43 protein-coding genes and 2 riboswitches (2 of these 45 cut by a window edge) are annotated in these 57,671 nt (G+C 66.1%); of the genes, 19 read left to right on the top strand and 24 right to left on the bottom strand.

The features are described 5' to 3' along the window. The 7 genes from asnB to coq7 all read right to left on the bottom strand — a co-directional run. Positions 1 to 231, bottom strand: the 5' end (the start) of a protein-coding gene (gene asnB / locus A9973_RS10780) for an asparagine synthase (glutamine-hydrolyzing) (protein WP_183013742.1). 1,701 nt of this gene lie to the left of the window's left edge; the window shows 231 of its 1,932 coding nt (coding positions 1-231); the start codon lies at positions 229 to 231; its stop codon lies off the left edge, out of view. A gap of 45 nt (positions 232 to 276) precedes the next feature. Then, positions 277 to 1,419, bottom strand: a complete 1,143-nt coding sequence (locus A9973_RS10775) for a glycosyltransferase family 4 protein (protein WP_183013741.1) — start codon at positions 1,417 to 1,419, stop codon at positions 277 to 279. Beyond that, a complete protein-coding gene (gene murJ / locus A9973_RS10770; protein ID WP_183013740.1) occupies positions 1,420 to 2,769 on the bottom strand; it encodes a murein biosynthesis integral membrane protein MurJ in 1,350 nt (449 codons plus the stop codon). A 1-nt stretch (position 2,770) separates the two neighbouring features. Then, the gene (locus tag A9973_RS10765) at positions 2,771 to 3,796 is read right to left on the bottom strand and encodes an SDR family oxidoreductase (protein ID WP_183013739.1); all 1,026 of its coding nucleotides are present in this window, start codon (positions 3,794 to 3,796) and stop codon (positions 2,771 to 2,773) included. 10 nt (positions 3,797 to 3,806) lie between these two features. Beyond that, positions 3,807 to 5,084, bottom strand: a complete 1,278-nt coding sequence (tviB, locus tag A9973_RS10760) for a Vi polysaccharide biosynthesis UDP-N-acetylglucosamine C-6 dehydrogenase TviB (RefSeq protein ID WP_183013738.1) — start codon at positions 5,082 to 5,084, stop codon at positions 3,807 to 3,809. Between the two features lie 95 nt (positions 5,085 to 5,179). Next, positions 5,180 to 6,286 (bottom strand): glycosyltransferase, encoded by a 1,107-nt coding sequence (locus tag A9973_RS10755; protein ID WP_183013737.1) that lies wholly within the window; start codon positions 6,284 to 6,286, stop codon positions 5,180 to 5,182. Between the two features lie 779 nt (positions 6,287 to 7,065). Continuing rightward, positions 7,066 to 7,743: a 2-polyprenyl-3-methyl-6-methoxy-1,4-benzoquinone monooxygenase gene (coq7, locus tag A9973_RS10750; protein WP_183013736.1), complete on the bottom strand. Its 678-nt coding sequence runs from the start codon at positions 7,741 to 7,743 to the stop codon at positions 7,066 to 7,068. A gap of 123 nt (positions 7,744 to 7,866) precedes the next feature. On the opposite strand from coq7, the gene A9973_RS10745 reads away from it, so the two are divergent. The 4 genes from A9973_RS10745 (at position 7,867) to A9973_RS10730 (ending at position 12,490) form a co-directional block, all read left to right on the top strand. Next, positions 7,867 to 8,310, top strand: a complete 444-nt coding sequence (locus A9973_RS10745; RefSeq protein ID WP_183013735.1) for an OsmC family protein — start codon at positions 7,867 to 7,869, stop codon at positions 8,308 to 8,310. A gap of 119 nt (positions 8,311 to 8,429) precedes the next feature. Continuing rightward, on the top strand, positions 8,430 to 9,401 hold the full coding sequence (locus A9973_RS10740; RefSeq protein WP_183013734.1) for a thymidylate synthase: 972 nt from the start codon (positions 8,430 to 8,432) through the stop codon (positions 9,399 to 9,401). A 424-nt stretch (positions 9,402 to 9,825) separates the two neighbouring features. Further along, on the top strand, positions 9,826 to 11,889 hold the full coding sequence (locus A9973_RS10735) for a bifunctional diguanylate cyclase/phosphodiesterase (RefSeq protein ID WP_183013733.1): 2,064 nt from the start codon (positions 9,826 to 9,828) through the stop codon (positions 11,887 to 11,889). A 115-nt stretch (positions 11,890 to 12,004) separates the two neighbouring features. Then, positions 12,005 to 12,490 carry a dihydrofolate reductase gene (locus tag A9973_RS10730; RefSeq protein WP_183013732.1) on the top strand — a complete coding sequence of 162 codons (486 nt, stop codon included), beginning with the start codon at positions 12,005 to 12,007 and terminating at the stop codon, positions 12,488 to 12,490. 18 nt (positions 12,491 to 12,508) lie between these two features. Here the strand turns inward: A9973_RS10730 and A9973_RS10725 are convergent, their stop codons facing one another. Then, entirely contained in the window at positions 12,509 to 13,927 is a 1,419-nt protein-coding gene (locus tag A9973_RS10725; RefSeq protein WP_183013731.1) for a PLP-dependent aminotransferase family protein, read from the bottom strand. Positions 13,928 to 14,088: 161 nt separating this feature from the next. On the opposite strand from A9973_RS10725, the gene A9973_RS10720 reads away from it, so the two are divergent. The 10 genes from A9973_RS10720 (at position 14,089) to A9973_RS10675 (ending at position 29,128) form a co-directional block, all read left to right on the top strand. Then, positions 14,089 to 15,414, top strand: coding sequence for an aspartate aminotransferase family protein (locus A9973_RS10720; protein ID WP_183013730.1), 1,326 nt, complete (start codon positions 14,089 to 14,091; stop codon positions 15,412 to 15,414). Between the two features lie 116 nt (positions 15,415 to 15,530). Next, a complete protein-coding gene (locus A9973_RS10715; RefSeq protein ID WP_183013729.1) occupies positions 15,531 to 17,024 on the top strand; it encodes a CoA-acylating methylmalonate-semialdehyde dehydrogenase in 1,494 nt (497 codons plus the stop codon). A gap of 228 nt (positions 17,025 to 17,252) precedes the next feature. After that, positions 17,253 to 18,761, top strand: coding sequence for a M81 family metallopeptidase (locus A9973_RS10710; protein WP_183013728.1), 1,509 nt, complete (start codon positions 17,253 to 17,255; stop codon positions 18,759 to 18,761). Between the two features lie 81 nt (positions 18,762 to 18,842). Continuing rightward, positions 18,843 to 20,408, top strand: a complete 1,566-nt coding sequence (locus A9973_RS10705; protein WP_183013727.1) for an ABC transporter substrate-binding protein — start codon at positions 18,843 to 18,845, stop codon at positions 20,406 to 20,408. A 26-nt stretch (positions 20,409 to 20,434) separates the two neighbouring features. After that, complete coding sequence (locus A9973_RS10700) at positions 20,435 to 21,376, top strand: ABC transporter permease (protein ID WP_183013726.1); 942 nt, start codon at positions 20,435 to 20,437, stop codon at positions 21,374 to 21,376. Positions 21,377 to 21,385: 9 nt separating this feature from the next. Beyond that, positions 21,386 to 22,291: an ABC transporter permease gene (locus A9973_RS10695; protein ID WP_183013725.1), complete on the top strand. Its 906-nt coding sequence runs from the start codon at positions 21,386 to 21,388 to the stop codon at positions 22,289 to 22,291. Between the two features lie 5 nt (positions 22,292 to 22,296). Beyond that, complete coding sequence (locus A9973_RS10690) at positions 22,297 to 23,988, top strand: ABC transporter ATP-binding protein (RefSeq protein WP_183013724.1); 1,692 nt, start codon at positions 22,297 to 22,299, stop codon at positions 23,986 to 23,988. Positions 23,989 to 24,024: 36 nt separating this feature from the next. Beyond that, positions 24,025 to 25,434 (top strand): amidase, encoded by a 1,410-nt coding sequence (locus A9973_RS10685; RefSeq protein ID WP_183013723.1) that lies wholly within the window; start codon positions 24,025 to 24,027, stop codon positions 25,432 to 25,434. Between the two features lie 28 nt (positions 25,435 to 25,462). Continuing rightward, on the top strand, positions 25,463 to 26,938 hold the full coding sequence (locus A9973_RS10680; RefSeq protein WP_183013722.1) for a M81 family metallopeptidase: 1,476 nt from the start codon (positions 25,463 to 25,465) through the stop codon (positions 26,936 to 26,938). A gap of 234 nt (positions 26,939 to 27,172) precedes the next feature. Continuing rightward, positions 27,173 to 29,128 (top strand): DUF945 family protein, encoded by a 1,956-nt coding sequence (locus tag A9973_RS10675; protein ID WP_183013721.1) that lies wholly within the window; start codon positions 27,173 to 27,175, stop codon positions 29,126 to 29,128. Positions 29,129 to 29,246: 118 nt separating this feature from the next. Here the strand turns inward: A9973_RS10675 and gcvP are convergent, their stop codons facing one another. The 8 genes from gcvP to A9973_RS10635 form a co-directional block, all read right to left on the bottom strand. After that, positions 29,247 to 32,120, bottom strand: a complete 2,874-nt coding sequence (gene gcvP, locus A9973_RS10670) for an aminomethyl-transferring glycine dehydrogenase (RefSeq protein ID WP_183013720.1) — start codon at positions 32,118 to 32,120, stop codon at positions 29,247 to 29,249. A gap of 69 nt (positions 32,121 to 32,189) precedes the next feature. Next, entirely contained in the window at positions 32,190 to 32,567 is a 378-nt protein-coding gene (gcvH, locus tag A9973_RS10665) for a glycine cleavage system protein GcvH (RefSeq protein WP_183013719.1), read from the bottom strand. 99 nt (positions 32,568 to 32,666) lie between these two features. Then, positions 32,667 to 33,767: a glycine cleavage system aminomethyltransferase GcvT gene (gcvT, locus tag A9973_RS10660; RefSeq protein ID WP_183013718.1), complete on the bottom strand. Its 1,101-nt coding sequence runs from the start codon at positions 33,765 to 33,767 to the stop codon at positions 32,667 to 32,669. Positions 33,768 to 33,857: 90 nt separating this feature from the next. Next, positions 33,858 to 33,980, bottom strand: a riboswitch (glycine riboswitch). 34 nt (positions 33,981 to 34,014) lie between these two features. Then, positions 34,015 to 34,114, bottom strand: a riboswitch (glycine riboswitch). A gap of 59 nt (positions 34,115 to 34,173) precedes the next feature. Continuing rightward, positions 34,174 to 35,067: a ZIP family metal transporter gene (locus tag A9973_RS10655; protein ID WP_183013717.1), complete on the bottom strand. Its 894-nt coding sequence runs from the start codon at positions 35,065 to 35,067 to the stop codon at positions 34,174 to 34,176. Between the two features lie 31 nt (positions 35,068 to 35,098). Continuing rightward, positions 35,099 to 35,713, bottom strand: a complete 615-nt coding sequence (locus A9973_RS10650) for a superoxide dismutase (protein ID WP_183013716.1) — start codon at positions 35,711 to 35,713, stop codon at positions 35,099 to 35,101. A gap of 156 nt (positions 35,714 to 35,869) precedes the next feature. Beyond that, on the bottom strand, positions 35,870 to 37,072 hold the full coding sequence (locus A9973_RS10645; protein WP_183013715.1) for an NAD(P)/FAD-dependent oxidoreductase: 1,203 nt from the start codon (positions 37,070 to 37,072) through the stop codon (positions 35,870 to 35,872). 22 nt (positions 37,073 to 37,094) lie between these two features. After that, entirely contained in the window at positions 37,095 to 39,356 is a 2,262-nt protein-coding gene (locus A9973_RS10640) for an arginine/lysine/ornithine decarboxylase (protein WP_183013714.1), read from the bottom strand. Between the two features lie 241 nt (positions 39,357 to 39,597). Beyond that, on the bottom strand, positions 39,598 to 40,050 hold the full coding sequence (locus A9973_RS10635) for a hypothetical protein (RefSeq protein ID WP_183013713.1): 453 nt from the start codon (positions 40,048 to 40,050) through the stop codon (positions 39,598 to 39,600). A gap of 113 nt (positions 40,051 to 40,163) precedes the next feature. Between A9973_RS10635 and A9973_RS10630 the strand changes: the two genes are divergently transcribed. Beyond that, entirely contained in the window at positions 40,164 to 40,682 is a 519-nt protein-coding gene (locus A9973_RS10630) for a GNAT family N-acetyltransferase (protein WP_183013712.1), read from the top strand. A gap of 10 nt (positions 40,683 to 40,692) precedes the next feature. Here the strand turns inward: A9973_RS10630 and A9973_RS10625 are convergent, their stop codons facing one another. Next, positions 40,693 to 41,937 carry a GGDEF domain-containing protein gene (locus tag A9973_RS10625; RefSeq protein WP_183013711.1) on the bottom strand — a complete coding sequence of 415 codons (1,245 nt, stop codon included), beginning with the start codon at positions 41,935 to 41,937 and terminating at the stop codon, positions 40,693 to 40,695. 149 nt (positions 41,938 to 42,086) lie between these two features. On the opposite strand from A9973_RS10625, the gene A9973_RS10620 reads away from it, so the two are divergent. After that, on the top strand, positions 42,087 to 42,938 hold the full coding sequence (locus A9973_RS10620) for a GNAT family N-acetyltransferase (RefSeq protein ID WP_183013710.1): 852 nt from the start codon (positions 42,087 to 42,089) through the stop codon (positions 42,936 to 42,938). Positions 42,939 to 42,942: 4 nt separating this feature from the next. Here A9973_RS10620 and dcd read toward each other — a convergent pair whose 3' ends face one another. From dcd to apbC, 4 genes are read right to left on the bottom strand one after another with little or no spacing between them, the layout of a single operon-like run. Continuing rightward, positions 42,943 to 43,506 (bottom strand): dCTP deaminase, encoded by a 564-nt coding sequence (dcd, locus tag A9973_RS10615; RefSeq protein WP_006226186.1) that lies wholly within the window; start codon positions 43,504 to 43,506, stop codon positions 42,943 to 42,945. 43 nt (positions 43,507 to 43,549) lie between these two features. Continuing rightward, the gene (locus A9973_RS10610) at positions 43,550 to 47,194 is read right to left on the bottom strand and encodes a translocation/assembly module TamB domain-containing protein (protein ID WP_370539475.1); all 3,645 of its coding nucleotides are present in this window, start codon (positions 47,192 to 47,194) and stop codon (positions 43,550 to 43,552) included. Between the two features lie 56 nt (positions 47,195 to 47,250). Further along, the gene (locus A9973_RS10605) at positions 47,251 to 49,149 is read right to left on the bottom strand and encodes an autotransporter assembly complex family protein (protein WP_183013708.1); all 1,899 of its coding nucleotides are present in this window, start codon (positions 49,147 to 49,149) and stop codon (positions 47,251 to 47,253) included. A 3-nt stretch (positions 49,150 to 49,152) separates the two neighbouring features. Beyond that, positions 49,153 to 50,241, bottom strand: a complete 1,089-nt coding sequence (apbC, locus tag A9973_RS10600; RefSeq protein ID WP_183013707.1) for an iron-sulfur cluster carrier protein ApbC — start codon at positions 50,239 to 50,241, stop codon at positions 49,153 to 49,155. A 101-nt stretch (positions 50,242 to 50,342) separates the two neighbouring features. Between apbC and A9973_RS10595 the strand changes: the two genes are divergently transcribed. Together A9973_RS10595 and metG are read left to right on the top strand one after the other, a co-directional pair. Further along, positions 50,343 to 50,618: a hypothetical protein gene (locus tag A9973_RS10595; protein WP_175175082.1), complete on the top strand. Its 276-nt coding sequence runs from the start codon at positions 50,343 to 50,345 to the stop codon at positions 50,616 to 50,618. 255 nt (positions 50,619 to 50,873) lie between these two features. Beyond that, entirely contained in the window at positions 50,874 to 52,940 is a 2,067-nt protein-coding gene (gene metG, locus A9973_RS10590; RefSeq protein ID WP_183013706.1) for a methionine--tRNA ligase, read from the top strand. A 63-nt stretch (positions 52,941 to 53,003) separates the two neighbouring features. Here the strand turns inward: metG and A9973_RS10585 are convergent. The 3 genes from A9973_RS10585 to A9973_RS10575 all read right to left on the bottom strand — a co-directional run bounded on the left by A9973_RS10585 (position 53,004) and on the right by A9973_RS10575 (position 56,465). Beyond that, positions 53,004 to 54,349, bottom strand: a protein-coding gene (locus A9973_RS10585) for an IS3 family transposase (RefSeq protein ID WP_255469105.1) whose coding sequence is annotated in 2 segments (ribosomal slippage) — positions 53,004 to 53,905 and positions 53,905 to 54,349 — 1,347 coding nt in all. Because the reading frame shifts where the segments join, the coding sequence is not laid out codon by codon here. Positions 54,350 to 54,455: 106 nt separating this feature from the next. Beyond that, positions 54,456 to 55,106, bottom strand: a complete 651-nt coding sequence (gene lexA, locus A9973_RS10580) for a transcriptional repressor LexA (protein WP_183013705.1) — start codon at positions 55,104 to 55,106, stop codon at positions 54,456 to 54,458. Positions 55,107 to 55,265: 159 nt separating this feature from the next. Continuing rightward, positions 55,266 to 56,465, bottom strand: a complete 1,200-nt coding sequence (locus tag A9973_RS10575; RefSeq protein WP_183013704.1) for an amino acid aminotransferase — start codon at positions 56,463 to 56,465, stop codon at positions 55,266 to 55,268. Between the two features lie 76 nt (positions 56,466 to 56,541). On the opposite strand from A9973_RS10575, the gene uvrB reads away from it, so the two are divergent. Then, a protein-coding gene (uvrB, locus tag A9973_RS10570) for an excinuclease ABC subunit UvrB (protein WP_255469104.1) crosses the window boundary here: on the top strand, positions 56,542 to 57,671 show its 5' portion. Its footprint extends 1,003 nt past the window's final position; the window shows 1,130 of its 2,133 coding nt (coding positions 1-1,130); its start codon is at positions 56,542 to 56,544; the stop codon falls past the right edge of the window.

Below are 57,671 nucleotides of genomic sequence, written 5' to 3'. Positions count from 1 at the left end.
CTCGCCGTTGAAGACCATCACATAGCGGCCGCAGGCGGACGCCATAGGCTGGTGGCCCGCTTCGGTCAGGTCCAGGATCGCCAGGCGAACGTGCGCCAGGGCCAATTCGGCCCCGGCGTCTTCCCAGAAACCGTTGCTGTCCGGCCCGCGGTGGCGGATGCGGCGGCAGCTTTCCGCCAGCACGCGTTCCTTGTTCCCGAGGGGGCCCCAAATTCCGACTATTCCACACATGATGTAGTTCTCGTGGTCACCGTAGCAACGGCATGCCGCGTAGGCCTAGCGGCCGGTTGCGCGCACGCCGTCAAAAAGTTCTTGCCATTGTTGCAGCACGCGCGTGGCCGAAAACCGGTCGCGCACGTCAGTCGCCGCCTGCGCCATGCGCTGCCGCGCGGCGTCATCGCCCATGACGTCCGCCAGCGCCTTGCACAGCGCGGGCACATCGCCATTGGGCCGGACCAGCACGCCGTCGATCCCTTCCCGCACGATCTCGCGCGGACCGGTATCGCAATCGAACGACACGGCGGCCAGGCCGCTGGCCATCGATTCAAGCAAGGTGTTGGACAAGCCTTCGAAGCGGGACGTCAGCACGTACAGATCGGCGTTTTCGTACCAATCGCCGACGTTGCCGGCGCGTCCGGGCATCGAAACCCGCGACGCCAGGCCGGCTTGGCCGACCTGCGCTTGCAGGGCGGCGCGTTCGCCGCCTTCGCCCAGAATAACCAGATCCCAGTCCGGATGCGACGGCGCCAGGGTGGCGAACGCCTGGATCAGCAGGTCGAAGCCCTTGTCCGCATGCAGCCGGCCGACCGCCAGCAGGCGTTTGCGCCCGTCGCCGGACACCGGCGCCAGCAACGGTTCGGCGCGCGGCAACGGCCAATGCACCGGGTTGGGGATGACCGCCAGCCGGGAGCCGGGCACGTGCTGCTCGATCCAGGCTGCCGTGCCGCGCGTCAATGCGACGACCCGAGCCGCGCGCGGATAGGTCAGCCGGCGCAGGCGCAGCCACAGGCCCGACAGGGTCTGCGACGGCGGATGGGTGTGTTCCGTGGCGATCACGCGGCAGCCCAGGCCGGCGCTTGCCAGCACGGAAAGCACGGATGCCGTCGTCATCATGCCCAACACAATGTCCGGACGGAACGCCTTGATCACCCGGCGCAGCGCGCGCACGCGCTGCACGTTGCCCCAGATGCCGCGCCAGCCGCCGCCCTCGCCCGCCGTATGCAGGACTTCGCGGCGGACCTTGGGGTGCAGGGCATAGACATCGCCTTCGATGCCGGCCTGCGTCACCACCATCACCTCGCGCCCCATCCCGGCCCAGTGGGCGCTCAGGTCGGCGGCAACGCGTTCAGCGCCGCCGCCATGCAGCGAATGGATGAACAGCAGGACGCGCAAGGCACGGCCGGAATCGGCTTGGGACATTCAATCGGCCTCCTTGGGTTCGGCCTTGCGCATCGCCACCACCAGGTAGCAAGCGAAGGACAGCACATACATGAGGCTGGTCGCCAACATGATGCCGGCCGCGCCCATCTTGGGCGCCAGCACGGTGTTCAACACGGCCTTCAGCGCAAAATTGGCGACCGCGATGGCGGCCATGATGCGGTAGCGGTTCTGGCTGGCCAGCAACTGCACCAGGATCAGCACGCCGAAGTAGAAAGGCAATTGCAGCAGGCCCCAGCGCAGCACATGCGCGACGGCCTCGGTGTTTTCGGCGGTGAAGGCGCCGCGCTGGAACAGTACGGACACGCCCCACGGCGCCAGCACCCAGCCGATCGCGACCGCCACGGCGCCCGCCCCGACCATCAGCACCGACCATTTGAGCGCCATGCTGCGCGCACGGCCGGTGTCGCCCCGGGCCTGCACGTCGGCCAGCACCGGCAGCGCGGCGCGGCCCACCGACACGGCGCCGATGCCCAGCAGCAGGGACAGCAGCCGGCTCGCGTAGCCCAGCGTCGCGTTCGCGTTGGCGCCCAGGTTGGCGGCGGCATACTGGTCCAACGGGCCGACGAAGCTCATCGCCACCTGCCCGATCAGCATCACGCCGGCGGCGCCCATCAATTCAGGCCAGTGCGGCGAACGCAGCGTCAGGCGCGGCGCGCCCCAGAACCCGCCGTCCGCCCGCGCGGCCAGCCAGGCCAGCCAGACAGTCTGGATGGCGTAACCCACCAGCGTGCCCCACAGCAGCGGCCCCACGCCATCGGCGCTGACGGCCAGCATCACCCAGGCCAGCGTGGCCACGGCGGGCACGCTGTCCAGCAACGTATTGACGTGGCGTTCATGCGCGCGCAGGCGCGCCGCGCTGATGCCCGCGATCAGCAGCAGCGCGGACACCGGCGCGAAGGCGACGAGCAGATCGCCCGTCATGCCCCGCACGCGCTCGGGCAAGCCCTTGCCCAGCAGGTCCACCACATACGGCCAGGCGAACCAGGTGGCGATGGCCAGCGCAATGCCGGCCGCCGCCACCCAGCCTTGGAGTTCTTTGATGAATTGGTCGCGTTCGGCGTCTTCCGCGCGGCGCAGCCGCACGAGCACCGGGATCAAGACCACCGACAGCACGCCCACGATCGTGACCGGCAGCCAGGTGGCCATGGTCATCGTGAACTGATAGGCGTCCACGGCGTCGCTGACGCCGTACCGGTAGGCCACCGCCATCTCTTTGATGGCGCCGGCGGCCTTGCCCAGCAGCAGGAACACGGCCACCCGGAAAGCGCCCTTGAAGATGCGCTGATGGTCCGGGTGGATGTTGCCGAGTTTGCGGATGAGTGCTTTCAAATCAACGCAGGAATTGCGTGTACCAGGGCATGGCCACTTCCAGGCCTTGCAGCACCGTATGCGACGGCGCGTAGCCCAGCAGGCGGCCGGCCTTGCCGACGTCGGCCTGCGAATGGCGCACGTCGCCCGCGCGGAAGTCGGCATACACCGGCTTCTTGCCATAGTCCACGTTCTGGTTGCCCAGGGCCTTGACCAGGAAGCCGAACAGGTCGTTCAACGTGCTGCGGCCGCTGACGGCCACGTTGTAGACCTGGTTGCGGCCTTCCGGCGGCGCCATCGCGGCCAGCAGGTTCGCCTGCACCGCGTTGTCCACGAAGCAGAAGTCGCGGCTGGTCTCGCCGTCGCCGTTGATGGTGACGTCGTCGCCCTTGATCATCGCGGCGGTCCACTTCGGGATCACCGCGGCGTAGGCGCCATCCGGGTCCTGGCGCTTGCCGAACACATTGAAGTAGCGCAGGCCCACGGTCTCGAACCCGTACGAGCGCGCGAACACGTCGGCATACAGCTCGTTCACGAACTTGGTCACGGCGTAGGGCGACAACGGCTTGCCGATGTTCTCTTCCACCTTGGGCAGCGCCGGGTGGTCGCCGTAAGTGGAGCTGGACGCCGCGTAGACGAACGACTTCACTTCCGCGTCACGCGCGGCGACCAGCATATTCAGGAAACCGCCGATATTCACCTCATTGGTGGTGATCGGATCCTTCAGCGAACGCGGCACGGAGCCCAGCGCGGCTTGATGCAGCACGAAGTCCACGCCCTGGACTGCGCGGCGGCAGGCGTCCAGGTCACGGATATCGCCTTGCACGAAGGTAAAGCGCGCCCATTGCTCGGCCGAGACCGACGTGCGCACTTCATCCAGGTTGCGCTGGTGGCCGGTGGCGAAGTTGTCCAGGCCGGTGACGGTCTGGTCCAGTTTCAGCAGGGTTTCCAGCAGGTTCGACCCGATGAAGCCGGCGCATCCGGTCACGAGCCACTTGCGCGGCGCTGCCGCCAGCTCCTGCTTGATGGTGTCAAAGCGTGTCGTCATATCAAAATCCTTACAGGCGCAGATCGGATTCGTCGGCCGACAGCACGTATTTCAGGTCGTACAGAATGTGTTGAGCCTTGCCCAGCTTGCGGATGCCTTCGGCACCCAAAGCCTTGAACTGGTTGTGCGCCACCGCCAGGATCACGGCGTCGTACTTGCCCTCTTCCAGCTTGGCGACCGGCGTCAGGCCATATTCGTGCACGGCCTCTTCGGGGTCGACCCACGGGTCATAGACGTCGACGTCGACGTTGTAGTCGCCCAGTTCGCGCACGATGTCCACGATGCGCGTATTGCGCAGGTCGGGGCAGTTTTCCTTGAAGGCCAGGCCCATGACCAGGACGCGCGCGCCCTGCACATGGATGCGCTGCTTGGTCATCGCCTTGACCAGCTGCGACACCACATAGCCGCCCATCGAGTCGTTCAGGCGGCGGCCCGCCAGGATGATCTCGGGGTGATAGCCGATCGATTGCGCCTTGTGCGTGAGGTAGTACGGGTCCACGCCGATGCAATGGCCGCCGACCAGGCCCGGACGGAACGGCAGGAAGTTCCACTTGGTGCCGGCGGCTTGCAGCACGGCTTCGGTGTCGATGCCCATCTTGTTGAAGATCAGCGCCAACTCGTTGATCAGCGCGATGTTCACGTCGCGCTGCGTGTTCTCGATCACCTTCGCGGCTTCGGCCACGCGGATGCTGGACGCCTTGTGCGTGCCGGCGGTGATGATCTGCTTGTACAACTGGTCGACCAGCTCGGCGACTTCGGGCGTCGAGCCCGAGGTCACCTTCTTGATCGTGCTGACGCGGTGGTCCTTATCGCCCGGATTGATGCGCTCGGGGCTATAGCCGGCATAGAAGTCCACGTTGTACTTCAGGCCCGACACGCGTTCCAGCACGGGCACGCAGTCTTCTTCGGTAGCGCCCGGGTAGACGGTGGATTCGTAGATGACGATGTCGCCGCGCTTGAGCACGGCGCCGATCGTTTCGCTGGCTTTGACCAGCGGAGTCAGGTCAGGTTGCTTGTACTCGTCGATGGGCGTGGGCACGGTCACGATGAACACGTTGGCCTGGCCCAGTTCGGCACGGTCGGCGGTATAAGTCAACTGAGCGGCTTCAGCCAGCTCTTCGTCGCTGACTTCCAGCGTGTGGTCGTGGCCGGCCTTCAATGCGTCGATGCGGCGCGTATTGATATCGAACCCGATGACCGAACGCTTCTTGCCGAACTCCACCGCCAGCGGCAGACCGACGTAGCCCAGGCCGACGACAGCGAGTTTCACATCCTGAATTCGCAACATAACTCTCCCTTCACCGTAGAACGATTACGGCATTTTAAATATGGTCGGGTGATAGATAACCGAGCCCCCGGCGGCAATCGCCGGGGCACTCAACACTAATCCGTGGTCTTCAAAACGGACGGCAGCAGCAACCATCCCGGGCGGCGCCAGGACACCAGCCGCGCATACAGCCAGATATAGACGCTGGCGAACACCACGAGGCTGGCGCTGAGCGCCCACGCGTTGTCCCACCAGATCGTGGCCGGCACCAGGCCGATCAGCGCCAGCACCCACATGTAGGGCGACGCCATCGCATTGCACAGCGCGGGCACGGCATGACGGCGGCCGCGGCTGAACGTCACGCGGACCAGCCGGCGGAACACCAGCTGGTGCAGGTGCAGGGCATCCGGTTGGTCAACCGGCACACCGCGCTTGAAGCGCCGGCGCCAGATCGAAAAGCCGGTTTCGAAGACGGGGTAGAACAGCACGGCCAGCGCATAGAACGGCGACACCGACGGATTGCGCACCACCAGCAGCACGGCCAGCTCGGCCAGCATGAAGCCCAGGAAGTACGCGCCGCCATCGCCCAGGAACACGCGTCCGAACGGGAAGTTCCACACCAGGAAGCCCAGGGTTGCCGACGCCAATGCGGCGGAGATCAGGAAGATCGGCACGTCGCCGACTTGCATCGCCACCAGGCTGATCGACACCGCCATCAGCGTGGCGACCATGCCGGCCAGGCCGTTCATGCCGTCCACGATGTTCAGCGCATGCGTACAGCCGCCCACCGCGAACATGGTGAACAGCAGCGACACCGGCCAGAACGACAGGACGTAATCCACCGGCGCCATGCCGACACGACTGACGCCGCCCAGCAGCCACCAGGCGATCGCCGCCGACAGGAATGCCGCCAGCAAACGCTTGCTGGCGCCGATATCTTTAGTGATGTCTTCCAGCAAGCCGGCTACGAACACCGGCAGCGCGGCGACGAACAGCGCGGGCCACAGCCACGTCAGCGTCATGTTGGCGGGGCCCAGCACCAGCAGGCCCAGCAAGGTGCCGGCAAGTACAGCCAGGCCACCGACTCGCGGAGTCGCGCGGGAATGGTTCGCTTGCGGCTTGTTCAGATCGCTGTCGCCGGTAAAGCGGCCATGCCAGCGTTCCGACCACACGATGAGTCCGCCCACCATGAACGCGACCACGCAGATATACAGCCAGGTCACAGAATCACCTCTGGTTGGTCTATCGAGACAGGCCCGCCATTATCGGAGGCAGGTGTAACGCCCATATATGGGAGGGATAAGGAAGTGCAATTCACGGGCACGAAACGTAACGCCCCGGACCGGGCCGTTCGTCCGCCGCCAGACCGCTGGTTGGAAGGGGCTGCTGCAACAAAACCGCGGGCACGCGGAAGGACGGATTTCATGCGGTGATTGTAGAGCTTTCCGCTGGGGAGCACGCGAAATATCCAAGGGAAAACGCGGAGGCCGCCATAGGGCGGAAACGCTGCCGATCATCCAGGCCGGGCAAATCCCGCAAGAAAATGGGGACACATTAATTCGGCTTAAAAAAAAGCCCGAGATCGTAAGATCTCGGGCTAAATCCACCAAAGGAGGAGGGTGGAGGAGACAACCGTGGCATGTTGGGAGCGGGACTTCTGCTCACTACGCGTTCGGGGTTTTTGCACCGCGCCGACTGCGTTTCAACATCCGATGAGTGAATAGTACCGAGGTTTTTTGTGCGTTGCAAGAATTTTTTTATTCTCTTGGGAAAGGCCGATTTCGCGTTGCGTTTTCGCCGCAAATTCTCGCGCAGCACCCTGGAGAACCGCAGCAGCCAACGACCTTGCCGAAAAAAGGGTTTTTGCCGAACGGGTAAACCCATTGCGGACTTACCCTAGACGATACCGGGTAATCCCACCCTGCTTTTTGCACCATAACGGTGCGTTATGCACCGGCATGCAGCTGAATTTGCGCACTGCACCATTTCAGCTGCCGCCCTCTCAGATCCAGTACGCCGTCGTCGTCATCACCTTGGACATCGCCCGCATCGCGGCCTTTACGGGGCCAGGCAGGGGCACGCCCCCTGCCCGCTCGGCGCTGGCGCGATGCTCGGCTTCGTCGTCCTTCATCTTCCGGACGATCTCGCGCGAGCGTTCGTCCTGCACCGGCAAGGTGCGTAGATGCTCTTCCAGATGCGCCTCCACCTGACGCTCGGTCTCGGCCATGAAACCCAGATTGCGCGGCACGCCCGCATAACTGGCCAGCACGCCCAATGCGAACGATCCGGCGTACCAGACCGGGTTGAGCAGGCTGGGCCGGCTGCCCAGTTCGGTCAGGCGCTCGTTGCACCAGACCAGGTGGTCGACTTCCTCGGAGGCCGCGTTCAACAGCAACGCGCGCGGGCCGGGCTCACGGCAGACAGACGCCTGCCCGCGGTACAGCGCCTGCGCGCAGACTTCGCCCACATGGTTCACGCGCATCAGGCCCGCCGCGCGCCGCTTGTCTTCGGCGGACAGGGCGGTGGGCGCCTCGTCGGCCTTGGCCGGGTAGGGCCGGCCGGCGGTCGCGCTGTTGGACAGCACCCGCAGCGCTCGGTCCGCTTCGGCCAGCAAGGCATCCAGGGGACTGGTCCGGCGCAGGAAGGAAAGGGGGCCGGATTGTGACAGGGCGGTGGACATGGACAACTCCTTGGCAAAACAGGCGCACACGCCCCTGATGCGGGGCGGGGCTCTCATGCCTGGAATTGTACGCAACAGGTATCATCAACCATTGACTGCGCTCAACGCTCAAGGACACACGACATGGAATGCACGATCGACTGGGGCGGCCCCAACGGCATGCTCTTTACCGCCAGCACCGGCAGCGGCCACGTAGCCGTGATGGACGGCGCCGTGGACGGCGGCGGCCACAACCTGGCGCCCCGACCCATGGAAATGCTGCTGGCCGGCACCGGCGGCTGCACGGCGTACGACGTGGTCCTGATCCTCAAGCGCGGCCGCCATGCGGTCACCGGTTGCAGCGTCAAGCTCCATGCCGATCGCGCGGACGCCGACCCCAAGGTTTTCACCCGCATCCATTTCGCCTTCACGGTCACGGGCCGCAACTTGCCGCAAGCCGCGGTCGAGCGCGCCGTGCAGCTGTCGCACGAAAAGTACTGCTCGGCCTCGGCCATGCTGGAGAAGACGGCGGCACTGACATTTTCGGTCGACATCGTCGACACGCAGGAAACGCCGGCCGCCGCCTGAGGCGCCCCCGCGTGGTGTAATTCGCCCTATCCCTTCCTTCCTATCTTGATAAGCGCCGCCGCGTCGCACGCGACGGCCAATTTGCGTCACCCGCGGGGCGGGCGAACACAAGGACCGCCATGAAACAATACCTGGACCTCGTTCAATCCATTCTGGACACCGGCGCGTGGCAGGAAAACCGGACGGGCATACGCACGCTGAGCATGCCCGGCGCGTCCTTGCGGTTCGATCTGCAAAAGGGCTTCCCCGCCGTCACCACCAAGAAGCTGGCGTTCAAGTCCGCCATCGGCGAAATGGTGGGTTTCATGCGCGCCTCGCGCAGCGCCGCCGAATTTCGCGAGCTGGGCTGCAAGGTCTGGGACCAGAACGCCAACGAAAACAGCCAGTGGCTGGCCAACCCGTATCGCGAAGGCCCGGACGACCTGGGCCCCGTCTACGGCGTGCAGTGGCGCCAGTGGCCGGCCTACAAAGTGCTGGACGCAGGCCGCCCGGCACAGATCGAAGACGCGCTGTCGCGCGGTTATGCCAAGGTGGCCGACCTGGAAGAAGGCGGCGTCCCGAAGGTGCTGCTGTACAAGGCGGTGGACCAGTTGCGCCAATGCCTGGACACCATCCACGAGCGCCCGGGTGACCGCCGCATCCTGTTCCACGGCTGGAACTGGGCCCAGATCGAAGAAATGGCGCTGCCGCCCTGCCATCTGCTCTACCAGTTCCTGCCCAACGCGACCACCCGCGAAATCTCGCTGTGCCTGTACATCCGTTCCAATGATGTCGGCCTGGGCACGCCGTTCAATCTGACGGAAGGCGCCGCGCTGCTGCATCTGGTGGGCCGCCTGACCGGCTACACCCCGCGCTGGTTTACGTATTTCATCGGCGACGCGCACATCTACGAAAACCACCTGCCGATGCTGCGCGAACAGCTGGCCCGCGAGCCCTACGAATCGCCCAAGCTGGTGCTGTCCGACCGCATCCCCGATTTCGCCGTGACGGGCCGCTACGAACCCGAATGGCTGGAAAAAGTGGAACCGGGCGATTTCTCGCTGTCCGGCTACACCCATCACGCTCCGCTCACCGCGCCCATGGCCGTGTAAGATCGCGCCCGGCGTGCCGACTCGGGCCGCCCTGGATGCGCGGGGCCGGCCGCCGCAGGCCCTTGCTCGCAGGCGGATATGCCGCGCCTGCCGGCACAAGTGAAGATTGGTGAGCATCTGGAAGCGCGATTTCGGTATAACCCATCCCTTAGCCTCGGACGCGCGTCCAGAATGCGCTGCGCGCCGGGGCTTCCGACCGGCCCATGCCGAGCCGCGCGTTTCGCTTGCCGCGAGACCGCGCAGCCCATCCGGCAGCGCCGACCGCAGGCAGCCCGCCTCATCCCCCTTCCCGATAAGAGAGTATGTAAATCGCCAGCGTCGACAGCAGGAATTGTCTTGCGACCCAATTGCAACTGTTGACTACTAATTGATTTGATTTGAGGCCGGCGCGATCGCAGTAAGCGCTCAGGACAGGACCCCACAAATGCTCGTTGGAACTTATAACCCTTCGCTCGTCCTCGTATCCCTAGGGGTCGCCATCCTGGCGTCATATACGGCGTTGGGCATGGCCAATCGCGTACGGGCCTCGCATGGGCTGCCGGCCGCGCGCTACTGGCTGGCGGGCGGCGCGCTCGCCATGGGCATCGGCATCTGGTCCATGCACTTCGTCGGCATGCTGGCCTTCAACCTGCCCATCCCCATGGGCTACGACCTGCCCCTGACCGTCCTGTCGCTGGGCATCGCCATCGGCTGCTCGGCCTTCGCCCTCTGGATCGTGTGCAAGGACGAACTGCCCTGGCCGAGACTCGTCGCCGGCGCCCTGCTGATGGGCGCCGGGATCGCCTCGATGCACTACCTGGGCATGGCCGCGATGCGCATGGCGCCCGGCATCGTCTACGACACCACATGGTTCTCGCTGTCCATCCTGATCGCCGTGGCCGCCTCCGGCGCCGCGCTGTGGATCACCTACCGGCTGCGCCAGGACGGGCCGCGCATGGCCTTGTCCCGGCCGCTGGCGTCGGTCGTCATGGGCATCGCCATCGTCGGCATGCACTATTCGGGCATGGAGGCCGCGGGCTTTCCGGCCGGCAGCATCTGCATGGCCGCCGACGGCGGCATCTCGGCCGGTTGGCTGGCCATCGCCGTCACCGCCGTGACGCTCAGCGTGCTGGCCATCGCGCTTGTCGTCGCCGTGCTGGACAACCGGCTGGAGGCGCGCACGTCGGCACTGGCCTCGTCGCTGGCCGAAGCCAACGAAGAACTGGTGCAGCTGGCGCTGCACGATACGCTGACCAAATTGCCCAACCGCATCCTGCTTGAAGACCGGATGGAGCAGGCCATCGAAAGCGCCAGCCGCCGCAAGGGCTACTTCGCCGTGCTGTTCTTCGACCTGGACGGGTTCAAGGCGGTCAACGACGCCTACGGCCACCACACCGGCGACGCCCTGCTGATCGATCTGGCGCAGCGCATCCGGCAGACCTTGCGCACGCAGGACACGGTGGCGCGCCTGGGCGGCGACGAGTTCATCGTCCTGAGCGAAGTGATCGAACCCACCGACGCCGCGAACGTGGCGGACCGGCTGATCGAGGCGATCGCCCGCCCGGTCATGGTCTACGGCCACGAAGTGCTGGTGACGTCCAGTGTGGGCATCGCGATCTACCCCAACGACGGCGAAGACACCCACAGCCTGCTGACCAACGCCGACGCCGCGATGTACCACGCCAAGCGCCTGGGCGGCACCGGCTACAGCTTCTTCGAGCCGTCCATGAACGCGGACGCGCACGAACAGATAGAACTGCTGCACGACCTGCGCCTGGCGCAAGAGCGCGACCAGTTCGTGCTGCACTACCAGCCCAAGTACGAAGCGCCCGCCGGCCCCATCATGGGCGCCGAAGCGCTGGTGCGCTGGAACCATCCGACACGCGGCCTGGTCGGTCCGGACCAGTTCATCCCCATCGCCGAAAAGACGGGCCTGATCCTGTCCATCGGGGAATGGGTGATCAACGAAGCCTGCCGGCAGATGCGGGAATGGATCAACGCCGGCCAGGGCCACTGGACCATCGCCGTCAACATCTCGGCGCTGCAGTTCGCCCATGCCAGCCTGGTTGAAACCGTGCGCGCCGCGCTCGCGCGAAACGACGTTCCACCGGCGTGCCTGACGCTGGAAGTGACCGAATCCACGGCCATGCGCGACGCCGAGGCCAGTCTGGCCGTGCTCAAGCGCCTGTCCGGCCTGGGCGTGACCATCTCCATCGACGACTTCGGCACCGGCTACTCCAGCCTGCTGTATCTGAAGCGCCTGCCTGCCACCGAATTGAAGATCGACCGGGGCTTCGTGAACCAGCTGGAAAACGATAACGAAGACGCCGCCATCGTCTCGGCCATCGTCGCGCTGGCGCAGCAGCTGAACCTGCGGATCGTCGCCGAAGGCGTCGAGACGGCGGCTCAGCAGAAGTTCCTGACCGGCCTGGGCTGCGATTCCCTGCAGGGCTTCCTGCTGGGCCGCCCGATGCCCGCGACGGAATTCCTGGAACACGCGGCCGGCTAGGCGCCCCCGGCTAGGCGCCCCCGGTTCGGCGCCCCCGACCCGGCACAGCGGAATTTGCTACGCTTACGCCGTCCGATCGGCCGACTCCCGGCTGACCCCACCGTTGCCCGCCCGCATGCCCGCCAGCCTTACCCTGATCGTTGCCTATTCCGATAACCGCGTCATCGGACGCGACAACACCCTGCCCTGGAAGTTGCCGGGCGACCTGGCGCACTTCAAGCGCAGCACGCTGGGCCATCCCATCGTCATGGGCCGCAAGACCTGGGACTCGCTGGGCCGCCCGCTACCGGGCCGCGCCAACATCGTGATCAGCCGCAATCCGGATTTCGTCGCCCCCGGCGCGACCGTCGTGACCACGCTGGACGCCGCGATTGCCGCCTGCGGCGATGTGGAACAGGCGTTCGTGATCGGTGGCGCGCAGATCTACGCGCAGGCGCTGCCGCTGGCGCGGCGTGTGCTGGCCACCGAAGTCCATGCCCAGGTGGACGGCGACGCCTTCTTCCCCCTGCTGCCCGCCTTCCAATGGAAGGAAACCGCGCGTGACGCCCAGCCCGCCGAAAACGGCTACGGCTACGACTTCGTCACCTACGAACGCGCCTGACCGGCAGCGCCGCCCGCTTCAGGCGGCGCCCGCATTGCGCATGAAGCGCCACAGCGCGGGCGCTTCGGAGTACGCCACATTGAAGCGCACCCAGGGCGTATCGGCCTCGTCCACTTCGAAGTAGGAACCTGGCGCCAGCCAGATCCCGTCCTTCAGCGCCAGCTCGGCCAGGCCGTTGGCGCCGCGTTCGCGCCACTGCCCCGCCACCTTCGCCCACAGGAACAAGCCCCCCTGCGGCCGTCCGTAGATCTCGAACCCGTGCTGCTGCATCTGGCCGGCGACGACGGCATGCGCCGCGGCCAGCCGCTCGCGGGTCCGTGCGATGTGCGCGCGGTAGCGCCCCTCGCGGATCACCTGGTGCACGATGCGCTCCATGATCTCGGGCGATGTCAGGCCCACCGCCATCTTGGTGCGCGCGATATCGCGCGTCAGGTCGCGGTGCGCCACCACATAGCCCACCCGCACCGACGGGCTGATGACTTTGGAATAGCCGCCCAGGTAGATCACGCGCCGCGCCCCGTCCAGCGCGGCCAGCATCGGCGTCACGCCCGGGGCCAGGTCGCGGGAGATGTCGTCCTCGATCACCCACAGCCCATGGCGTTCGGCCACTTGCAGGATGCGGAACGCATTGGCCATGCCGATGCTGGCGCCCGACGGATTCTGCAACGCCGTATTGATGTACAGCGCGCGAGGCTGGTGCTGGGCCACGACGCGCTCCAGGGCCTCGCAGTCCAGCCCGTCGGCCGTGCGCGGCACCGCCACGACGCGCAGGCCAAGAAGGCGCAGCAACTGCAGCAGGTTGGCATAGGCGGGCTGCTCCACCACCACGGTGTCGCCCGGCCGCAGCAGCGTGCGGCTGACCATGTCCAGCCCGTGCGACACGCCCTGGGTCAGCAGCACCTGCGAGACTTCCACCTCCATGCCCTGCGCGCTCAGGCTGGCCGCGATGGTCTCGCGGAGCGGCGCATAGCCGTAAGGGTGCCCGTAGTTGGCGACGCGCATCGCCGGCACCCGCCCCATGTGTCGCAGCGCCAGGTGCATGCCTTCTTCATTCAGCCATTCGCCCGGCAGCCAGCCGCATCCCGATTTGATCGGGATGGAATGGTCCGCGAAGATGTCCGACAGCAACCAGCCGGCGTTCAACCGCGGCGGCTCCCAGGACAGGGGCTCGCCCTGGCGTGCGGGCGCGTCGGGCGAGGCCACCCGGTAGCCGGCGCCCGGCCGCGCGGCCAGCCAGCCCTGCGACACCAGCCGGCTGTAGGCGCTGGCCACCGTGAACGTGCTGATGCCGTACTGGCGCGCAAGCTCGCGCACTGAGGGTAGGGACATACCCGGACGCAGCGTCTGCACTTCGATGGCGCGCAGAATGGCCGCGACCAGCTGTTCGACAAGGGTCGGCGCAAGTCCGCGGGCGCGGTTGGGCTGGAAATCGATCACGGAGAAAACTGTACAGTTAGACCACCTGCAACTATACAGTTAGCGGCATTTGCGCAGATCGTATATTTTCATTCCCCGCGGGACGTACCAGAATCATTCGAATCCCGGCGGCTGCGCCCTTTCCGTGCAGGCCCGCCGGTTGTCCATCCCCTGGAGCCGCCATGAACGCCCCCGCCGAGTTGCCCGACCTGTCCCATCTCTGGATGCCCTTCACTGCCAACAAGCAGTTCAAGGCACACCCGCGCATGCTGGCATCGGCCAAAGGCATGTACTACACCTCGGCCGACGGCCGCCAGATCCTGGACGGCACCGCCGGCCTGTGGTGCGTCAACGCCGGCCACGGCCGCCAGGAAATCGTCGACGCGATTTCCCGCCAGGCCGGCATCATGGATTACGCGCCCGGCTTCCAGCTGGGCCACCCGCTGGCCTTCGAGGCCGCCACGGCCGTCGCCAGCTTCATGCCCCAGGGCCTGGACCGCGTCTTCTTCACGAACTCCGGCTCCGAGTCCGTCGATACATCCCTGAAAATCGCCCTGGCCTACCACCGCGCCCGCGGCGAAGGCCAGCGCACCCGCCTGATCGGCCGCGAACGTGGCTATCACGGCGTGGGCTTCGGTGGCATCTCGGTGGGCGGCATCTCGACCAACCGCAAGACCTTCTCCGGCGCGCTGCTGCCCGCCGTGGACCACCTGCCGCATACCCACAACCTGGAGCAGAACGCCTACTCCAAGGGCCAGCCCGCCTGGGGCGCCAACCTGGCCGACGAACTGGAACGCATCGTCGCGCTGCACGACGCCTCGACCATCGCCGCCGTCATCGTCGAACCGATGGCCGGGTCCACGGGCGTGCTGATCCCGCCCAAGGGCTATCTTGAAAAGCTGCGCGAGATCACGTCCAAGCACGGCATCCTGCTGATTTTCGACGAAGTCATCACCGCCTACGGCCGCCTGGGCGCCGCCACCGCCTCCGAATTCTTCGGCGTGACGCCGGACATCATCGCCATGGCCAAGGGCGTCAGCAACGCCGCGGTGCCGGCCGGCGCGGTCGCGGTCAAGCGCGAAGTCCACGACGCCATCGTCAACGGCCCGGCGGGCGGCATCGAGTTCTTCCACGGCTACACCTATTCGGCGCACCCGCTGGCCGCCGCCGCCATCCTGGCGACGCTGGACATCTACCGCCGCGAAGACCTGTTCGCCCGCGCCCGTAAACTGTCCGGCGCATTCCAGGAAGCCGTGCACGGCCTGAAGGGCGCGCCGCACGTCATCGACGTGCGCAACCTGGGCCTGGTGGCGGGCATCGAACTGTCGTCGCGCGCCGGAGCACCGGGCGCCCGCGCCAGCGAGGTCTTCCAGAAGTGCTTCGACAGCGGCCTGATGGTGCGCTACACCGGCGACATCATCGCCGTCTCGCCGCCGCTGATCATCGAAGAGGCCCAGATCGGCCAGATCTTCGACCAGATCGGCAAGGTCCTGAAAGAGGTCGCTTGAGCGGCATCGCGCCCCCCCTGCCGCGGCACCGCCGCGCGCATTGACACAGCTTCGCGGGCGGCCGATGGCCGCCCTCGGACGTTTTTGAAGAATCCCGCTTTTCGAGCTTCCACACAATGAAGAAGATCTCCCATTTCATCAACGGCCAGCACTACGAAGGCCGCAGCAGCCGCTACGCCGACGGCTTCAATCCCGCCACCGGCGAGATCTGCGCGTCGGTGCCGCTGGCTTCCAACGACGACGTCGCCATCGCCGTCGCCGCCGCCAAGGCAGCGTTCCCCGCCTGGTCCGAGACCCCCGCGCTCAAGCGCGCCCGCATCCTGTTCAACTTCAAGGCGCTGCTGGACAAGCACCAGGACGAACTGGCCGAACTGATCACCCGCGAACACGGCAAGGTCTTCTCCGATGCCAAGGGCGAGGTCATGCGCGGCATCGAGATCGTCGAATTCGCTTGCGGCATCCCGCAACTGCTCAAGGGCCAGTACTCCGACCAGATCGGCGGCGGCATCGACAACTGGAGCATGCGCCAGCCCCTGGGCGTGGTCGCCGGCGTCACGCCGTTCAACTTCCCGATGATGGTGCCGTGCTGGATGTTCCCGGTGGCCATCGCCTGCGGTAACACCTTCGTGCTCAAGCCGTCCGAACGCGATCCGTCGGCCTCGCTGCGCCTGGCCGAATTGCTGACGGAAGCCGGCCTGCCCGGCGGCGTCTTCAACGTGGTGCATGGCGACAAGCAGGCCGTGGACGCGCTGATCGCGCATCCCGACGTCGAAGCGCTGTCGTTCGTGGGGTCGACGCCCATCGCTGAATATATCTATTCTGAAGGCACCAAGCGCGGCAAGCGCGTGCAGGCCCTGGGCGGCGCCAAGAACCATCTGGTGGTGATGCCCGACGCCGACCTCGACCAGGTCACCGACGCGCTGATGGGCGCGGCGTATGGCTCGGCCGGCGAGCGCTGCATGGCGATTTCGGTGGCCGTGGTGGTCGGCGACGTGGCCGACAAGGTCGTCGAACGCCTGATCCCCCGCGTGAAGGCGCTGATCGTCAAGGACGGCATGCAGCCGGACGCCGAAATGGGCCCGCTGGTGACGGCGCAGCATCGCGCCAAGGTCATGAGCTACATCGAAGACGGCATCGCCTCAGGCGCCGACATGGTCGTGGACGGCCGTGGCCTGACCGTGCCCGGCAATGAGCGCGGCTTCTTCCTGGGCGGCACGCTGTTCGACCACGTCAAGCCCGCCATGAACATCTACCGCGAAGAGATCTTCGGCCCCGTGCTGTGCGTCGTGCGCGTGCCCGACTTCGCCAGCGCGGTCGACCTGATCAACGCGCATGAATTCGGCAACGGGGTCGCGTGCTTCACGTCCGACGGCGGTGTCGCGCGCGCCTTCGCCCGCCAGATCAAGGTGGGCATGGTCGGCATCAACGTGCCGATTCCCGTGCCCATGGCCTGGCATTCGTTCGGCGGCTGGAAGCGTTCGCTGTTCGGCGACCACCATGCCTACGGCGAAGAAGGCATCCGCTTCTATTCCCGCTACAAGAGCGTGATGCAGCGCTGGCCCGACAGCATCGCCAAGGGCGCCGAATTCACCATGCCTGTGGCAAAGTGAGCCCAGTGAGCCCACCCCCGAAGCGCTGCGCGCTTTCCCCTCGAGGGGGCGCCGCTGCGGACCGGCAGAGCCGGATCCGCGCGGCCCCGCTCGGGAAGGTTTTGCCAGATTGCGGCGCTGCGCCCGATCCGTGGATCGCGGGGTGTGCGCCGGCGCCAGGGGAGTACTGAACCAGGCGCGGTGTCGTCCCCGCGCCTTCCGAACACCAAGACGACAAGGGGATGCCAGATGCGCATCGGGATTGGCGGTTTTCAGCACGAGACCAATACGTTCGCGCCCTCGCGCGCCACCTGGGAAGACTTCGCCGAAAAAGGCGGAGGCTGGCCACGCCTTGTCAGCGGGCCCGCGATGTTCGCGGCCGTGGCGGGCGCGAACATCCCCGTGGCGGGCTTCATCGAAGCCATGGCGCATCACACGCTCGTACCCACCACATGGGCCGCGGCCAGCCCGTCAGGACTCGTCACCAAGGACGCGTTCGAACGCATCAGCGCCCTGATCCTGCAAGGCCTGTCCGAGGCAATGCCGTTGGACGGCGTCTACCTGGACCTGCACGGCGCCATGGTCACCGAACACCTGGACGACGGCGAAGGCGAACTGCTCAGGCGCGTGCGGGAACTCGTCGGGCCCGGCGTGCCCGTCGTCGCCAGCCTGGACCTGCACGCGAATGTCACCCGCGCCATGGTGCGCCACGCCGACGCGCTGGTCTGCTACCGCACCTACCCCCACATCGACATGGCCGAGACCGGGCAACGCGCCGGAGCGCTGCTGTCGCTGCGGCTGGCTGGCGTGCCGCGGCCCTATGCGTCGCTGCGCGCCCTGCCCTATCTGATCTCGCTGTGCTGGCAGTCCACCGATATCGAACCTTCGCGCAGCCTGTACGAACAGGTGGGCGAGATCGAATCCCGCGGCGTGACCAGCCTGTCGTTCGCCACGGGCTTCCCCGCCGCGGACTTTCCGGAATGCGCGCCCACCGTGTGGGCCTATGGCACGACGCAGGCGGACGCCGATGCCGCCGCCGCGGAAATGGCGCGCGCCGTGCTGAATGCCGAGCGCGACTTCGGCGGCAGGCTCTACACCCCCGACGAAGCCGTGCAGGAAGCCATGCGGCTCTCGCAGGATGCCCGCAAGCCCATCGTCATCGCCGACGCGCAAGACAACCCCGGCGCGGGCGGCAGCTCCGACACCACCGGCGTGCTGCGCGCGCTGATCCGCCACGACGCGCGTGACGCGTCCATCGGTCTGATCGTGGATCCCGCCGCGGCCCTGGCCGCGCACCGCGCGGGTGTCGGCAATAAGGTCCGGATTGCATTGGGTGGACACTCGGGTATTCCCGACGACGAACCGCTGGACAGCGAATTCATTGTCGAGAAAACTTCGGACGGGCGCTTCGATACCCATGGCGCGTTCTATCGCGGCTTCCACATGGACCTGGGCCCCAGCGCCTGCCTGCGCATTGGCGGCGTGCGCATCATCGTCGCCACGAACAAGGTGCAGATGGCCGACCAGGAGATGTTCCGGTTCGCAGGGGTCGAGCCCACGCGGGCCGCGATTCTGGTGGTGAAGAGTTCCGCGCACTTCCGCGCGGATTTCACATCCATCTCCCAGACGATTCTGGTTTGCGCGGCACCGGGCTCCATGCTGATGGATGCGGCAAAACAACCATGGACACGGTTGCGCCCCGGTATCAGAATGGCGCCTTGCGGACCGGTGTTTTCCGGCCGGGCCGCGACAGCCTGACCCTCGCACGCCGCCGCCGCGCGGCGCGTTAACGACGTAGCGGCCGACAGTGCCGCTCACTACGCTTCAAGGGGATTCTCCATGCTCAAGTTTGTCCGAGCGGCCGCGCTGGCCGGTGCAACGCTGACGATGGCCCACGGCGCTTACGCCGAAACCGTCATCAAGTCCGTCATGCACTCGCCTCTGCGGTTGACCGATCCGCACGCCACCACTGCGTACATCACGACGTGGCACGGCTACATGATCTACGACACCTTGCTGGCTACCGACGCCGACAACAAGATCCAGCCCCAGATGCTGGAAAAGTGGGAAGTCTCGCCCGACGGCAAGACCTACACGATGACGTTGCGCGCGGGCCAGAAATGGCATGACGGCAAACCCGTGACCTCGGAAGACTGCGTCGCGTCGATCAAGCGCTGGGCCGCCGGCGACGGCATGGGCCGCACCCTCTTGAAGTTCACCGACAAGATCGAGGTGATCGACGACAACAGCTTCCGCATCGTCATGAAGGAACCCACGGACCTGGCGCTGCGCGCCCTGTCCAAGCCCACCGGCACCGCGCCGTTCATGATGCCCAAGCGCATCGCCGAACAAGCCATCGGCCAGCCCATCACCGACATGACCGGTTCGGGTCCGTTCAAGGTCATCGAATTCAAGCCGGGCGTGAAGACCGTCTACGCCAAGAACACCGACTACGTGCCGCGCAAGGAACCCGCAAGCGGGCTGGCCGGCGGCAAGGTCGTGAACGTGGACAAGGTCGAATGGGACGTCATGCCCGACGCCTTGACCACCGCCAACGCGCTGTTGGGCGGCGAGATCGATTTCGTCGAACAGTTCCCGTACGACCTGCTGCCGATGATCGAAGGCAACAAGGACTTGAAGGAAGAATCGCTTAGCCCGGTCGGCTACTTCACGATGTACCGCTTCAACTTCAAGTACCCGCCCTTCAACAACAAGAAGATCCGCCAGGCCGCGATGTACGCGATCGGCCAGGAAGACGTGATGAAGGCGCTGGTCGGCAATCCGAAGTACTGGAAGACCTGCGCCTCGCTGTGGGGTTGCGGCACGCCGTTCGAATCCGATATCGGCAAGGACGTGGTCGTCCCGTCGAACCTCGAAAAGGCAAAGGCGCTGCTGAAGGAAGCCGGCTACGACAACACGCCCATCCTCGTCATGCACGCGACCGACGTGGGCACGCTGTCCGCCCAGCCGGTGGTGATGGCCCAGGCGCTGCGCAAGGCCGGCTTTAACGTCAACCTGGCCGCGATGGACTGGCAAAGCGTGGCGACCCGCCGCGCCTCCAAGGCCGCGCCCGCTGAAGGGGGCTGGAACATCCACAACACCAACTGGTACGCCACCGACGTGATGGATCCGGTCCGCTCCGCGCCCGCCGCCGCCAACGGCGACAACGCCTGGTTCGGCTGGCCCGACATGCCGCAAGTGGAAGAACTGCGCACGAAGTTCGCGCTGACTTCCGACCCCGCCGAGCAAAAGAAGATCGCCGACGAATTGCAGCGCATCGGCATCGACGAAGGCCTGTACGTGCCGCTGGGCCAGATGTCCGTGCCCACCGTCTACTCGACCAAGCTTTCCGGCCTGGTGCACGCACCGGTCTTTGCGTTCTGGAACGTCAAAAAAGCCCCTTAAAGGGCGAGTAGTTCAGGGGGAAATACATGCTGGCATTCGTCTCACGCCGGCTCCTCGCGACCATCCCCGTTCTGGTGATGGTCGCGGTGGTGGTCTTCGCGATATTGCGCTTCAGCCCGGGAGATCCGGCCATCATCATGGCCGGCGACGGCGCCACGCCTGAACGTATCGTCCAGATACGCCAGACGATGGGCCTGGACCAACCGGTCATCAAACAGTTCTTCATCTGGGGCGGCAAGCTCCTGCAAGGCGATCTGGGCACCTCGCTCATGTCCGGCGTGCCGGTCACCAAACTGATCGCGCAACGCCTTGAGCCCTCCATGAGCCTGGCGGTGCTGACCTTGCTGTTCACGCTCGTCGTGGCCATTCCGCTGGGCATCCTGGCGGCATGGCGGCAAGGCAAGCTGCTGGACCGCGCCGTGATGGGCTTTTCGGTGCTGGGCTTTTCAGTGCCGGTGTTCGTCACGGGCTATCTGCTGATCTGGCTGTTCGCCATCAAGCTGGGCTGGTTCAACGTGCAGGGCTACACGCCGCTGGACAAGGGCTTCTGGCCCTACCTGCACCGGCTCATCCTGCCGTCGCTGGCCTTGTCCACGGTCTACGTGGCGCTGATCGCGCGCATCACGCGCACCAGCGTCATCGAAGTCATGGGTGAAGACTTCATCCGCACGGCCCGATCCAAGGGCCTGGGCGAAACCGGCGTGCTGCTCGGCCATGCGCTGCGCAATGCCGCCGTGCCCATCGCCACGGTGGTGGGCCTGGGCATCGCGCTTCTGATCAGCGGCGTGGTCGTGACCGAATCGGTGTTCAACATCCCCGGCCTGGGCCGGCTGGTGGTGGAAGCCGTGCTGGCGCGCGATTACCCAGTCATCCAGGGGCTGACGCTGTTCTTCGCGTTCGTCTACGTGTTCATCAATCTCGTCGTCGATTGCGCCTACACGGTGTTCGACCCGCGTATCCGATACTGAGGCCGCCCGATGCAAACGCCAACCGACGCCGCCGCGCAAGCGGCAGCCGACCTTCCCGGAGGCGGCAACCCTCAAGTCACCGCCTGGCGGCAGATCCGCCAGGGCTTGAAGAGCTGGCCCGTCATGCTGGCGCTGGTGGTGCTGGTCGCCATCATCGCCATCGCGCTATTCGCGCCGCTGCTGGGCACGGTGGACCCCACCTTCATCGACCCCGGCGCGCGGCTCAAGCAGCCCTTCACCGACTATCTGTTCGGCACCGACGCCTTCGGTCGCGACGTCTGGTCGCGCGTGGCCTACGGCGCCCGCATCTCGCTGATCGCGGGCCTGGGCGCCGCGGTCGTCAGCGTCGTCCTCGGACTGGTCATCGGCGTGATCGCCGGGTGGTTCCGGTCGCTGGACGGCCTGATCATGCGCACGATGGACGCCATCATGGCGATTCCCGGCATCCTGCTGGCGATCGCCCTGGTCTCGGTCACCGGCGCCAGCATCACGACCGTGCTGGTCGCCATCACCATCCCCGAAATCCCGCGAGTGGTGCGGCTGGTGCGCGGCCAGATCCTGACGGTGCGCGGCGAACCCTACGTCGAGGCCGCCCTGGCGCTCGGCACGCCGCTGCCGCTGCTGCTGTGGCGCCACATGGTGCCCAGCACCATCGCGCCGCTGACCGTTCAGGGCACTTACGTGTTCGCGTCCGCAATGCTGACCGAGGCCATCCTGAGCTTCCTGGGCGCGGGCATCCCGCCCGAGATCGCGTCCTGGGGCAACATCATGTCCGAAGGCCGCATGTACTTCCGCATGCTGCCCGGCCTGATCCTCTTTCCCGGCCTGTTCCTGTCGCTGACGGTGCTCAGCGTGAACATCCTGGGCGACGCCCTGCGCGATGCGCTGGACCCGAAAATGGTGCGCAGGATCTGATGCCCATGACTTATTCCCCTACCCCTCCCGCGGGCGACACCTCGTCCGCCATCCTGGCCATCCGCAACCTGTCCGTGGAAGTCGGCGGCGCGGGCAACCGCGTCGTGCGCAACCTGAGCCTGGACGTGCATGCCGGCGAAACGGTATGCGTCGTCGGCGAGTCCGGTTCGGGCAAGTCCGTCACGTCGCTGGCCGTGATGGGCCTGCTGCCGCCGGGCATCCTGTCCATCAGCGCGGGTTCCGTCCGCGTCGAAGGCGAAGACGTCGCCACGGCCTCGCAACGCCGGCTGCGCGAGATGCGCGCCACCCGCATGGCCATGGTGTTCCAGGAACCCATGACCGCGCTGAATCCCGTGCACACGGTGGGCAAGCAGGTCGACGAAGTGCTGCGCCTGCACCGCAAGCGCATGAGCGCGGCGGAACGCCGCGCCAAGGTGCTGGACATGTTCCGCTCGGTCCACCTGCCCGACGTCGAACGCATCTTCGACGCCTATCCGCACCAGTTGTCCGGCGGCCAGCGCCAACGCATCGTGATCGCGATGGCGCTGATCCTGGAACCCAAGCTGCTGATCGCCGACGAGCCCACGACCGCGCTGGACGTGACGACGCAAAAGCAGATCCTGGCGTTGATCAAGGAACTGCAGGTCAAGCACCAGACCGCCGTGCTGTTCATCACGCACGACTTCGGCGTGGTCGCCGAGATCGCGGACCGCATCGTGGTGATGAACCGCGGCGACCTGATCGAAAGCGGCACCCGCAACGAGATCCTGGCCGAACCCAAGCAGTCCTACACCCGGCGCCTGGTGTCGTCCGTGCCCAGCCTGGTGCCGACCCGCCGTGATGCGCCCGACGGCCAGCCCGTGCTGCACGTCAAGGGGCTGGGCCGTACCTACGCCGGCAAGAACTCGCTGTTTTCCCGCAAGACGGCGCAGAAGGTCATCGCCGCCACCGATGTGAACCTGACGCTGCGCAAAGGCGAGATCCTGGGCATCGTGGGCGAGTCCGGCTCGGGCAAATCCACGGTGGCGCGCTGCATCGTGCGCCTGATCGAACCCACCGCCGGCCACATGATGATGGGCGGCGAAGACCTGAGCACGCTATCCGGTTCCGCATTGCGCCCGGTCCGCCGCCGCATCCAGATCGTGTTCCAGGACCCCTACCGTTCGCTCAACCCGCGCCGCACGGTGGGCGAATCCATCATCGAAGGCCTGCTCAATTTCGGCATGCCGCGCGACCAGGCATTGAAGCGCGCGGGCGAAACCCTGACCGTCGTCGGTCTGAGCCCGGACGCCATGCGGCGCTATCCGCACCAGTTCTCGGGCGGCCAGCGCCAACGCATCTGCATCGCGCGCGCGCTGGTCATGGACCCCGAAATCCTGGTGGCCGACGAAGCCGTGTCGGCCTTGGACGTGTCGGTGCAGGCACAGGTGCTGGAACTGCTGGAGCAGGTGCGCCAGCGCACCGGCGTCGGCGTGCTGTTCATCACGCACGACTTGCGCGTGGCCGCGCAGATCTGCGACACCATCATGGTCATGCAGCGCGGCAAGGTCGTCGAAACCGGCTCCGCCGAAACCGTGCTGACCGAACCGCGCCACGAATACACCCGCGCCCTGATCGACGCGGCGCCCGGACGCGACTGGGACTTCCGAAATTTCCGGCCCGTCGCGGCCACGCTGGCGCACGCGCCCGCGCCTTGATGCCCTGAATGCCTTCCTCCGCACACTGGAACCGAGATGCCACAACCGCATGAATTGTCTGCCCAGGAACTGCTGCACGCCTACCGCAACAAGTCGCTGTCGCCCGTTGAAGCCACGCGCTCCGTGCTGGAACACATCGAACGCTGGGAACCGCACCTGAAAGCCACCTACGCGCTGGATCCGGAAGGCGCGCTGGCGATGGCCCGGGCCTCCGAAGCCCGCTGGATGAAGGGCGAACCGCAGTCCTCGGGCGGCTATACGCTGGATGGCGTGCCCGCCACCATCAAAGAGAACATCGCCACCCGCGGCACGCCCATTCCGCTGGGCACCGCCGCCACCGACCTGACCCCGGCCGCCGCCGACGCGCCGCCCGCGGCCCGCATGCGCGAAGCCGGCGCCGTGCTGCTGGGCAAGACCACCATGCCCGACTACGGCATGCTGTCCTCGGGGCTGTCGAGCTTCCACGAACTGACGCGCAACCCGTGGGACCTGTCCAAGAACCCCGGCGGCTCCAGCGCCGGCGCGGGCGCTGCCGCCGCCGCCGGCTACGGCCCGCTGCACATCGGCACCGACATCGGCGGCTCGGTCCGACTGCCGGCCGCCTGGTGCGGCATCGCCACGCTGAAGCCCAGCCTGGGCCGCATCCCCATCGACCCGCCGTTCATGGGCCGCTGCGCCGGCCCGATGACGCGCACCATCACGGACACGGCACTGATGATGGGCGTGCTGTCGCAACCCGACGCGCGCGACCACATGAGCCTTCCTTTCCAGGACTTCGACTGGCTGAACCTGGCGCAAGACGTGCGCGGCCTGCGCATCGGCCTCTTGATGGACGCCGGCTGCGGCCTGCCGCTGGACCCCGAGGTGCGCGAGGCGGTGCAGGCCGCCGCCCAGGCCTTCGAGGCCGCCGGCGCTATCGTCACCCCCATGCTGCCCTGGATGACGCCCGACATGCTGGACGGCGTGGACCGCTTCTGGCGCACGCGCTCCGCGATCGATCTTGCCGCGCTGCCCGAGGCGCGCCGCGCGAAGATCCTGCCCTTCATCCGCACCTGGGCGGAAAGCGGCGGCAGGCAGTCCGGTGAAGCCGTCTTCCGTAGCTACTACGAAACGCTGAACGTGCGCGCCAAGACCGTCGCGGCCTGCGCCCCGTTCGACTACGTGCTGTCGCCCGTCGCGCCCGTGGTGGCCTACAACGCCGAATGGCCGTCGCCCACCAATGAAGTCGCCACCACCATGCACCACATCGGCTTCACGCTGCCCTTCAACATGAGCGAACAGCCGGCCGCGTCCGTCAACTGCGGCTATACGCGGGCCGGCCTGCCCATCGGGCTGCAGATCGCCGGCGCGCGCTTCGACGACCTGGGCGTGCTGCGCGTGGCGCGCGCCTGGGAGCAGATGCGCCCCGCGCAGCATCCGTGGCCCCAGCCGCCCCAGGCAAACTGACTTTCCACAGCAACCCACAGGAATTCCCATGCGTTGGCTTTTGGCAATGATCAAGCACGAGACGAATACCTATTCGCCCGTGCCGACCCCGCTTGAACGCTTTTTCCGCGGCAATCCCGAGATCCTGGCTGGCGACCGCGCCATCCAGGCCTACGAGAACACCGATAGCGGATTGGGCGGCTATATCGAAGTCGCCCGCCGCGAAGGCGCCGAGATCGTCGTGCCCGTGGCGGCCGAGTCCTGGCCCAGCGGCCCCGCCAGCGCCGAAACGCATGAACGGCTGTGCAAGCTGGTCCTGGACCAGGTCAAGCTGGGCGGCTTCGACGCCATCCTGCTGGACCTGCACGGCGCCATGGTCGCCGAGGGCGTGGAAGACGCCGAGGGTGACCTGCTGCGCCGCCTGCGCGAGATCGATCCCAAGACGCCGGTCGCCGTCACGCTGGACATGCACGCGAACATCTACGACGACATCGTCGACAACGCCACCGTCATCAGCGGTTTCCACACCTATCCGCACGTGGACATCCGCGAGGCCGGCGTGCGCGCCGCCAACGTGATCGTGCGCACGCTCAAAGGCGAGATCAACCCCGTCATGAGCTGGGCCAACAAGCCGATGCTGCCGCACATCATGTGCCAGGGCACGCATGCCGCGCCGAACAAGCCCCTGCAGGAACGCTGCAAGGAACTGGAGGCCAATGGCGTGCTGGCGGCGTCCGTGTTCGTCGGCTTCCCGCATGCCGACATCCGAGAAGCCGGACTGAGCGCGGTCGTCTGTACAGACGGCAAGCCGGAAGAAGCGCGCCAGTACCGCGACGAACTGCTGGAACGCGCCTGGTCCGGCCGCGCGGACTGGGTCTTCCACCCCGAACCGCTGGCGCCCACCATCGCGCGCGCGAAAGCGATCGAACAAGGCCCCGTCGTTTTGCTGGACCACTTCGACAACACCGGTTCCGGCGGCACCATGGACACCACCGCCGTGCTGGCCGAGGTGCTGCGCCAGGAACTGGACAACGTCGTCTTCTACGCCATCTGCGACCCGCAAGCCGCCAACGAGGCCGCGGCCGCCGGTGTCGGCAACACGATCACGCTGAAACTGGGCGGCAAGCTGCCCATGCCCGCCATCAAAGAAGCCAGCGAACCACTGGAAGTCACCGGCCGCGTCAAACTGGTGTTCGACGGCGTCTACCTGAACCGGGGCCCCATGTACCGGGGCGTACGCAACGACACCGGGCTGACCGTCGTCATCGACACGGGCCGCGTCGATATCGTGGTGGTCTCTCGCCACCAAGAACCCTTCGACATCAATTGCCTGCTGTCGGCGGGCATCGATCCGCTGCAAAAGCGCTATGTGGTGCTGAAAAGCCGCGTGCACTGGCGCGCGGGCTTCTCGGACATGGCGACCGAGGTGATCGAATGCACGGGCGTAGGCGTCACCACGTCCGACTACGGCCAGCTGGATTTCAAGCACGTGCGCCGTCCGATCTACCCGCTGGATCCGCTGTAAGCGGCCAGATTGTCGACAAAAAGGCCGGCGCCTGTGCGTCGGCCTTTCATTTTGAAATCTTCGGTAACTGCGCGCACGGTCAGGTGACTCCCCGCCTCGGTATACTCGCCGCGGGCCCTTACAGGCCGATGAATACGTGTATGCCGGCAGCAGCCCCTGGGCCGCCAGGGCGCGATGGCGATAAGTGCCTCGCCTGCCGGATATGACTCGATAATCAACGAAAAAAGCAGAACGATGAAAAAGAGCGTAGCGATCACCCTCGGCGTGGTCTTAGTGGGAGCGGGAAGCTGGGTAGGCGCCACGTGGTACACCGGCAAGCGCATCGAAGAAAGCTCGCAGCGCCATCTGGCCGAAGCCAATGAAAAACTGGCCAAGCTGACGCCGCTGTTCGGTCTACGCATCGACCAGCTGAAATACGAACGCAGCCTGTTCTCGACCCAGGCGCGCTACGGCCTGTCGCTCGTCAAGAACGACAAGAGCCCGGAAGCCATGCCCTCAGGCATGATCGAATTCGACGCGGTCGTGGAACACGGCCCCTTCCCCAAGAGCGCCGTGGCAAGCGGCGCCCTTGCGCCCAAGCTGGCCTATGTCCATGCCGAAATGGCCAAGACGGACAACCTCAAGGAAGTGTTCGAACTGACCAAGGGCGTGTCGCCCCTGATCAGCGACGCGACGATCAGCTACAGCGGCGTCACCAGCTCCAAGTCCAAGATCGCCCCGGTCAAGGTCACGCACGAAGGCAACACGGTCGATTTCAGCGGCATGACCGTGACCGGCGAGTTCGATCGCGCCCTGCAAGGCGTGACCGCGCATGGCGTGATGGACACGCTGTCGATCGATGGCATGAAGAGCAACGACCCCGTCAAGGTCTCCATCGCCGGCATGACGATCGACGCCAACAGCCACGTGGGCAAGTTCGGCGTGTCGATCGGCGATTCCGACCTGAAGATCAAGCGCATCGACGTCACCCGCCCCGGCGACGACATCAAGCTGTCGCTGGACAACTTCGGCTACGGCGTGAAGCTGTCGGAAGACGACAAGTCGATCAACGTGCAGGCCACCTACCAGACCGGCGACATCATCGTGAACGACGTCGCGCTGGGCAACGGCCAGGCCGTGATCAAGCTGGCCAATCTGGACGGCCAGGCCGTCAAGCAGCTGTCGGACACGTACAACCAGCTGGTCCGCCAATACATGGCGAGCACGGAAGACGAAGGCCTGAAGGACGAGCAGATCCAGGTGTTGCTGGACAACGCCGGCAAGCTGCTGGCCGGCAATCCTTCGTTCAGCATCGATCCGATCAGCTGGAAGACCGGCAAGGGCGAAAGCAAGCTGACCTTCAAGCTGGACCTGGCCAATCCGTCCGACGTCAAGAACCTGACGCCGCAAGAAATCGCGGTTCAGGCCATCAAGCGCATCGACGCCACGCTGATCGTCTCCAAGCCGATGGTCCAGGACCTGATGACGCAATACGCCGTCAAGAAGGAAGGCATGGCCGCCGACAAGGCCGCCGAGGAAGCCGGACAGAACGTGCGCCAGATGTCCGGCATGGCTGAAATGTTCAACGTCGGCAAGAACGAGGGCGACAACATCGTCGGCAAGTTCACCTTCGCTGACGGCATGGGCGACCTGAACGGCAAGAAGATCCCGGCCGACGAGCTCTTCTCCGGCCTGCTGGGCGCAGCCGGCATGGATTCCTCGGACGAACCCGAAGAAGAGCCGATGCCCGCCATGGGCCAGGAAGAACCGGCTACGGACACCACTGCCTCCGGATTGCTGCAGGACTTCAACCTGGACACGGTCAGCAGCATGCTCGACGACATGGGTTACACCGTGAAGAAGAGCGACGGCGACGAAGGCCCCGTGCTGGTGCTGGATACGGGCACCACCGGCGCCAGCGACCTGCGCCTGGAATTCCTGTGCAACGACTTCACCGAGAAGTGCCTGGACCTGGTCGTGACCGCCACCTACAAGACCAAGAAGCCGATGGCGTTGAAGGCCATCAACACCTGGAACCAGGAATACCGCTGGACCCGCGCCTACCTGGACGACAAGAACCAGGCCGTGCTGCAGATGGACATGAACGCGGAAGGCGGCATTGGCAAGGAAAACCTGCAGATCCTGCTGAACACCTTCATCAGCATCGCCGAAGACTTCGGCACGCTGAGCAAAGGCACGCCGGCCAAGTAAGCCTGCGCGCCCGGGGCCCAAAGAAAAACCCCCATCGCGAAGATGGGGGTTTTTTCATTGCCGGACGGATCGGTTCGGATCCCTGCCCGGCTTGCGCCGGGCCCGTCGTGTCACGCCATCAGGCGTAGGCTTCGATCGGCAGGCAGGCGCACACCAGGTTGCGGTCGCCGTAGGCGTTGTCCACCCGGCCCACCGGCGGCCAGTACTTGGCCTCGCGCAGCGACGCCACCGGGTAGGCGGCCTGCTGGCGCGGGTAGTCGTGCAGCCATTCTTCGGCCAGCAGCATCTGCGCGGTATGCGGCGCGTTCTTCAGGACGTTGTCTTCGCGGTCGCGTTCGCCGCGCTCGACCTGGGCGATTTCCTCGCGGATCGAGATCATCGCGTCGATGAAGCGGTCCAGCTCGGCCACGCCTTCGGATTCCGTCGGTTCGACCATCAGCGTGCCGGCAACCGGGAAGCTCATCGTCGGCGCGTGGAAACCGTAGTCCATCAGGCGCTTGGCGATGTCTTCGGCGCTGATGCCGCTGACTTCCTTCAACGGACGCACGTCCAGGATGCACTCATGCGCCACGCGGCCGTTGCGGCCCGCGTACAGGACCGGGTAGTGGTCGCGCAGGCGGGTGGCGATGTAGTTGGCGTTCAGGATGGCGACTTCGGTCGCGCGGCGCAGTCCGTCGGCGCCCATCAGCGAGATGTACACGAACGGGATCGGCAGGATGCCGGCGGAACCGAACGGCGCGGCCGAGACCGGGCCGACCTTCGCGTGGCCGGGCAGCTTGCCTTGCTCGTTCACCACGCCCGGCAGATACGGCGCCAAGTGGGCGCGCACCGCCACGGGACCCACGCCGGGGCCGCCGCCGCCGTGCGGGATGCAGAACGTCTTGTGCAGGTTCAGGTGGGACACGTCCGAACCGAACTTGCCTGGCTGGGCCACGCCGACCATCGCGTTCATGTTGGCGCCGTCCAGGTAGACCTGGCCGCCCGCCTGGTGGACCAGGTCGCAGATTTCGGTCACGGCCTCTTCGAACACGCCATGCGTGGACGGATACGTGATCATCAGCGCGGCCAGCTTGTCGCCGACCTGTTCGATCTTGGCGCGCAGGTCGGTCAAGTCGACGTTGCCGTTGGAATCGGACGCCACCACCACCACGTCCATGCCGGCCAACTGCGCCGAGGCGGGGTTGGTGCCGTGCGCGGACGACGGGATCAGGCAGACGTTGCGCTGGTGCTGGCCATTGGCTTGGTGATAGCCGCGGATCGCCAGCAGGCCGGCGTATTCGCCTTGTGCGCCCGAGTTGGGCTGCAGGCTGATGTTGTCGTAGCCGGTGATTTCGCACAGCGCGGCCGACAGGCGGTCGATCAGCTCGTTGTAGCCCTGGCTTTGCGACGCGGGCGCGAAGGGGTGGATCAGCGCGAACTCGGGCCAGGTGATCGGGATCATCTCGGCGGTGGCGTTCAGCTTCATGGTGCACGAACCCAGCGGGATCATCGTGCGGTCCAGGGCCAGGTCCTTGTCGGCCAGGCGGCGCAGGTAGCGCAGCATGTCGGTTTCGGATTGCACGCTGGAGAAGACCGGGTGCGTCAGGATGGCGCTTTCACGGGCGACCGAGGCCGGGATGCCGCTTGCGGCGGCGGCGTCCAGGGCGTCGATATCCAGTTCGACGTCATCGCGCTCCAGGCCGGCGGCGAACACGTTGACCAGCGCTTGCAGGTCGGCGGGCGTGACGGTTTCGTCCAGCGACACCGCCAGGCGGGCGCCGTCGACACGGCGCAGGTTGATGTGTTCGCACTCGGCGGCCGTCAGGATGGCGGGCGTCGCGGGGCCGGTTTCCAGCAGCAGCGTATCGAAGAACGTGTCGTTGACGACCTTCACGCCCAGCTTCATGAGCTCGCCGCGCAGGATGGCCGTGCTGCGCTGCACGCGCTGGGCGATGCGGCGGATGCCGGCCGGGCCGTGCCACACGGCGTACATGCCGGCCATCACGGCCAGCAGCACTTGCGCGGTGCAGATGTTGGACGTGGCCTTTTCACGGCGGATGTGCTGTTCGCGCGTTTGCAGCGCCAGGCGCATCGCCGGATTGCCTTGCGAGTCCTTGGACACGCCGACCAGGCGGCCGGCCATGTTGCGCTTGAAGCCGTCCTTGCAGGCCATGAAGCCGGCGTGCGGGCCGCCGAAACCGAACGGCACGCCGAAACGCTGTGCCGATCCGATGGCGATGTCCGCGCCCCACTCGCCCGGCGCGGCCAGCACGGCCAGCGCCAGCAGGTCGGTCGCGCACGCCACCACGGCGCCTTGCGCGTGGGCGGTCTCGGCCAGCTTGCGGTAGTCGGCGACGGAACCCGTGCTGTGCGGGTATTGCAGCAGCACGCCAAAGCACTCGGGCAGGCCTTCGGCTTCATCGCCCACGGCGATTTCCAGTCCCAGGCCCTCGGCGCGCGTACGCACGACTTCGATGGTCTGCGGATGCACATGGCGAGAGATGAAGAACACCGGGCTCTGCGACTTGGCGCCGCGGCGGGCCAGCGTCATGGCTTCGGCGGCGGCTGTGCTTTCGTCCAGCAGCGAGGCGTTGGAGATGTCCAGCCCGGTCAGGTCGGCGACCATGGTCTGGTAGTTCAGCAGGGCTTCAAGACGGCCCTGCGAGATTTCCGGCTGGTAAGGCGTGTACGCCGTGTACCAGGCGGGGTTCTCAAGAATATTGCGCAGCACGACGTTAGGCGTCTGCGTGCCGTAGTAACCCTGGCCGATGTAGTTGCGGTAGACCTTGTTGCGGCCCGCGATCTGCTTCAGTTCGGCCAGCACGTCGGTTTCGCTGCGCGAGGGCGGCAGCGCCAGCGGGGCCTGGCTGCGGATCTTCGAAGGCACGACTTCTTCGATCAGGGCATCCAGGCTGGGGCTGCCGATCACGTTCAGCATGGCGGCCTGGTCGGCGTCGGAAGGGCCGATGTGGCGGGGAATGAAGTCGGTATGGGTGTCTAGGGCGCGCGACATGGGGAATCTCGGGGTGGTGGTGCGTCAGGGCGGGCGCGGCGCAGGGGCCGCGCCCGCCTCGAACCGGCTTTAGCCGTTGGCGACGGCTTCGTAGCCGGCAGCGTCCAGCAGCTTGTCGGCATCGGCGGCGTTGACCGGCTTGATCTTGAAGATCCAGGCGGTGAAGGCCGATTCGTTGATCAGGTTGGGGTTGTTTTCCAGCTCTTCGTTGAAGGCGACGATTTCGCCGGTCACGGGCGCATAGATATCGGACGCGGCCTTGACCGACTCGACCACGCCAGCGGTTTCGCCTGCGTTCAGCTTGGCGCCGACCTTCACGTCGCCAACGAAAACCAGATCGCCCAATTGATCCTGGGCGGTGTCGGTGATGCCGACGACGAACACGTCGCCTTCGGCTTTGACCCATTCATGGGACTGGGTGTACTTGCGATCGGTGGGCAGACTCATGGGAACTCCTGAGGGAATGCGGGTAGATGAATGGTGTTGCGCGCCTCGCGCGGGCGGCGCTTGCCCAGACCGGGCCGGCGCTCGCGCGAAGCTTCGAGTTTACGAGTGTTCGACGGCTTTGCCGTTACGGACAAACGGCAGTTTGCAGACCAGGGCGGGCACCCATTTGCCGCGGATGTCGACCTCGACCGAGTCGCCCGGACGCACGCCTTGCGGCAGGCGGGCAAAGCCGATCGACACGCCCAGCGTGGGCGACATGGTGCCGCTGGTGAGCTCGCCCGTGCCGGCCGGCGTGCGCACGGCCATGTGGGCGCGCATCACGCCGCGCTCTTGCAGCTTCAGGCCGATGAAAGTCGCGGGCGTGGCGAACTGCTCCAGCGCGTCGCGGCCGATGAAGCGGCGTTCGGCGTTCTTCAGGGACACGGTCCAGGTCAGGCCGGCCTGATCCGGGTGGGTCAGTTCGTCCATGTCCTGGCCGTACAGGTTCATGCCGGCTTCCAGGCGCAGCGTGTCGCGCGCGCCCAGGCCTGCCGGGCACACGCCCTGGGCGACCAGGTCGCGCCACAATTGCACGACTTCGGTCGCGGGCAGGACGATTTCAAAGCCGTCTTCGCCGGTATAGCCGGTGCGGGCCACCAGCGTGTCGTCGCCCACGATGGCCGCGACGAAGGGGGTCAGCGGTTCGGTGGCGGCTTGCCATGCCGGGCGGGCCGCCCAGACCTTGGCGCGGGCGTTGGGGCCCTGAACGGCCACCATCGCCAGATCGCGGCGCGGGGTGATCGTCACGTCGAAATTGCCGGCCTGCTTCACGCGCTGCATCCAGGCCATGTCTTTGTCGGCCGTGCCGGCGTTGACCACCACGCGCCATTCGTCGGCGGCGAAGAAGTAGACGATCAGGTCGTCAATGACGCCGCCTTGCGGGTTCAGCATGCAGGTGTACAGCGCCTTGCCGGGCACCGTCAGCTTGGCCACGTCATTGGCGACCAGGCGCTGCAGGAAGGCGAAAGAATCGGGGCCGGCGACGTCGGCGTTCAGCATGTGCGACACGTCGAACATGCCGGCGTCCTGGCGCACCGCGTGGTGCTCTTCCAGTTGCGAGCCGTAAGCCAAGGGCATGTCCCATCCGCCGAAATCGACCATTCGGGCGCCGGAGGCGATATGTTCTTCGGCCAGCGGGGTGCGTTTGAGGGTTGCGGACATGCGCGGAAACTCCGGGACGGCAGAGATCTGCCAGGGTTACGGAATGCCGGTCGTGACAAGCGATTGCGCTCGCACGGCTACGGCTGAATCTTCCGCCCCTCTGTCCTTTTGCCTGAGAGTTGCCCCGCGTAGCGGGTTTGCACCTTCGGCGCCTGGGCTGCTCGATATGTCCCTTGTTCGGGGCCGGCGCCAGGTCTCTCCAGAGTACTGTTTTGCCGCATCCACACAGTGAAAAACCGGGACGGGGCAAGCATGTGCGGTATCGGTTACCTGAGCGATTCTGGGCGAATTGCGCCTTCGGCGGCGGCTGATTCGTGGAAACAGCCGCTCTCTCCCGCAAACATGCATGACAGCGGCGAAAGCATACAACGAAAGCCGTGCGCCGAAAACCGAAAAATCAAGCGCGCTACCCCAGCGCGGTATCCAGCAGCATCATCAAAACAAAGCCCAGCATCAGCCCGCAGGTGGCGTAGACCTCGTGCCCTTTGCGGTGCGATTCGGGAATGATTTCATGGCTGATGACAAACAGCATGGCCCCCGCAGCAAAGCCCAGGCCCCACGGCAGCATGGCCGCCGAAAACCCCACGATGGCCGCGCCCAGCACGGCGCCCAGCGGTTCGACCAGCCCGGACAACATGCCCAGCGCCACGGCGAACGATTGCTTGTAACCGGCCGCCAGCAGCGCCACGGCCACCACCAGCCCTTCCGGGATGTCCTGGATGGCGATGCCGGTCGCCAGCGCCGTGCCGCGCACCGGGTCGCTGCCCGCATAGCCCACGCCGATGGCCAGGCCTTCGGGCAGGTTGTGCAGGGTGATGGCGAACACGAACAGCCAGGTGCGGCGCAGGCGGTGGGCTTCGATGCCTTCGCGCCCCTTGATGAAATGCTCGTGCGGCAGGGTGCGGTCCATCACGAGCAGGACCGCCGCGCCCAGCAGGATGGCGGCGCCCACCGTCAGGCCGGCGCCCCACGGGCCCATGCCCTGGGACTCGGCCGCCTGGATGCCCGGCGCCACCAGCGAAAACGCGCTGGCCGCCAGCATCACTCCGGCACCGAAGCCGAACATGCTGTCCTGGACCTTCTGCGGGATGGTGCGGGCGAACAGGATGGGCAGCGCGCCCAGCGCGGTAGCGGCGGCCGCCACCAGGCCGCCCAACAGCGCGTCGGCCACATGCGGCGCACGCACGTCCAGGTATGCCCAAAGCTGATGCAGCGCCAGGCAGGACACCATGACGGCAAGCGTCCACACGCTGATGCTGGTGGCCGCGGGCCGCACGCGATGACGGCTGAAGGTGTTCATAGGGCCGCTACCCTCCTCGAGAGAGATGGCCTCAGCCCTTCGCGGCCGCATAGCGGCGAGCCACTTCGGGCCAGTTCACGACATTGTAGAAGGCGCCGATGTATTCCGGGCGGCGGTTCTGGTACTTCAGGTAGTAGGCGTGCTCCCAGACGTCCAGGCCCAGGATCGGGGTGTTGCCCTGCATCAGCGGACTGTCCTGGTTGGCGCTGCTTTCGACCACCAGCTTGCCGGCCGGGGTCACGGACAGCCAGGCCCAGCCGCTGCCGAAGCGGGTCAGCGCGGCCTTGGTGAAGGCGTCGCGGAAAGCAGCCAGGCCGCCCAGTTCCGATTCGATGGCCGCCGCCAGCGCGCCGTCGGGCTCGCCGCCGCCTTCAGGCGACATGACCGACCAGAACAGGCTGTGGTTGGCGTGGCCGCCGCCGTGGTTGCGCACCGCGCCGCGGACGGCCTCGGGCAACTGGTCCAGGCGGGCCACCAGCGCTTCGACGGGCTCGTCGGTGCTGATGCCGGCCCCGTCCAGCGCCGCGTTCAGGCTGGTGACATAGGTTTGATGATGCTTGCTGTAGTGGATCTCCATCGTCATCGCGTCGATGTGAGGTTCCAGGGCGTCATAGGCGTACGGCAGGGTCGGAAGGGTGTAGGCCATGCATGTCTCCGGTGGACCCGCCTTCCAGATGGAAGGCGCAAGTCAATATCGAAAACATAAATGATATGTATTTTTATTTAATATCACAATGGTATTGTTGCAATTCGAGCCATAGCGCCCGGCTATGCGCCGAACGCCTACCCTATCGCCCCTGCCCTACAGCGCTTTGCCGCAGGCCACGCCCGATGCCCAGGCCCATTGGAAGTTGTAGCCGCCCAGCCAACCCGTGACGTCCACCGCTTCGCCGATGAAATACAGGCCCGGCGTGGTCTTGGCCTGCATGGACTTCTGGTCCAGCCCGCGCGTGTCCACGCCGCCGCGCATGACTTCGGCCTTCTTGTAGCCGGCGGTGCCGCTGGGCACCAGCGACCATTGATGGATGTCCTGCGCCAGCGCGCGCAGCGTCTTGTCCGGCGCATCGGCCAGGCGCAACGCGGCCAGCCCGGGCTTTCCGCCCTGCTCGGCCAGATGCAGCCAGCGGTCGGCCAGCCGCTTGGGCCACAACCCCGCCAGCACCGTATGCAGCTGCTGCCGGTTGCCGGACTTGGAGGCCAGCAGTTCATCGGCCAGGTCGCGGCCCGGCGCCAGGTCGATCACGATGGGTTCGCCGGGTTTCCAGTAGCTGGAGATCTGCAGGATCGCCGGGCCCGACAGGCCCCGATGGGTGAACAGCAGGTCTTCCAGGAATTCGCCGCGGGCCTTGCCCTGCCCCGTGTGCAGGCCGACTTCCAGCGCCACGCCCGACAGCTCGGACAGCGCCTGCCATTGCGCGGGGTCGAAGGTCAGCGGCACCAGCGCGGGCCGGGGCTCGACCACTTTCAGGCCGAACTGCCGCGCGATCTTCAAGCCGAAGTCGGTGGCGCCCAGCTGCGGGATGGCCATGCCGCCGGTCGCCACGACCAGCTTGGCCGCCCGGATCACGCCCTGGGCGGTGCGCAGCTCGAAACCCGCGTCGCCGTGGCCGATCTCGGACACGGAACAGCCCATGCGCCATTGCACGTTGCCGGCGTCGCACTCGGCGCGCAGCATGTCGATGATGGATTCGCTGGAATCGTCGCAGAACAGCTGGCCGCGATGCTTCTCGTGCCAGGCGATATGGTGGCGCTTCAAGAGCGCCAGGAAATCCTGCGGCGTGTAGGCCGACAGCGCCGAGCGGCAGAAGTGCGGATTGTCCGACAGGAAATTGGCGGGTCCGGCGCCGATGTTGGTGAAATTGCAGCGGCCGCCGCCTGAAATGCGGATCTTCTCCGCCAGGCGTTCCGCATGGTCGACCAGCACCACGCGCAAGCCGCGCTGGCCGGCCACCGCTGCACACATCATGCCAGCGGCGCCGGCGCCGAGTACGGCTACATCAAACATCAGGACTCCAGACCCGCGGGTCTTACTCTTCGATCAGGCAATCGACGTAGTAGCGCTTTTCGCCATCCGGACCCAATTCGTCGGCCAGGCCGTGGATGTAGGTCTCGAAGCCGGGGAAGCGCTCGTTGAACTCGCGGGCGAATTGCAGGTACTGCACGATCGTGCGGTTGAAGCGTTCGCCCGGGATCAACAGCGGAATGCCCGGGGGATACGGCGTCAGCAGCACGCCGGTCACGCGGCCTTCCAGCTTGTCGATGTCGACGCGTTCGACTTCGCGGTGCGCCATGCGGGCAAAGGCGTCCGACGGTTTCAGCGCCGGCACCATGTCGCTCAGGTACATCTCGGTGGTCAGGCGGGCGACGTCGCGGGCACGGTAGGCTTCGTGGATCTCCTGGCAGAGATCGCGCAGGCCCATGCGCTCGTAGCGGCGATGGACCTTGCAGAAGTCCGGCAGGATGCGCCACAGCGGCTGGTTGCGGTCGTAGTCGTCCTTGAACTGCTGCAAGGCGGTCAACAGCGTGTTCCAGCGGCCCTTGGTGATGCCGATGGTGAACAAGATGAAGAACGAGTACAGGCCCGTCTTCTCGACCACGACGCCGTGCTCGGTCAGGTACTTCGAGACCAGGGCGGCGGGGATGCCCGTTTCGCCGAAGCTGCCCGACATGTCCAGGCCCGGGGTGATGACCGTGGCCTTGATCGGGTCCAGCATGTTGAAGCCTTCGGCCATTTCGCCGAAGCCGTGCCAATGGTCGTTGGCTTCCAGGATCCATTCGTCGCGGTTGCCGATGCCTTCGGACACCAGGCGGTTCGGGCCCCAGACCTTGAACCACCAGTCGTTCTTGCCGAACTCGGATTCCACCTTGCGCATGGCGCGGCGGAAATCCAGCGCTTCGCGGATGCTCTCCTCGACCAGCGCGGTGCCTCCAGGCGGCTCCATCATGGCGGCGGCCACGTCGCACGACGCGATGATCGCGTACTGCGGCGAGGTCGACGTGTGCATCAGGTACGCCTCGTTGAAGACGTTGCGGTCGAGTTTGCGGGTCTCGGATTCCTGCACGATGATCTGCGAGGCCTGCGAGATGCCGGCCAGCAGCTTGTGCGTGGAGTGCGTGGCGAACACCATGGCATCCTGACTGCGCGGGCGGTCCTGGCCGATGGCATGCATGTCCTGGTAGAACTCGTGGAACGAGGCGTGCGGCAGCCAGGCTTCATCGAAGTGCAGCGTATCGACATAGCTGCCGAGCTGCTCCTTGATCATTTCCACGTTGTAGATGACGCCGTCATAAGTGCTTTGCGTCAAGGTCAGGATGCGCGGGTTCTTGTTCACCGCTTCGCGCGCGAAGGGGTTGGCTTCGATCTTCTTGCGGATGTTGTCCGGGTGGAATTCTTCCAGCGGGATCGGGCCGATGATCCCCAGGTGGTTGCGCGTGGGGCGCAGGAACACCGGGATCGCGCCCGTCATCGTGATGGCGTGCAGGATCGACTTGTGGCAATTGCGGTCCACCACCACCACATCGCCCGCGGCGACGTTGGCGTGCCAGACGACCTTGTTCGAGGTCGAGGTGCCGTTGGTGACGAAGAAGCAATGGTCCGCATGGAAGATGCGCGCGGCGTTCAGTTCGGACTCGGCGATGGGGCCGGTGTGGTCCAGCAACTGGCCCAGTTCGTCCACGGCGTTGCAGACGTCGGCGCGCAGCATGTTCTCGCCGAAGAACTGGTGGAACATGCGTCCCACGGGGCTCTTCAGAAACGCCACGCCGCCCGAGTGGCCCGGGCAGTGCCATGAATACGAACCGTCCTGCGCGTACTTGACCAGTTCGCGGAAGAACGGCGGCGGCAGCGAATCCACGTAGCTGCGCGCTTCGCGGATGATGTGGCGCGCCACGAATTCGGGGGTGTCCTCGAACATGTGGATGAAGCCGTGCAGTTCGCGCAGGATGTCGTTCGGAATGTGTTCCGACGTGCGCGTCTCGCCATACAGGTAGATGGGGATGTCGGCGTTGCGGAAGCGCAGTTCGCCGATGAACATCCGCAGATTCTTGATCGCGCTGGCGACGTCCTCGGGCGAATCCACGTCGAACTCTTCATCGTCGATCGACAGGATGAAGGCGCTGGCGCGGCTTTGCTGCTGCGCAAACGAACTCAGGTCGCCATAACTGGTCACCCCGATCACCTCGACGCCCTCGGCCTCGATCGCTTCAGATAAGGCACGGATACCCAAACCGGACGCGTTCTCGGAACGGTAGTCCTCGTCGATGATGAAGATGGGGAAGCGGAATTTCATGCAGGCGCTCCTGGGGCAAGGCGGGATCGGACGCTTATCGCGGCGCGAGTGTACTTCTAGTAAAAATCCGCCTGATGACAGACGGCGCGACCACCCGCCGGGGGGGCGGGAATGGCGGAATTGTAGGGCTGTTTTTCTTACAGTCCTAAGGGAAATCCCCAGAAGGCCCGAACAGCCGTTGTCATCGCGCCAAAAGCGGGCGCTTTCAGCACAGGGACAACGGCGGGGACGGGGAGCAATCCTAGCGGATGGTGTGGGCTTCGCCCGTCTGCAAGGCGGCCGTGAACAACTCGAAGTAGGCGGGGATCGCCTCGGAGGCGCCGTAGCGGATGCGCCGTTCGACCTTGGCAATGGCGCCAAAACAGACTTCGGACCCGGGGTCGCCGCAAACCAGCACCACCGGGTCTTCGTCGTCGCAGACCTCGTAGAGGCCGCCATGCGCCCGGCGCCCGATCTCGTAGAGGTAGGCGGCGGCGCCGACAGTCTGCATGGGAGTAAGAGGCAAGGTCCCGACGTGGGCGGCCTCGAGCGCGTCATCCAGCGCATGGACGCTGGACAGGGAGTAGTCCAGCAGTGCGCCCGTGGAACGGGCGGCTTGTACAAAATCTTGCGCGGCATCCGCCACACGGGCGACGAACTCTTCCTGCACTTCGTCGCGCTTGGCGTCCTGGTTTATCTGGAGGAAACCGAACATCAGTGGCTCCTTTGTGAAAACCGCAAGCGGCAATGCATCCATTATAGGCAGGCGGCCCGCCTATACTGCCCAAACTCCGCCCGACCGTTCCGTATTCCCAACACTTGCCAGCCATGCCCTCTTCGCTTGTCAGACGTCTGACTGCCCCGGATGCCCCGTCCCTGCGCCGATTGCGCCTGGATGCCCTGGTGGAAACCCCTGAATCGTTCGGATCAAGTTACGAAGAGGAACACACGCTGACACCGGAAGACATCCGGGGCTGGATCACGCCGCTGGACGATGGCGCGATGTTCGGCGTGTTCGCGGACGAGTTGCTTGCCGGCATGGTCGGCGTGGGCCGGCAGCACAAACTGAAGATGCGCCACAAGGCGCACATCTGGAGCATGTACGTCGCCCCCGCTCAGCGCGGGCGCGGCATGGGCCGGCTGCTGATGCATGCGGCGATCGCGCATGCCCGGACCATGCGCGGCATCCGTCAGGTGCAATTGAGCGTGACCGCCAACAACACGGCCGCGTCGGCGTTGTACGCCAGCCTGGGCTTTGTCGAATACGGCAGGGAGCGCGAAGCGCTGTGCGTGAACGGTGAACTCTACGACGAAACCCTGATGGCGCTGGCGCTGCCGGACCGGTAGCGCCGCGGGCTCAAGCCCCGGCCCCGGCCTTGCGCCTGGCCCCGTAGGCGCACACCTGGTTGCGCCCGCCATCCTTGGCCTTGTACAGCGCCTGGTCCGCCGCCTTGATCACCGCGTCCGGCGCCCGCAGGGCCTCGCCGCGCTCGGCCACGCCGATGCTGACCGTCACCCGCAATGGACGCGCGCCGCGCCCGCCCCGCGTACCGCGCCGGCGCTGGCCGACCTGGTCCGCCTTGGGGCGCGCCGGCTTGTCGCGCAAGCGCATCTGATAGGCCTCGATGGCGCGCCTGACGGTTTCCAGATGCGGCATGCTTTCGGCCGCGGTCTTGCCGGGGAACACCAGCGTGAACTCCTCGCCCCCGTACCGGTACGCCTGGCCGCCGCCCGGCACGCGGCGCAATTGCGACGCGACCATACGCAGCACCTGGTCGCCCACGTCGTGGCCGTGCGTATCGTTGAAGATCTTGAAATGGTCCACGTCGGCCATGGCCAGCGTGTAGACGCGGCCCATGCGCTGCAGGCGCTCGTTCAGCGCGCGCCGGCCCGGCAAGCCGGTCAGCTCGTCGCGGAACGCCATGTGGAAGCCTTCATGCGCCAGCGAAATGCACAGCGCCGTGAGCGCCGCGGCCGACATCAGGGCCAGCTCAACGGGATGATGCGCGCCCCGCGGCAAGGCCCACGCCATGCAGACGAAACCCAACCATTGCCCGGCCTGCTGCGGCCGCCCGTAGCGCAACAGCAGCAACGTCAGCGTCAGGCCCGTCAACAGCAGCGCCACCAGCGCCTCGACCGGCACGCCCAGGCGCGCCAGCTTGCCCTGCAGCGCCAGTGTGCCGAAGACGTCGGCCAGACCTTCCTTGCCGACCAGAGCGATCGCGGCCACGCCCACGGCCATCAGCCCGATGCGCGCGGCCATGTCCAGCAGCATGCTCGACCGCTCCGACCACAGCGCATTGATCGTATAGGCGACCGACCACCAGGCCAGCGCGGGCCCCAGCGCCCATGGCGCCTCGCGGGCCAGCGTCGGCCAGACGGCGGTGGCCGCCAGCACGCAAAGCATCAGCGCCAGGGTTTGCGACCGCTGGTACATCAGGCAGATCGCAGCACCGATCAACGCCATCACCCACGGCACGAACGGCAAGATCAACGTCAGCGCCGGCGGCCAATCGCGCCACAGCATCAAGCCGACCGCGGCCGCCACTGGCAGCGCGGGATAGAACAACAGGGGCAGCCAGGGAATATGGGGGTAACGCACGGGTCGGGGCCTTGCTCAGCTTGCAGAGATGACGTCGCCAAATCGGCAAACACATATATCCTTTTTACGGCTTCGCCAGCGGGTTTCTTTAGCGTGCGCCGCGGCTTGCCCGTGATATGGTTTCCCCGCCCCCTTCAACGGAAAACCCTATGCAGATCCTGGTCAATATCGACGTCCCCGACCTTGAACACGCCATCGATTTCTATCGGCGCGCATTTGGATTGACCCTGCATCGGCGCCTGGGTCCGAAGGCGGCGGAAATGCAGGGCGCCAACGCGCCCATCTACCTGCTGGAGAAGCCCGCCGGCACGGCGGCGGCAAGCGCGGCGCGCCAGACGCGCGACTACGCGCGGCACTGGACGCCGGTGCATCTGGACGTGGTGGTGGACGATGCGGACCTTGCCGTCCTGCAGGCCGTCGCGGCCGGTGCCCGGCTGGAGGACCCGGCCGCCTCGCACGCCTGGGGCCGCATCGCGCACCTGAGCGACCCCTACGGCCACGGCATCTGCATCCTGCAATTCCTGGGCCGGGGCTATGACGAACTGTCTGACGGGGCGGCGCAGTACCGGCCGGTGTCGGAATCGGATTTCGACGCGCTGGCAAGCCTGCGGATCGACGCCATGCGCGACAGCCTCACCCGGCTGGGCCGCTTCGACCCGGACCGGGCGCGGGCGCGGCTGCGCAGCACCTTCCGGCCCGAACACACCTGGGCGATCGAGCATGACGGACAAACGGTGGGGTTCTATGCCCTGCGCCCGGACGGCGAAGGCTTGCGGCTGGACCACCTGTACGTGGCGCCGTCCGCGCAAGGCCAAGGCCTGGGCGGCCAGGCCATGCGGCGGATCCTGCAGGAAGCCGACAGCCGCGGGCTGCCGGTATCGGTAGGCGCGCTGCGCGGCAGCGATTCCAACCGCTTCTACCGCCGGCACGGCTTCGTGCAGACCGGCGAAAGCGAATGGGATATCGACTACCTGCGCCCCGCGCCCGGTCAGGGCGGCTGACGGATCAGGTGCGCGGCAGCGTCACGCCGCGCTGGCCCTGGTACTTGCCGCCGCGGTCGGCGTACGAGGTCTCGCACACTTCGTCGCTTTCCAGGAACAGCATCTGCGCGCAGCCTTCGCCGGCGTAAATCTTGGCGGGCAACGGCGTGGTGTTCGAGAATTCCAGCGTGACGTGGCCTTCCCATTCGGGTTCCAGCGGCGTCACGTTGACGATGATGCCGCAGCGCGCATAGGTGCTTTTGCCCAGGCAGATCGTCAAGACGCTGCGCGGGATGCGGAAGTACTCGACCGTGCGGGCCAGCGCGAACGAGTTCGGCGGGATGATGCAGACATCGCCCTTGAAGTCCACGAACGAGCCTTCGTCGAAATTCTTCGGGTCGACGATGGTGGAATTGATATTCGTGAAGATCTTGAATTCGTCGGCGCAGCGCACGTCGTAGCCGTAGCTGCTGGTGCCGTAACTGACGATCCGCCCGCCATTGGCCGTGCGGACCTGACCCGCTTCAAAGGGTTCGATCATGCCGGCTTCGGCCTGGCGGCGGATCCAGCGGTCGCTTTTGATGCTCATGATGGCAGTGGTGCTAAAGGGGAATGAACGGAGCCCATTTTACTCAGTTCCCCCAGAAGGTCCGGTATACGAGCGCAATGCCGTTGACGGAACCGCCCTTCAGGTCAACGGACAGGCCTCGCGCCAGGCGGTAACTGGCCCGGCCGACCGTGTCGCTGCCGGCCAGCGCCTGCTCGACGCTCAGCGTAATCCCGTTGGCGAACGACTTGCTGGCCACCAGGAACTGAGTCGCCAGCTGGCTGTCGCTGTCCCGGTTGACGTCGCCCGCGACGGTGCGGTCCGGCAGGATGCTGCCGGAGCTGCCGATATTGCCCGTGCGCACGCTGACGTCGTCCAGCCCGAATTGCTTGTAGAACGGCTGCCCGCCCCCCAGCAGCGCCGTGCCGACCGACACCAGCAGGGCCGCGTCGCTGCCGCTTTCGTCCGGCCCCCGGCCCAGCAGCAGCCAGGAGAGCTTTTCCACATCGCTGACGTCCGGGTACGACACCAGGTCGATCCGGGGACGTTGCGCCGTGCCCACGACCTTGACGCCCGCCTCGACCTGTTCGCCCGTGCGCAGGGCTTCGATGTCCAGCAGCGGATTGTCCAGGCGCCCCTGGAACGTCAGCGTGCCGCGGCTGAGCCGCAGCTTCTGGCCATAGGCTTCGATGCCGCCGCCCCGCGTGCGCAGCTGGCCCACGCCGGACAGGCGGCCTTCGTTCAGCAGGATCTGGATCGATCCCAGCAAACCGGCGTCCAGGCCCATCCCGGTGATATAGAAGCGCGGCCCCATGTCGAACTTCAGGTTCATGCTGGTCTGCAGCGGCGTCGACACCGCCGCCGGATCCTGACCCGCCCGGACCACCTTCACGTCGTCGTCCAGCGAGGGCACGCCTTGCAGGATCTCCAGGCTGAACCAACCGGCATCCGCCTTCAGGTCGCCCACGATCTCGATCCGGGGCATGGCCGCCTTCAGATCGATGACGCCGGACACCATGGCGTAGCGGTCCGAACGTTGCAGTGCCGGGAACCGGTACAGGGTCAGCTTGATGTCGCCCCCGCCGTCCAGGATGTTCCATTGCCCGCGCGCCTCGGCATAGCCGCCCTTGGCCTCGGGGTTGGTCGTGATCCATTCCTTGGTGCGCCATTCGGCGGGCATCACCCGCAGCGACGCCGGGAACCGCAGGCTGTCCAGCACCAGGCGGTCGCCGTCCAGGCGGGCGGACAAGGTGCCGTCGATCAAGCGCACGCCATCGTCGATGCGCACCACGCGCAGCTTGTCGCCGCGGATCGTGCCGGTCGCGGACCATTTCCCGGCCAGCGTCCCCTGGGCTTCCAAGTTGGCCTTGACCGTGCCGCCGAGCTCCATTGAATCGCCCACGAACAGGCTGACCCAGGCCAGGTCGGCGATATCGGCATCCAGCTTGGCGCGCAGGGGCTGGCGTTCATCCAGCGCCATGCCGCCCTTGGCGTCCACGACCAGCACAGCGGAACCGGCGCCGTTGACGGTGCCCATCTTGTCGGTCGCCAGGTTGATCTTGGCGTCCAGCCGGCTGGCGTTCGCCGAGGTGGGCGTGGCGGTCACGTCCAGCACCAGCGCCTTCACGCCCAGCGGGATGGGCGGATCGCCAGGAATCAGCAAATCGCCGTCGCGGCGGGCGATGCGGGCCTTGCCGGCCAGCCGGCCGTCGAATTTCAAGTCCCACAGCACGTCCAGCGCGATGCGGCGCTGTCCCTCCGGGACCATCGCGTTCACCCGCCCGGGCCTCTTGCCCAGCTTCGAGGCCGCCTCGGGGTCGAGGGCCCCGATCACCTGCCGGGCCATGGCGGCCGTGATGACGAGGTTGTCGGCCTGCCCGGCCGTTTCCCAACGCTTGCCCCCGCCGCGCGAACCCTGATGCGCCAGGGTCAGGCGTTCCTTGCCGGGCAGCGTCAGGCTCAAGGCGGTCTGGCCGACCTGCCATTGCCACTGCGGCGCCACGGCGGACGGTAAAAAAGCCAGCGTCACCGGCCGGTCCGCCGTGACGGTGAAACCCGCGGTGTCGGCCGTCAGCTTGGAAAACGCGCCGCGCCATCCCAGCAACGCGGCATCGGGCTGGCCGGCGGCACCCTTGCCCCAGGCGCCGGTGAATACGATATCGGCCTTGGCGGGCGCCTGCCCCAGCACGCCGGGACGCGCCTTGGCGGGCGTGTAGCCGGCCTTCACCTCGCCGCGATGCGCGGCAACCGTGCCCGCCAGCTTGGCCTTCAGTTCGGCGCCGCCCGGGATGCCGGGCCAGAACGCGTCCAATTGGGGCGCCTGGGCGTCCAAGGTCAGCGAGCCATCCCTGGCGTCCAGTTCGCCCTTGGCCTGAATCCGGTTGCGGCCCAACTTCACGTCCACGTCCAGACCGTGGATGCGCAGCCCTGCCAGCGGATCCAGCGCGGGGTCGACGGGAGGGGCCGCGGCGTCCTGCGCCGAAGCGTCCGGCGCGGCAAGGTCCACCTGCGCCTTCAATGCCCCCGTCAGGGGCTGCTTGTTCCAGCGCGTGCCGTCTTCGAAACGCAGATCGAGGGCGGCATGCCGCAGCTGGCTCAGGTTCTCGATTTCGGCCTGTACATCGCCGCGCACGGTCAGCACGGCAGGCGGAATGGCGTCGCCCAGCCAAGGCGCCAGATCCAGGCGCTGCGCGCTGACGGTGCCCACGATGCGGTCGCGGCCGGCGCCTTGTACGGAATCGGATTGCAGATCGAACTGCGCCGAAAGCGTTGATTTGTCGGGCAATTGCGCATTCGCGCGGGCGCTGCGCAACACCAGGGCCGTGCGCGGCGCCAAGTCGGCGACCACGTCCAGCAGCAGCCCAGAACCGGCGCCGTCCAGCTTGGCCTGGATGCCGTCCATCGACCCCGCGGCGTCGGCGCGCAGCACCACTTGGCAAGCGGGCGCGGGCGGGCCGGCCAGTTCGGCAGGCTTGGCGTCCGGACCGGCCTTGGCCTTGGGATCCGACTTGGCTTTGGGATCCGACTTGGCTTTGGGATCCGGCCTGGCTTTGGGGTCGGGTTTGACGTTGGCCGGACGCGCGTCGAACACGCCGCTCAGCTTGTCCGCCTGGCACAGCGGGGAATCCGGGCCCGTTCCCCGCGCGGTCACGTCCAGGCGCGCGGCGAACGGCCACGGATCGGCCATGCCCTGCAGCTCGGCCTGGCCCGACACGTCGGCCTGCCCGACCTCATGGCCCACGCGCAAGCTGGCGATGCGCAACTGCGCGCCCTGCTTGCCCGCCGCGAAGGTGGCGTTCAGGCCCCCCAGCGTCACGGGCAGCGGTTGGCCGCCCTGCTCCAGCTGGAAGTCGCCCAGCGCCACGCGGTCCACGGCGATGTCCACCGGCAGCGACGGCAGCGTGAACGGCGTGCCGTCGTCGTCTTCGGGCGGCGCCTCGGGCGAGGCGGCCAACGCCACGCGCACCGAACCCGCCGACACGTCGCGCACATGCAGCAGCCGGTCGCCCAGCGCACGCCAATGCACGTCCAGATGCAGGTCGGTGATGCCGATCCGGGTACCGCCCACGTCCAGGTCCAGCGTACCCACCGACACGCCGCGCAGCAGCGAGCCGTTCACCTCAAGCGCCTGCCCGTCCAATTGCTGGGCGGCCGTCGTCAACAGCAGGCGCGTGCCGTTCTGCGACCCGACCAGCCAGAACAGGAATCCGCTGGCCAGCAAGGCCAGCATCGCCAGGCCGGGCAACCACCAAACCAGGATCTGGCGCAGGATTTTGCGCAACACCGTCAAAACGCGATCCCCAACGAAAAGTGCAGGCGCAGGTCGCGTTCACGCTGGCCGTAGGCCAGGTCCAGGAACAGCGGGCCCGCCGGCGTGCGCACGCGGGCGCCCACGCCATAGCCGACGGCCATCGACATGTCGCCGAACGATTCCGCGGCGTCGCCGGCGTCCACGAACACGCCCATGCCCCAGCGCTCATTGAAATAGTGGTCGTATTCGACGCTGCCGACGACCAGCGTGGGCGCGCCCACGATGGCGTTGTCGCGCTGCAGGCCGATGCTCTGGTACTTGTAGCCCCGGATCGACCGCGCGCCGCCCGTGCGAAAACCGAAATCGTCCGGCACCTGCACCTTGCTGCTGGACCACACGCGGCCGACTTCGCCACGCACCGTCAATACGTCCAGTTTGCCGATCGGCCACCATTTCTGGGCGCGCAGCCGGGCACGTGTGTAGGGCTCGCCGGTATCCAGCGTGACGCCCACGCCGCCGCCCACCGCGATCAGGTTGCCTTCGCGCGGGTCGTACTTGTTGTCCACATCGCGGCGCAGCCACTCGGCCGTCGCGGTCAGCGTCGGCAGGGTGTATTCGTCGCCGCCATCGATCTTCACGTGATCCTGCGCCAGCAGCAGGCCCCAGCGGGTTTCGTATTCCACCCGGCTATCGCCCGCGCCCTTGCGTTCTTGCAGGCGCGTGGCGCCCAGCGCATAGCGCGTGACGTCCAGGCCCTGGATATCGGAATGGTCCGCCAGGACGCCAAAGGAATCCTTGTAGCCGCGCTCGGTGGGCGGCAACAGGAAGTCGGCATAGGCGCGTTGGCGCAACCGGTCCACGCTGAAACCCGTTTCCATGGTGACCGGCTGGCCGAACACCACGTTCTGCCGGTACAGCGATTCCACGCGCACGCCCGCTTCGTCGTCCACGCCCAGCGAAGCTGTGAAACGCTTGGGCGGCGCCTCCACCACGCGCACCTGCACTGGAAGCGTCACTTCGCCGTCGGAGTCGTAGACGGCGGGCGGCGGCGGCACGGCGCCAGAGACGGAAGGATCGCCCGCAGGCGTGGCCGCGGCCAGATCGGTCGACCCCGGCGCGCGGGCCCGGTCCGGCTTCGCGTCCTGCGCCTGTTGTTGCGGCGCGCCCCCAGGTTGCTCCAACGAGACGAACGCGCCCCGGAAGAATGCCGTGGACTGCAAGTCCTGCTGCCAGGTGTCCAGCCGGTTCTGGTCGTAGGCCGAGCCCACGGAATAGCGCACGTAGCGCTGCACCAGCTTGTCCGGCACCCGCTTCAGGCCTTCGGTATTCAGCTCGCCCATGCGGACCTGCGGCCCGCTGTCGATCGTCACGCGCAACACGGCCAACGCCGTGTCCGCCTGGATGTCGGCTTGCGACGCCGTCATGCGCGCCAGCATGAAGTCGCGCGTGGAGACTGCGTCCAACAGGCTCGATTTGGCCTTGTTCCAGTCGCTGTTGATGAACGGCTGCCCCGCCTTCAACTGCCAGTCGTCGCGCAGCTTCTGCACGCGCTGCGCGAATTCAGGGCGGGTGATGCGGCCGGTGAACTTCAGGTCCACTTCCGACACGGTCGTGCGCTTGCCGGAGACGATGCCGATATCCCAGGTTTCCCCGCCGATATCGGTGCCGGCTTCAAGCGTCACTGTGGGTGCGAAATAGCCCTGGGTAGCCAGGGCCGCCAGCGTCGCGTCGCGCGCACGCCGGCGCAGCCGGTTGATTTCACCGCCGTCCTGGTCCTCGGCCAACCGCGCGATCGCGCCCACTGCCTCGGTGATCGCCTGCAGCGCGGCCGGCGGCACGCCGCCCGGGTCCACGATGATCTCCGGGCGTTTGGCCAGCGCCTCGCCCGATATCACGCAAAGTCCAGCCAAGAAGGCTCGGGCTGCCCACCGCATGCGTCAGGTCGGCTGCTGCACGACGATGGACGGGAATCTTCCGGCCATGTCGCGCGGTAGCGCCGCGACGCCCGCCGCCAGTTTGCGCGCGATGCCCCGGTACAGCGAAGCCGCTTCGCTGCCCGCATCCGACACCACGGTCGGCGTGCCGGCGTCCGTCTGCTCGCGGATCGCCAGCGTCAACGGCAGGCTGCCCAGCCAAGGCGTCTGATATTGCTCGGCCATGCGTTGGCCACCGCCTTCGCCGAAGATGTGTTCGGCGTGCCCGCATTGTGAGCAGATATAGATGGCCATGTTCTCGACTACGCCCAGGATCGGCACTTCGACCTTCTGGAACATGCGCAAACCCTTGCGTGCGTCCAGCAGCGCCACGTCCTGCGGTGTCGTGACGATGACGGCGCCCACCACCGGCACCTTCTGCGCCAGGGTCAGGGCCACGTCGCCCGTGCCCGGGGGCATGTCGACGATCAGGTAATCCAGGTCGCGCCAGTTGGTCTGGCGCAGCAGTTGCTCAAGCGCCTGCGTGACCATGGGGCCACGCCAGATTGCCGGTGAATCGGCGTCGATCAGGAAGCCGATGGAATTGGCTTGCAGGCCGTGGCCCGTCAGCGGCTCCATGCTTTTGTTGTCCAGGCTCTCGGGGCGGCCGGAAATACCCAGCATCGTCGGCACGCTGGGGCCGTAGATATCGGCGTCCAGCAAGCCGACCTTGGCGCCTTCGGCGGACAGGGCCAGCGCCAGGTTCACGGCGGTGGTGCTTTTGCCCACCCCGCCCTTGCCCGAGGCCACTGCAATAATGTTGCGCACATTCGGCAGGGGCTTCAGGCCCTTCTGCACGGCGTGGGCGGCGACTTTCCAGGTAACGGTGACCTGCGCGTCCGGCGCGCCGGCTCCCGCCAGCGCCGCCACGGCGATATCGCGGACCTGATCGCGGACGCTATCGGCCGGATAGCCCAGTTCCAGCGTCAGGGCGACGCGGGTGCCCGCCAATTGAATGTCACGATCTTTTACAGAAACGCCCAGGTCCAATCCGGTGTTCGGGTCGTGCGCGGCGCGCAAAGCGGCGCGAATGTGTTCTATCGTTATACTCATGTCACTATGGTTCCGTAGGCAGCGCGGCTTCTGCGGGCCGCCATCCCCTAAAGGATAGCGGATACACGGGAACCTTTCGCTGCGTTTTGCATCCGACCTTCATGACCAACACACTTATCCGCTTCTTCCGTGCCGTCCTATTCGCCGCCCTGGCCTTGATCGGCATGGCGATGGCGCTGGTCTTCATGCTGTCCACGGCGATCGCCGTGGCGATCCTGTACGTGGTCGCCAAGGTGCGCGGCAAACCTTTTGGCGTTCGCGCCTATTGGAGCCAGCGCCAAGGCGTCCGACCGGGTCCATTCCAGTCCGCCACCGCCCCCTTCGCCACGCAGCCGCGCGGCGATGTGATCGACGTCGAAGCCCGCGAAATCCGCTAACGGCGGCTGTTCCGTAAGCGCTTGCGCCGCGCCTGCGGCGCAGGCCAGCCGTCCTGCGGCATGCCGCCTGGGTGCCTTTGCCCAGACGGCTGTCATCCAGCGCGCGGCCGCACTCCTCCAACCCGCCTCCGTCGCAACATTGCGATAGGCGGGTTGCGTCGTTTTCGGGCGCCGGCCCGCCCGCTGCGGGCAAGTGTTCGCCATTGGCCTAAAATGGCCGGCTAATCCCCTTTTCCCCCTCAACTACTGACAACCATGTCTCGCACCCTATTTGTCACCACTGCGCTGCCTTACGCCAACGGATCTTTCCACATCGGCCACATCATGGAGTACATCCAGGCCGACATCTGGGTTCGTTCGATGCGAATGGCGGGCCACACGGTGCACTTCGTAGGGGCGGATGACGCGCACGGCGCGCCCATCATGTTGAAGGCCGAAAAGGAAGGCATCACGCCGCAGGCGCTCGTCGCCCGCTACGCCGCTGAGCGCCCGCAATACCTGAACGGCTTCCACATCCGTTTCGACCACTGGCATTCCACGGACTCCGCCGAGAACGTCGCGCTGTCGCACGACATCTATCGCGCCTTGAAGGGCCAGGGCCTGATCGAGACGCGTTCGATCGAACAGTTCTACGATCCGGTCAAGGGCATGTTCCTGGCCGACCGCTACATCAAGGGCGAATGCCCCAAGTGCCACGCCAAGGACCAGTACGGCGATTCCTGCGAGGTCTGTGGCGCCGTCTACGCGCCCACCGAGCTGATCAACCCGTACTCGGCGCTGACCGGCGCCACGCCGGTGCTGAAGTCGTCGGACCACTTCTTCTTCAAGCTGTCCGACCCGCGTTGCGTGGAATTCCTGCAGCAATGGACCACCGGCTCGAACGCCAACGGCGGCAAGCACCTGCAACCGGAAATGCTGGCCAAGACCCGCGAATGGCTCGGCGCCGAAGACGGCGAGGCCAAGCTGGGCGACTGGGACATTTCGCGCGATGCGCCCTACTTCGGCATCGAGATCCCCGACGCGCCGGGCAAGTACTTCTACGTGTGGCTGGACGCGCCGGTGGGCTACCTGGCGTCTTTGAAGTCGTACTGCGAGGTCAAGGGCCTGGACTTCGACGCCCTGCTGGACCCCGAAGGCACCACCGAACAAGTCCACTTCATCGGCAAGGACATCGTGTACTTCCACGCGCTGTTCTGGCCCGCGATGCTGAAGTTTGCCGGCCGCAAGACGCCGGATGCCGTCAATGTGCACGGCTTCATCACCGTCAGCGGTGAAAAGATGTCCAAGAGCCGCGGCACCGGCATTTCGCCGCTGCGCTACCTGGAAATCGGCATGAACGCCGAGTGGATGCGCTATTACATCGCCGCCAAGCTGAACGCCCGGGTTGAAGACATGGACTTCAACCCCGAAGACTTCATCGCCCGCGTCAACAGCGACCTGGTCGGCAAGTACGTCAACATCGCCAGCCGCGCCGCCAGCTTCATCACCAAGCACTTCGACGGCGCGTTGGGCTATTCGGGCGACACCGCGGCGCTGTCGGCGGAATACGCCGAACAGGCGGAATCCATCCGGGCCGCGTTCGAAGCGCGCGAATACAACCGCGCCATCCGCGAAATCATGGCCTACGCCGACGGCATCAACCAGGCGTTCGACACGGCCCAGCCGTGGGTGCTGGCCAAGGGCATCGCCACCGCGGACGACGCGCAAAAGGCCGCGTTGCAAGACATCTGCTCGCGTTCGCTGGCGGGCTTCAAGGCTTTGTCCGTGATGCTGGCCCCCGTGCTGCCGTCGCTGGCCGAGCGCGTGGCGCTGGAGCTCTTCGGTGCCCAGGCCCCGTTCATGTGGGCGGATGCCGCCGTGCTGCCGCAGCGCGTCGCGCCGTTCAAGCACCTGATGCAACGCGTCGAACCGCAAATGCTGGAAGACCTGTTCGAACCTCCCGCCGCCCCGGTGGTGGTGCCCGGCGGCGAGCCGCTGGCCGAAACGATCTCGATCGACGACTTCGCCCGCGTCGACCTGCGCATTGCGCAGATCGTCAATTGCGAACACGTCGAAGGCTCGACCAAGCTGCTGCGCCTGACGCTCGACGTGGGTGAAGGCCGCCACCGCAACGTGTTCTCGGGCATCAAGTCGGCCTACAAGCCCGAAGACCTGATCGGCAAACTGACCGTCATGGTGGCCAACCTGGCCCCGCGCAAGATGAAATTCGGCGTGTCCGAGGGCATGGTGCTGGCCGCCAGCCACGCGGATGAAGCCGTCGACACTGGCATCTACGTGCTGGAGCCGTTCCCCGGCGCCAAGCCCGGCATGCGCGTGCGCTGATCGCGCAGCACGTAAAAAGCCCGCCAAAACTGAACTGACCCCCAGAAGTTGGACGGTCAGAAGCTAAAGCCCGAAGGCCTGAGCTCGGTATTGCACCGGGCTCAGGCCTTTTAGCTTGAGCTTGATGCGGTCGTGATTGTAGTAACGGATGTACTGCCTGATGCCCACCTGCAACTGGTCGATGCTCTCGAAGCGGTTCAGGTGGAAGAACTCGGCCTTCAACGTCCCGAAGAAGCTCTCCATGGCGGCATTGTCCAAGCAGTTTCCCTTGCGTGACATGCTCTGCGTCACTGACCGGGCGGCGAGCATGCGACGGTAGTTGGGCTGCTGGTACTGCCATCCCTGGTCGGAGTGCAGGACGGGGCGGTCTGCCGGACGTAGCCGAGCCAGCGCCTTTTTCAACATGCTGCCCACGAGCTTGAACACCGGTCGTCGGCTGGTTTCGTAGGCCACGATCTCGCCGTTGTACAGATCCATCACCGGCGACAAGTACAACTTCTCACCACGCACCTTGAACTCTGTCACATCGGTCACCCACTTCTCGTGCGGACGCGCCGCCTCGAAGTTACGCGCCAACACGTTGGCCGCCACGTGATGTGACTGGCCTCGGTATGAGCGGTACTTCTTGGCGCGCACGAGCGACTTCAAGCCCAGCGCCTGCATCAATTTCTGCACTGTCTTGTGGTTCACCAGCTCACCAGCCTGGCGCAAGACCGCCGTGATCCGGCGGTAGCCATAGCGGCCTTTGTGGCGCGCGAAGACCGCGCCGATACGTTGCTTTAACTCGGCGTACGGGTCTGCGGCGTCCAACGCCTTCAGGTGGTAGTAGAACGTGCTGCGTGACAATCCAGCCACGCTCAGCAGTCGTTCCAGCGGATGCTTATGCCTCAATCCTCGGACCACTTGCGCTTTCCAACGAGCGCTTTGGTCTTTTCCGCTTCGATCAAGGCATCGAGCTTTTTTAGGTAGTCCAACTCCGCTCGCAGGTTCGCAACTTCCTCGAGAAGCTCTTCCTTGGTCATGTCCTTGGACACGGGCTCCGGTGGGTATTTATGGGGCATGCTTGCTCCTGGACGCTTGCGCGCCAACGCCTCTATACCCCCAGCATCATACTGGGCTCGCCACTTCCCAATATGACCTGAACTGCGGATCCCCAGCAGAGTCGCAGCCTCGGTGTCGGATAGCCCTTGGTCGCGGATCTTGCGCAACACAGACTGCTTAAAGGGTGCGCTGTACGTGCCTGACTGCCGGCGCAGGCCCGCTAAACCATGCACGCGATAGCTCTCAACCCATCGTCGGACAACTGAATGGTCCAGTTCGTGACGCGCCGCCACCGACCGACCGCTCTCAGTACCCTTCAAATACTCCCGCACCACCTTTAACTTGAACTGCTCGTCGTACTTCGCCATGTAAAAACCCCCGAAGGTTGGATCAATGTCCAACTTTCGGGGGTCAGTTCAGCGGCGGGGTTTTTCATTGGCGCTACGGATCTAGCACCTAGGCTGGCGCTTCGACCTAGTGCAGCGCGTGCGTGCGAATCAGGCCGACCGCGATGCCTTCCAGGGCGAATTCCTGGTCTGCTTCCACCACGATGGTCTGGAAGTCGGGGTTTTCGGGCAGAAGCTCGATATGGCCGTTGGTGCGTTGAAGGCGCTTCACGGTGACGTCGTCGCCCAGGCGGGCCACGACGATCTGGCCGTTGCGGGCTTCAGAGGCTTTCTTCACGGCCAGCAGGTCCCCTTCGAGGATGCCGGCGTCGCGCATGCTCATGCCGCGCACCTTCAACAGGTAGTCGGGCGTTTGCGCGAACAGGTTGGGATCGACGCCCACTTCGCGTTCAACGTGTTCCGCTGCCAGGATGGGGCTGCCGGCGGCAACGCGCCCCACCAGCGGCAACAGCAGCTGCGCCAGTGAGGGCAGGGGCAGGGAGGCCTGCGTGGAGGCCGGTGCGCCGTCTTTCAGGCGGATGCCGCGCGAGGCGCCGGCGGTAAGCTCGATGGCGCCTTTGCGGGCCAATGCCTTGAGGTGGTCTTCAGCCGCGTTGGGCGAACGAAAACCCAAGGCTTGGGCAATTTCGGCACGCGTCGGCGGGAAGCCGGTGCGCATGACGGTTTGCCTGATGAGGTCCAGGATTTGTTGCTGGCGATCGGTAAGTTTGCTGGCCATGGCGATGATCCGGTGCGAGCGGACTGTACATATATACAGCGCCATTCTGGGGGACGTAGCGCAAAAAAGCAAGCCAGCCGCCGGCCGCAAAAGCAAAACGGAGCCCAAGAGCTCCGTCTGTCAACAGTCGGGCCAGAAGGCCCGGATCTGATGCGAGGGTTACAGCACGGCGGCGATGCCGGCGGCGACCTTGTCGATGTTGCCGCTGTTCAGGGCGGCAACGCAGATGCGGCCGCTGGACACGGCATAGACGCCGTGTTCTTCGCGCAGGCGGTCCACTTGCGCGGCGGTCAGGCCCGAATACGAGAACATGCCGCGTTGTTGCAGCACGAAGCTGAAGTCCTGCTTGCCGCCGTGTTCCTTGATCTTGTCGACCAGCTGCTTGCGCATCAGGCGGATGCGGTCGCGCATGCCGGCAAGCTCTTCTTCCCACATGGCGAAGAGTTCCGGCGTGTTCAGCACCGTCGACACCACCGTGCCGCCGTGAGTCGGCGGGTTGGAGTAGTTGGTGCGGATCACGCGCTTCAGCTGGCTCAGCACGCGGGTGGCTTCATCCTTGCTGCCGGCCACGACCGTCAGGGCGCCCACGCGTTCGCCATACAGCGAGAACGACTTCGAGAACGACGAGCTGATGAACATGGTCATGTCCAGGTCGGCGAACATGCGCACGACCGAGGCGTCTTCCGTCAGGCCGTCGCCAAAGCCCTGGTAGGCGATGTCGAGGAACGGGACCAGGTGGTTTTCCTTCACGACGGCAGCAATCTGCTTCCACTGGTCGGCGGTGGGGTCCACGCCGGTCGGGTTGTGGCAGCACGCGTGCAGCACGACGACGGTCTTGGCCGGCGCGGCCTTCAGATCCGCCAGCATGGCGTCGAAATCCAGGCCGCGGGTGGCGGCGTCGTAGTACGAGTACGTGCCGACTTCGAAGCCGGCGCGCTCGAACAGGGCGCGGTGGTTTTCCCAGCTGGGGTTGCTGATCAGGATCTTGGAGGCCGGCAGCAGCTGGCGCAGGAAGTCAGCGCCGATCTTCAGCGCGCCCGTGCCGCCCAGAGCCTGGGTGGTCAGGACGCGGCCGGCGGCGGCCAACGGGGATTCCTTGCCCAGCAGCAGCGCCTGGGCGCCCTGGTTGTAGCCGGAGATGCCTTCGATCGGCAGGTAGCCGCGTGCGGCGGCGGCCTCGATGCGGGCGGCTTCAGCCTTGCGTACGGCGCCCAGCAGGGGGATCCGTCCCTGATCGTCGTAGTACACGCCCACGCCCAGGTTGACTTTACCGGGACGCGTATCCGCGTTGAATTGTTCGTTCAGACCAAGAATGGGGTCGCGCGGCGCGAGTTCGACGGAATCGAAAAGGTTGCTCATGGGACTCTGATGAGGATGGGTGGACGCAGTACGGTGTGCTGTGGATAATGGGGGGTTTACCCTGGAACAGTCTAGCATGCCAAAGAGCCCAATAGACCCGAGCAGCGCGGGAGATCTGAACGATGATCTCGCTGCGGATCTGACGGCGGCGCCGGCATCGGCTGCGTCCCTGGCGGGGCTGGAAGCCAAGCCCCGATTCGTCGAGTATCCGGACAGCCCGTTCCAGCTTTATCAGCCTTATCCGCCGGCGGGCGATCAGCCCGCGGCCATCGACGGCCTGACGCAGGGGGTCGAAGACGGCCTCATGTTCCAGACGCTGCTGGGCGTGACGGGATCGGGCAAGACCTTCACCATGGCCAACGTGATCGCCCGGATGGGGCGCCCCGCGCTGGTGCTGGCCCCCAATAAGACGCTGGCCGCGCAGCTCTACGCAGAAATGCGGGAGTTCTTTCCGAAGAACGCGGTCGAGTACTTCGTCTCTTACTACGATTACTACCAGCCCGAGGCCTACGTGCCCACGCGCGACCTGTTCATTGAAAAGGACTCGTCCATCAATGAACACATCGAGCAGATGCGCCTGTCGGCTACCAAGAGCCTGCTGGAGCGGCGCGACACGATCATCGTGGGCACGGTCTCGTGCATTTACGGTATCGGCAACCCAGCCGACTACCACGCGATGGTGCTGATCCTGCGCAGCGGAGACCAGATCTCGCGCCGGGAAATCCTGGCCCGCCTGGTGGCCATGCAGTACACGCGCAATGACGCGGAGTTCACCCGTGGCGTGTTCCGGGTGCGCGGCGAGACGATCGACATCTTCCCGGCGGAAAGCGCCGAACTGGCGTTGCGCCTGACGCTGTTCGACGACGAGATCGAAAGCCTGGAGCTCTTCGATCCGTTGACGGGCCGCATCCGCCAAAAGTTGCCGCGGTTCACGGTCTACCCCGGATCTCATTACGTGACGCCGCGCGACACCGTCCTGCGCGCCATTGAGACCATCAAGGAAGAGCTGCGCGAGCGCGTCAAGCGTTTCGTCGACGACGGCCACCTGGTCGAGGCCCAGCGGTTGGAGCAGCGCACCCGGTTCGACCTGGAGATGCTGCAGGAACTGGGTTTCTGCAAGGGCATCGAAAACTATTCCCGGCACCTGTCCGGCGCGGCGCCGGGGGATCCCCCGCCCACGCTGATCGACTATCTGCCGTCGGATGC

The sequence above is a fragment of the Achromobacter sp. UMC46 genome (assembly GCF_014170335.1).
Taxonomy (GTDB): domain Bacteria; phylum Pseudomonadota; class Gammaproteobacteria; order Burkholderiales; family Burkholderiaceae_B; genus Achromobacter.
This window is presented reverse-complemented; position numbering and strand designations above follow the sequence as displayed.

Bases quoted from the DNA above. Each gene is read 5' to 3' on its own strand.
- A9973_RS10575 (WP_183013704.1), bottom strand. From the start codon at position 56,465: ATGAGCAACCTTTTCGATTCCGTCGAACTCGCGCCGCGCGACCCCATT.
- A9973_RS10730 (WP_183013732.1), top strand. From the start codon at position 12,005: ATGCCCGCCAGCCTTACCCTGATCGTTGCCTATTCCGATAACCGCGTC.
- A9973_RS10645 (WP_183013715.1), bottom strand. From the start codon at position 37,072: ATGTTTGATGTAGCCGTACTCGGCGCCGGCGCCGCTGGCATGATGTGT.
- A9973_RS10650 (WP_183013716.1), bottom strand. From the start codon at position 35,713: ATGGCCTACACCCTTCCGACCCTGCCGTACGCCTATGACGCCCTGGAA.
- A9973_RS10680 (WP_183013722.1), top strand. From the start codon at position 25,463: ATGCGTTGGCTTTTGGCAATGATCAAGCACGAGACGAATACCTATTCG.
- A9973_RS10610 (WP_370539475.1), bottom strand. From the start codon at position 47,194: ATGCTGGCCTTGCTGGCCAGCGGATTCCTGTTCTGGCTGGTCGGGTCG.
- A9973_RS10630 (WP_183013712.1), top strand. From the start codon at position 40,164: ATGCCCTCTTCGCTTGTCAGACGTCTGACTGCCCCGGATGCCCCGTCC.
- A9973_RS10690 (WP_183013724.1), top strand. From the start codon at position 22,297: ATGACTTATTCCCCTACCCCTCCCGCGGGCGACACCTCGTCCGCCATC.
- A9973_RS10685 (WP_183013723.1), top strand. From the start codon at position 24,025: ATGCCACAACCGCATGAATTGTCTGCCCAGGAACTGCTGCACGCCTAC.
- A9973_RS10775 (WP_183013741.1), bottom strand. From the start codon at position 1,419: ATGTCCCAAGCCGATTCCGGCCGTGCCTTGCGCGTCCTGCTGTTCATC.
- apbC (WP_183013707.1), bottom strand. From the start codon at position 50,241: ATGAGTATAACGATAGAACACATTCGCGCCGCTTTGCGCGCCGCGCAC.
- A9973_RS10635 (WP_183013713.1), bottom strand. From the start codon at position 40,050: ATGTTCGGTTTCCTCCAGATAAACCAGGACGCCAAGCGCGACGAAGTG.
- A9973_RS10595 (WP_175175082.1), top strand. From the start codon at position 50,343: ATGACCAACACACTTATCCGCTTCTTCCGTGCCGTCCTATTCGCCGCC.
- A9973_RS10695 (WP_183013725.1), top strand. From the start codon at position 21,386: ATGCAAACGCCAACCGACGCCGCCGCGCAAGCGGCAGCCGACCTTCCC.
- A9973_RS10705 (WP_183013727.1), top strand. From the start codon at position 18,843: ATGCTCAAGTTTGTCCGAGCGGCCGCGCTGGCCGGTGCAACGCTGACG.
- A9973_RS10700 (WP_183013726.1), top strand. From the start codon at position 20,435: ATGCTGGCATTCGTCTCACGCCGGCTCCTCGCGACCATCCCCGTTCTG.
- A9973_RS10740 (WP_183013734.1), top strand. From the start codon at position 8,430: ATGAAACAATACCTGGACCTCGTTCAATCCATTCTGGACACCGGCGCG.
- lexA (WP_183013705.1), bottom strand. From the start codon at position 55,106: ATGGCCAGCAAACTTACCGATCGCCAGCAACAAATCCTGGACCTCATC.
- A9973_RS10620 (WP_183013710.1), top strand. From the start codon at position 42,087: ATGCAGATCCTGGTCAATATCGACGTCCCCGACCTTGAACACGCCATC.
- dcd (WP_006226186.1), bottom strand. From the start codon at position 43,506: ATGAGCATCAAAAGCGACCGCTGGATCCGCCGCCAGGCCGAAGCCGGC.
- A9973_RS10745 (WP_183013735.1), top strand. From the start codon at position 7,867: ATGGAATGCACGATCGACTGGGGCGGCCCCAACGGCATGCTCTTTACC.
- A9973_RS10640 (WP_183013714.1), bottom strand. From the start codon at position 39,356: ATGAAATTCCGCTTCCCCATCTTCATCATCGACGAGGACTACCGTTCC.
- metG (WP_183013706.1), top strand. From the start codon at position 50,874: ATGTCTCGCACCCTATTTGTCACCACTGCGCTGCCTTACGCCAACGGA.
- A9973_RS10655 (WP_183013717.1), bottom strand. From the start codon at position 35,067: ATGAACACCTTCAGCCGTCATCGCGTGCGGCCCGCGGCCACCAGCATC.
- A9973_RS10735 (WP_183013733.1), top strand. From the start codon at position 9,826: ATGCTCGTTGGAACTTATAACCCTTCGCTCGTCCTCGTATCCCTAGGG.
- tviB (WP_183013738.1), bottom strand. From the start codon at position 5,084: ATGTTGCGAATTCAGGATGTGAAACTCGCTGTCGTCGGCCTGGGCTAC.
- A9973_RS10720 (WP_183013730.1), top strand. From the start codon at position 14,089: ATGAACGCCCCCGCCGAGTTGCCCGACCTGTCCCATCTCTGGATGCCC.
- A9973_RS10715 (WP_183013729.1), top strand. From the start codon at position 15,531: ATGAAGAAGATCTCCCATTTCATCAACGGCCAGCACTACGAAGGCCGC.
- A9973_RS10710 (WP_183013728.1), top strand. From the start codon at position 17,253: ATGCGCATCGGGATTGGCGGTTTTCAGCACGAGACCAATACGTTCGCG.
- gcvP (WP_183013720.1), bottom strand. From the start codon at position 32,120: ATGTCGCGCGCCCTAGACACCCATACCGACTTCATTCCCCGCCACATC.
- A9973_RS10675 (WP_183013721.1), top strand. From the start codon at position 27,173: ATGAAAAAGAGCGTAGCGATCACCCTCGGCGTGGTCTTAGTGGGAGCG.
- gcvT (WP_183013718.1), bottom strand. From the start codon at position 33,767: ATGTCCGCAACCCTCAAACGCACCCCGCTGGCCGAAGAACATATCGCC.
- A9973_RS10765 (WP_183013739.1), bottom strand. From the start codon at position 3,796: ATGACGACACGCTTTGACACCATCAAGCAGGAGCTGGCGGCAGCGCCG.
- gcvH (WP_183013719.1), bottom strand. From the start codon at position 32,567: ATGAGTCTGCCCACCGATCGCAAGTACACCCAGTCCCATGAATGGGTC.
- A9973_RS10605 (WP_183013708.1), bottom strand. From the start codon at position 49,149: ATGCGGTGGGCAGCCCGAGCCTTCTTGGCTGGACTTTGCGTGATATCG.
- coq7 (WP_183013736.1), bottom strand. From the start codon at position 7,743: ATGTCCACCGCCCTGTCACAATCCGGCCCCCTTTCCTTCCTGCGCCGG.